The 57,671-nt window shown below is 61.3% G+C and carries 43 protein-coding genes, 4 tRNA genes and 1 riboswitch (2 of these 48 cut by a window edge); of the genes, 10 read left to right on the top strand and 37 right to left on the bottom strand.

Going from position 1 to position 57,671, the window contains the following annotated elements; all coding sequences use genetic code 11:
- The 3 genes from BXA07_RS02070 to BXA07_RS02060 all read left to right on the top strand — a co-directional run.
- Positions 1–910, top strand: the 3' portion of a protein-coding gene (locus BXA07_RS02070) for an HPP family protein (RefSeq protein WP_076565150.1). It extends 257 nt beyond the left edge of the window; the window shows 910 of its 1,167 coding nt (coding positions 258–1,167); its start codon lies beyond the left edge, outside the window; it ends in the stop codon at positions 908–910.
- On the top strand, positions 907–2,004 hold the full coding sequence (locus BXA07_RS02065) for a M48 family metallopeptidase (RefSeq protein WP_076565148.1): 1,098 nt from the start codon (positions 907–909) through the stop codon (positions 2,002–2,004). The genes BXA07_RS02070 and BXA07_RS02065 overlap by 4 nt, the downstream gene beginning before the upstream one ends.
- Positions 2,005–2,138: 134 nt before the next feature.
- A complete protein-coding gene (locus BXA07_RS02060) occupies positions 2,139–3,959 on the top strand; it encodes a DUF885 domain-containing protein (RefSeq protein WP_076565147.1) in 1,821 nt (606 codons plus the stop codon).
- A 71-nt stretch (positions 3,960–4,030) separates the two neighbouring features.
- Here the strand turns inward: BXA07_RS02060 and BXA07_RS02055 are convergent, their stop codons facing one another.
- The 3 genes from BXA07_RS02055 to BXA07_RS02045 all read right to left on the bottom strand — a co-directional run bounded on the left by BXA07_RS02055 (position 4,031) and on the right by BXA07_RS02045 (position 6,504).
- The gene (locus tag BXA07_RS02055) at positions 4,031–4,870 is read right to left on the bottom strand and encodes an HDOD domain-containing protein (protein WP_076565658.1); all 840 of its coding nucleotides are present in this window, start codon (positions 4,868–4,870) and stop codon (positions 4,031–4,033) included.
- Between the two features lie 79 nt (positions 4,871–4,949).
- A complete protein-coding gene (locus BXA07_RS02050; protein WP_076565145.1) occupies positions 4,950–5,582 on the bottom strand; it encodes a transcriptional regulator in 633 nt (210 codons plus the stop codon).
- Positions 5,583–5,868: 286 nt separating this feature from the next.
- Complete coding sequence (locus tag BXA07_RS02045) at positions 5,869–6,504, bottom strand: TetR/AcrR family transcriptional regulator C-terminal domain-containing protein (protein WP_076565143.1); 636 nt, start codon at positions 6,502–6,504, stop codon at positions 5,869–5,871.
- A gap of 80 nt (positions 6,505–6,584) precedes the next feature.
- Here BXA07_RS02045 and BXA07_RS02040 point away from each other — a divergent pair, with 80 nt between their 5' ends.
- Positions 6,585–8,024, top strand: coding sequence for an FAD-dependent monooxygenase (locus tag BXA07_RS02040; protein WP_076565142.1), 1,440 nt, complete (start codon positions 6,585–6,587; stop codon positions 8,022–8,024).
- A 68-nt stretch (positions 8,025–8,092) separates the two neighbouring features.
- Here the strand turns inward: BXA07_RS02040 and rpoC are convergent, their stop codons facing one another.
- The 17 genes from rpoC to BXA07_RS01955 form a co-directional block, all read right to left on the bottom strand.
- Complete coding sequence (gene rpoC, locus BXA07_RS02035; RefSeq protein ID WP_076565140.1) at positions 8,093–12,334, bottom strand: DNA-directed RNA polymerase subunit beta'; 4,242 nt, start codon at positions 12,332–12,334, stop codon at positions 8,093–8,095.
- A gap of 109 nt (positions 12,335–12,443) precedes the next feature.
- On the bottom strand, positions 12,444–16,550 hold the full coding sequence (gene rpoB / locus BXA07_RS02030) for a DNA-directed RNA polymerase subunit beta (protein WP_076565138.1): 4,107 nt from the start codon (positions 16,548–16,550) through the stop codon (positions 12,444–12,446).
- A 244-nt stretch (positions 16,551–16,794) separates the two neighbouring features.
- Entirely contained in the window at positions 16,795–17,169 is a 375-nt protein-coding gene (gene rplL, locus BXA07_RS02025) for a 50S ribosomal protein L7/L12 (protein WP_076565137.1), read from the bottom strand.
- Between the two features lie 67 nt (positions 17,170–17,236).
- Entirely contained in the window at positions 17,237–17,773 is a 537-nt protein-coding gene (rplJ, locus tag BXA07_RS02020; RefSeq protein WP_076565656.1) for a 50S ribosomal protein L10, read from the bottom strand.
- A gap of 319 nt (positions 17,774–18,092) precedes the next feature.
- Positions 18,093–18,788, bottom strand: coding sequence for a 50S ribosomal protein L1 (gene rplA / locus BXA07_RS02015; protein WP_034753134.1), 696 nt, complete (start codon positions 18,786–18,788; stop codon positions 18,093–18,095).
- Positions 18,788–19,222 (bottom strand): 50S ribosomal protein L11, encoded by a 435-nt coding sequence (gene rplK, locus BXA07_RS02010; RefSeq protein WP_034753131.1) that lies wholly within the window; start codon positions 19,220–19,222, stop codon positions 18,788–18,790. Before rplK ends, rplA begins: the two co-directional genes overlap by 1 nt.
- A gap of 115 nt (positions 19,223–19,337) precedes the next feature.
- Positions 19,338–19,964 (bottom strand): transcription termination/antitermination protein NusG, encoded by a 627-nt coding sequence (nusG, locus tag BXA07_RS02005; protein WP_076565135.1) that lies wholly within the window; start codon positions 19,962–19,964, stop codon positions 19,338–19,340.
- On the bottom strand, positions 19,964–20,347 hold the full coding sequence (gene secE, locus BXA07_RS02000) for a preprotein translocase subunit SecE (RefSeq protein ID WP_010394308.1): 384 nt from the start codon (positions 20,345–20,347) through the stop codon (positions 19,964–19,966). Before secE ends, nusG begins: the two co-directional genes overlap by 1 nt.
- A 32-nt stretch (positions 20,348–20,379) precedes the next feature.
- Positions 20,380–20,455: transfer RNA gene (locus BXA07_RS01995), tRNA-Trp, on the bottom strand.
- 66 nt (positions 20,456–20,521) lie between these two features.
- Positions 20,522–21,712, bottom strand: a complete 1,191-nt coding sequence (gene tuf / locus BXA07_RS01990) for an elongation factor Tu (protein ID WP_076565134.1) — start codon at positions 21,710–21,712, stop codon at positions 20,522–20,524.
- A gap of 88 nt (positions 21,713–21,800) precedes the next feature.
- Positions 21,801–21,875 (bottom strand) — tRNA-Thr (locus BXA07_RS01985).
- 43 nt (positions 21,876–21,918) lie between these two features.
- A tRNA-Gly gene (locus BXA07_RS01980) sits at positions 21,919–21,992 on the bottom strand.
- A 60-nt stretch (positions 21,993–22,052) separates the two neighbouring features.
- A tRNA-Tyr gene (locus tag BXA07_RS01975) sits at positions 22,053–22,137 on the bottom strand.
- A gap of 235 nt (positions 22,138–22,372) precedes the next feature.
- Positions 22,373–24,016 carry a tetratricopeptide repeat-containing response regulator gene (locus BXA07_RS01970; protein WP_076565132.1) on the bottom strand — a complete coding sequence of 548 codons (1,644 nt, stop codon included), beginning with the start codon at positions 24,014–24,016 and terminating at the stop codon, positions 22,373–22,375.
- A 134-nt stretch (positions 24,017–24,150) separates the two neighbouring features.
- Positions 24,151–25,746 (bottom strand): DUF3369 domain-containing protein, encoded by a 1,596-nt coding sequence (locus BXA07_RS01965; protein ID WP_076565131.1) that lies wholly within the window; start codon positions 25,744–25,746, stop codon positions 24,151–24,153.
- Between the two features lie 62 nt (positions 25,747–25,808).
- Entirely contained in the window at positions 25,809–26,894 is a 1,086-nt protein-coding gene (locus BXA07_RS01960) for a J domain-containing protein (RefSeq protein ID WP_076565130.1), read from the bottom strand.
- A gap of 139 nt (positions 26,895–27,033) precedes the next feature.
- Positions 27,034–28,185 carry a class I SAM-dependent methyltransferase gene (locus tag BXA07_RS01955; protein ID WP_076565129.1) on the bottom strand — a complete coding sequence of 384 codons (1,152 nt, stop codon included), beginning with the start codon at positions 28,183–28,185 and terminating at the stop codon, positions 27,034–27,036.
- Positions 28,186–28,271: 86 nt separating this feature from the next.
- Between BXA07_RS01955 and BXA07_RS01950 the strand changes: the two genes are divergently transcribed.
- From BXA07_RS01950 to pepF, 4 genes are all read left to right on the top strand, one after another.
- Complete coding sequence (locus tag BXA07_RS01950) at positions 28,272–29,048, top strand: SDR family oxidoreductase (protein WP_076565128.1); 777 nt, start codon at positions 28,272–28,274, stop codon at positions 29,046–29,048.
- A 52-nt stretch (positions 29,049–29,100) separates the two neighbouring features.
- Positions 29,101–29,499: a dihydroneopterin aldolase gene (locus BXA07_RS01945; RefSeq protein ID WP_076565127.1), complete on the top strand. Its 399-nt coding sequence runs from the start codon at positions 29,101–29,103 to the stop codon at positions 29,497–29,499.
- The gene (gene ttcA, locus BXA07_RS01940) at positions 29,496–30,467 is read left to right on the top strand and encodes a tRNA 2-thiocytidine(32) synthetase TtcA (RefSeq protein WP_083707993.1); all 972 of its coding nucleotides are present in this window, start codon (positions 29,496–29,498) and stop codon (positions 30,465–30,467) included. Before BXA07_RS01945 ends, ttcA begins: the two co-directional genes overlap by 4 nt.
- Positions 30,468–30,646: 179 nt before the next feature.
- Positions 30,647–32,536, top strand: a complete 1,890-nt coding sequence (gene pepF / locus BXA07_RS01935; protein ID WP_076565126.1) for an oligoendopeptidase F — start codon at positions 30,647–30,649, stop codon at positions 32,534–32,536.
- A gap of 55 nt (positions 32,537–32,591) precedes the next feature.
- Here pepF and kefC read toward each other — a convergent pair whose 3' ends face one another.
- From kefC to hppD, 9 genes are all read right to left on the bottom strand, one after another.
- Positions 32,592–34,418 carry a glutathione-regulated potassium-efflux system protein KefC gene (kefC, locus tag BXA07_RS01930; protein ID WP_076565125.1) on the bottom strand — a complete coding sequence of 609 codons (1,827 nt, stop codon included), beginning with the start codon at positions 34,416–34,418 and terminating at the stop codon, positions 32,592–32,594.
- A 63-nt stretch (positions 34,419–34,481) separates the two neighbouring features.
- Entirely contained in the window at positions 34,482–35,066 is a 585-nt protein-coding gene (locus BXA07_RS01925) for a dual specificity protein phosphatase family protein (RefSeq protein ID WP_076565122.1), read from the bottom strand.
- Entirely contained in the window at positions 35,063–35,545 is a 483-nt protein-coding gene (locus BXA07_RS01920; protein ID WP_076565120.1) for a hypothetical protein, read from the bottom strand. The genes BXA07_RS01925 and BXA07_RS01920 overlap by 4 nt, the downstream gene beginning before the upstream one ends.
- Entirely contained in the window at positions 35,542–36,687 is a 1,146-nt protein-coding gene (locus tag BXA07_RS01915; protein WP_076565117.1) for an MGDG synthase family glycosyltransferase, read from the bottom strand. The genes BXA07_RS01920 and BXA07_RS01915 overlap by 4 nt, the downstream gene beginning before the upstream one ends.
- Positions 36,688–36,786: 99 nt before the next feature.
- Positions 36,787–38,562, bottom strand: a complete 1,776-nt coding sequence (locus BXA07_RS01910; RefSeq protein ID WP_076565115.1) for a M14 family metallopeptidase — start codon at positions 38,560–38,562, stop codon at positions 36,787–36,789.
- A 126-nt stretch (positions 38,563–38,688) separates the two neighbouring features.
- Complete coding sequence (locus tag BXA07_RS01905) at positions 38,689–41,409, bottom strand: TonB-dependent receptor plug domain-containing protein (RefSeq protein WP_076565113.1); 2,721 nt, start codon at positions 41,407–41,409, stop codon at positions 38,689–38,691.
- A 162-nt stretch (positions 41,410–41,571) separates the two neighbouring features.
- Positions 41,572–43,065, bottom strand: a complete 1,494-nt coding sequence (locus tag BXA07_RS01900) for a S41 family peptidase (protein ID WP_076565110.1) — start codon at positions 43,063–43,065, stop codon at positions 41,572–41,574.
- A gap of 124 nt (positions 43,066–43,189) precedes the next feature.
- Positions 43,190–46,783, bottom strand: a complete 3,594-nt coding sequence (locus BXA07_RS01895; RefSeq protein ID WP_076565107.1) for an indolepyruvate ferredoxin oxidoreductase family protein — start codon at positions 46,781–46,783, stop codon at positions 43,190–43,192.
- A 196-nt stretch (positions 46,784–46,979) separates the two neighbouring features.
- Entirely contained in the window at positions 46,980–48,107 is a 1,128-nt protein-coding gene (gene hppD / locus BXA07_RS01890; RefSeq protein WP_076565105.1) for a 4-hydroxyphenylpyruvate dioxygenase, read from the bottom strand.
- A 125-nt stretch (positions 48,108–48,232) separates the two neighbouring features.
- On the opposite strand from hppD, the gene BXA07_RS01885 reads away from it, so the two are divergent.
- Positions 48,233–48,757: an Lrp/AsnC family transcriptional regulator gene (locus tag BXA07_RS01885; RefSeq protein ID WP_034753092.1), complete on the top strand. Its 525-nt coding sequence runs from the start codon at positions 48,233–48,235 to the stop codon at positions 48,755–48,757.
- On the opposite strand, the gene BXA07_RS01880 is transcribed toward BXA07_RS01885, so the two are convergent.
- The 4 genes from BXA07_RS01880 to BXA07_RS01865 form a co-directional block, all read right to left on the bottom strand.
- A complete protein-coding gene (locus BXA07_RS01880; RefSeq protein ID WP_076565102.1) occupies positions 48,749–49,453 on the bottom strand; it encodes a GNAT family N-acetyltransferase in 705 nt (234 codons plus the stop codon). The genes BXA07_RS01885 and BXA07_RS01880 overlap by 9 nt on opposite strands.
- 87 nt (positions 49,454–49,540) lie before the next feature.
- Positions 49,541–50,638, bottom strand: coding sequence for a tRNA nucleotidyltransferase/poly(A) polymerase-related protein (locus BXA07_RS01875; protein ID WP_076565100.1), 1,098 nt, complete (start codon positions 50,636–50,638; stop codon positions 49,541–49,543).
- A 12-nt stretch (positions 50,639–50,650) separates the two neighbouring features.
- Positions 50,651–51,367 carry a glutathione S-transferase family protein gene (locus tag BXA07_RS01870; RefSeq protein WP_076565098.1) on the bottom strand — a complete coding sequence of 239 codons (717 nt, stop codon included), beginning with the start codon at positions 51,365–51,367 and terminating at the stop codon, positions 50,651–50,653.
- A 12-nt stretch (positions 51,368–51,379) separates the two neighbouring features.
- Complete coding sequence (locus BXA07_RS01865; RefSeq protein ID WP_083707992.1) at positions 51,380–53,377, bottom strand: lytic transglycosylase domain-containing protein; 1,998 nt, start codon at positions 53,375–53,377, stop codon at positions 51,380–51,382.
- A 99-nt stretch (positions 53,378–53,476) separates the two neighbouring features.
- Between BXA07_RS01865 and BXA07_RS01860 the strand changes: the two genes are divergently transcribed.
- Positions 53,477–54,007, top strand: a complete 531-nt coding sequence (locus tag BXA07_RS01860) for a 5-formyltetrahydrofolate cyclo-ligase (protein ID WP_076565095.1) — start codon at positions 53,477–53,479, stop codon at positions 54,005–54,007.
- Positions 54,008–54,026: 19 nt separating this feature from the next.
- Here BXA07_RS01860 and metF read toward each other — a convergent pair whose 3' ends face one another.
- From metF to metK, 4 genes are all read right to left on the bottom strand, one after another.
- Positions 54,027–54,857: a methylenetetrahydrofolate reductase [NAD(P)H] gene (metF, locus tag BXA07_RS01855; protein WP_076565092.1), complete on the bottom strand. Its 831-nt coding sequence runs from the start codon at positions 54,855–54,857 to the stop codon at positions 54,027–54,029.
- Complete coding sequence (locus tag BXA07_RS01850) at positions 54,844–55,200, bottom strand: phage holin family protein (protein WP_076565090.1); 357 nt, start codon at positions 55,198–55,200, stop codon at positions 54,844–54,846. Before BXA07_RS01850 ends, metF begins: the two co-directional genes overlap by 14 nt.
- A gap of 81 nt (positions 55,201–55,281) precedes the next feature.
- Entirely contained in the window at positions 55,282–56,706 is a 1,425-nt protein-coding gene (gene ahcY, locus BXA07_RS01845) for an adenosylhomocysteinase (RefSeq protein ID WP_070220838.1), read from the bottom strand.
- 24 nt (positions 56,707–56,730) lie between these two features.
- A riboswitch (S-adenosyl-L-homocysteine riboswitch) is annotated at positions 56,731–56,799 on the bottom strand.
- 123 nt (positions 56,800–56,922) lie between these two features.
- On the bottom strand, positions 56,923–57,671 hold the 3' portion of the coding sequence (gene metK, locus BXA07_RS01840) for a methionine adenosyltransferase (protein ID WP_076565088.1). Its footprint extends 418 nt past the window's final position; the window shows 749 of its 1,167 coding nt (coding positions 419–1,167); its start codon lies beyond the right edge, outside the window; its stop codon occupies positions 56,923–56,925.

The raw sequence follows: 57,671 nt of genomic DNA, 5'->3' as shown, positions 1-57,671 counted from the left end.
CGTGGGCATGGCCTGCGTCAAGTGGCTGGGACCCAGCGTGGGCGTGGCGGCACTGGCTGCCTGCCTGGCCATCGGCGCCATGTTCGCGCTGCGCTGTTTGCATCCGCCGGGTGGCGCCGTGGCCTTGACCACCGTCGTCGGCGGCGCCAGCGTGCACGCGGCCGGCTTTGAGTTCGTCTTCATCACCGTGCTGTTCAATTCGGCCGTGCTGGTCGCCTGCGCCGTGCTGTACAACAATCTGACGGGGCGCCGCTACCCGCACGTCCAGCAACTGGCCGCGCCGCATCCGCACGATACAAAGGATGAGGTGCCCAGCAAGCGCCTGGGCTTTTCACCGGACGACCTCGATGCCGTCTTGCGCCAGCATGGCGAAGTACTCGATATCAGCCGCGATGATCTGCAAGCCATTTTCCTGCAAACGGAAATGCGCGCCTACCAGCGCCGCTTCGGCGTCGTCACCTGCGCCGACATCATGTCGAAGGACGTGCTCAGCGTGGAATTCGGCACGCCGCTCGATGCGGCCTGGCGCACCATGCGCGAGCACGATGTGGGTGCGTTACCCGTTGTGAACCGGGCGCGCCGTGTCATCGGCATCATCACGCAGACGGATTTCCTGCGCCACGGCGGGCTCGACGATTACCAGGGCATGCGCCAGCGCCTGCGCAGCCTGCTGCAGCGCAGCGGCCTCTCCCATGACGACAAGCCGGAAGCGGTGGGCCAGCTGATGACGCCATCGCCGCACACGGCGCGCCTGGGCACGCCCATCATCGACCTGGTGCCGCTGATGGCCGATGCCGGCTATCACCACATCCCCATCCTCGACGATGCAGAACGCCTGGCCGGCATCATCAGCCAGTCCGACCTGATGGCGGCCCTGTACGAAAGCCGCTTTGCCGAAGCCGCGGCATGACGCCCTTCCAGGCGCTGCTGACCGGCCCCGACGGCGGCTCCGCCGGGACTGCCGTCAGCGCGCGTTTTTTTGATGGACAACTGCTCGTCGATGCCCTCCGCGCCACCGTTGATATTACGCAACTGGTCGTCAGCGTGGGCGGTATCGACGGGCCGGAACTGTTCCTGAACTGGCTCGACGGCCAAGGCCGGCAAGCGTCGCTCAAACCGCTGACAGCGGACGACATCGCCGTCGTGTTAAAAGAAGCGCCGGCCGCGCTGCAACCGCAACTGCAGCGCCTGTGGGGCGAGCGCCAGCGCAACCGGCGGCAAGTATCGGGCTGGCTGGCCGGCTTGACGGGCGCTGCCGTCGTCGCCACCGCGCTGCTTTGGTGGCAAGGTGGCAACGCCATCGGCGCGCTGGCGGGGCTGATACCGTTGTCGACGGAGAAGCAGCTGGGTGAACTGGCGCTGTCGCAAGTGCGCGCGCAAGGCGGCATCACCGAGAATGGTGCGGCGCAGCAAACCGTGCGGGACATCGGCCGGCGCCTGACAGCCGGTTCACGCTACCAGTACCGCTGGCTGGTCAAGAACGACGACACGGTCAATGCGTTTGCCATGCCGGGCGGCATCATCGTTGTGCACACGGGTTTGCTGCGCCAGGCGGCCGATCCTGGCGAACTGGCGGGCGTGCTCGCGCATGAAGTGCAACACGTGGAGCAGCGCCATTCGCTGCGGCAGATGATCAGCAGCCTGGGCTGGGGCGCCCTGGTCGGCGTGACCATCGGCGACATCAGCGCCGTGGCCGCCATGCTGGCGCACCAGGCCGGCACCCTGTATTTCAGCCGCGACATGGAGGAAGAGGCGGACCGGCTCGGTTTGCTTGCCTTGCAGCGCGCGCAGATCCGTCCCGACGGCATGTTGCGCTTTTTCCAGAAGCTCGACGACAAGGACAAGACCGCGCCGCCGGGCTGGCTGTCCTCGCACCCGCAAACGACGGCCCGCGCGCAACAGCTGCGCAGCCTGATCGCCGCCACGCCCTGCCCCGCCTGCCAACCATTACATAGCAGCGACTGGCAGCAGATGAAAGCCGCCTTGCCCGCCTCAACAAAATAGCAACATTCCCCTCGTACAATTTATCCAAACGCACCGGGCATTGGCGTATGCTTACGCCCCGGCTGCTCCATCGCGACCGGCCACCCCGACCCCCAACGCCTCCGTTCATTCCCTCCTTACAAAGGATATCGCGCATGAAGCATCGTTTTGCCGCCGGCACCCTCGGCACCCTGGCCATCTCCCTGTTACTCGCCCATGCACCGATGGCGCAAGCGGCCCAGCCCGCTGCCAAGGCAAGCGTCGCACCGGCCGTGAGTGCCCCCAAAGCCAAACAGCAACTGCAGGTGCTGGCCGACCAGTACTACGATGCACTGGCCCGTTTCGAGCCGATCAATGCCACCGAAAGCGGCGACAACCGTTTTGACGACCAGCTCGGCTCAGCCATCGTGCCCGCCGCACGCGCAAAACAGTTCACCCTGTACCGCCAATACCAGAAAACCCTGCGCAGCATTGCCCGCGGGCAACTGTCGCACCAGGACCAGATCAATTACGATATCCTCGACTATGAATTGGCCACGGCCCTGAGCTTCGAGCGCTTCCCCGAATATCTGCTGCCTTTGAACCAGATGGACAGCATGCCCGTCACCCTGGCCAATTATGCGGGCGGCGAGGCCTCCCAGCCTTTGACCACGGTCAAGGAGTACGACGCTTACCTGAGCCGTATCGGCCAATTGCCGGGCTGGATAGACCAGGCCATCGCCAACATGAAGGTCGGCATGCAAAAGGGCATCGTGCTGCCGAAGGCACTGACGGAATCGGCGCTGCCGCAATTCAAGAAACTCGTCAGCGCCACGCCGCAGGACAGCGTCTATTACACGCCCATCAAGAAGCTGCCCGCCAGCTTTTCCGATGCGGACAAGGCGCGCCTGACGCAAACATACACCGTCATCATCGAAGCCAAGCTGATGCCGGCCCTGCAGCGCCTGGCCACGTTCATGGAACGCGACTACCTGCCGGCCAGCCGCAGCAGCAGCGGCTGGAGCGCCCTGCCCGATGGCGCCAGCTGGTACCAGGCGCGCGTGGCCAGCAGCACCACCACGGACTTGAAGCCGGAACAGATCCACGCCATCGGCTTGCGTGAAGTGGCGCGCATCCAGGAGCAATATGCGATCGTGGGTCCGAAGATGGGCTACAACGGCCCGGCCGCGGGCTTGCCCGTGTGGGTGTCGCAGCAGGAGAAATTCCGCCCGTTCAAGACGGAGCAGGAAGTGCTCGACGTTTACCGCAAGCTGAACGTATTGCTCGACAGCAAATTACCGGCCCTGTTCACCCTGGTGCCGAAAGCGCCGCTGGACTTGCGCCTGGAACCTGAACTGAGCCGCGACACGGCCGCCGACCACTACACGGCGCCGGCCGCCGACGGTTCGCGCCCCGGCGTATTCTGGTCCGTCGTCACCGATCCAAAACTGTATGGCGACACGGGCATGACTACCTTGTTCCTGCATGAAGGCAAGCCGGGTCACCATTTCCACCTGGCGCTGGTGCAAGAGATGGACTTGCCAAACTTCCGCCGTTTCGGCGGCAACAATGCCTTTGCGGAAGGCTGGGCCCTGTATGCGGAGACCCTGGGCAAGGAAATGGGCCTGTTTGACGACCCGGCCCAGTATTTCGGTCACTTGAACGACGAGATGCTGCGCGCCGTGCGCCTGGTGGTCGACACGGGCTTGCATACCAAGGGCTGGACGCGCGAGCAGACCATCAAGTACATGCGCGACACCCTCGGCTATGACGCCGTGGCGAAAAGCGAAACGGAGCGCTACATGGCCTGGCCGGGCCAGGCCCTGGGCTACAAGATCGGCTCGCTGAAGATCGTCGAACTGCGCCAGCGCGCGCAAAAAGCCTTGGGCGACAAGTTCAGCCTGCCGAAGTTCCACGAAGTCGTGCTCGGCGACGGCACCCTGCCCCTGACACTGCTGGAAGCCAAGGTCGACCGGTGGATCGCACAGCAGAAGTAAAACGCCGCGCCGGAAGACAAAACGGCAGCTCCTGAACGGGCTGCCGTTTTTGTCGCCTGTCCGATGCGCGCTTACACCAGCAGCGCGGCGCTCATCGAACGCACTTCCTCGGCCGATTCGGCCAGGATGCTTTGCAGGGTGTCGTTGTCGATAATAAAGTCGATCACGGAATCAGAGGGCGTGAGCATTTCCACGAACGTCGCCTGCAAGGGCGAGGGCACGGGAGAGAGTTGTTTTGCCAACAATAAGGTATCGAGCAGCGAATCGGGCGGGATGGACAGCAAGCCGTCGCGCAAGCCCTCGATCGCTTCGCTGACGGCCAGCGGGATCAGCAGCTTCTTCATGACTTCGCGCGAAATGATTTCCTCGGCCGATTCCATCCAGTGATCGGCATCGTCGTCGAGCAAGCCCGGAAACTCGTCCGCGCGCGACAACAGGTAAAAACCGCCTACCTCATGCACGATGCCGGCGAACAGCGCCGTATCGGGATCGACGTGGGTGACCCGGCGGGCAATCACGTGCGCCAGCGCCGCCACGTGGGCAGTGTGTTCCCACAACTGGGTCGCTTTCTGGCGCAGGACGGGATCGATGATCTTGCTGCCGAACTGGCGCACCACCATGGCCGCCACCAGCGCATACAGATTCCGGTAACCCATGCGCATGACGGCGGCGCGCACGCTGGTGACGGGCGCCGCCTCGCCGCGGCTATAGACGGCCGAGTTGGCCAGCGCCACCGTGCGCGCAGCCAGCAATGGCTCGGCCAATACCAGCTTGATGGCGTGATCGATATGGCAGTCCGGCTCCGCCAATGCCAATTGCAATTGCAACGCGGAATTAACACTGGTAGGAAAAGTTAATTCTCCCCGCACTGCCTGCGAAACGATCAAGCCAAATGCCTGCAATTTATTCATCATACGATCAACCCGCCTCAGATATTATTCCAACAAACAACTTTACCTTATATCAGAAATGGATTATCCGCTCTGGTCTTTATAAAGCGGATGGCAAACCATTTGCCTGCCATGACTGATCCGCCAATTCCAGCGCAGGTAAAACCGATTCATCGCCAATCACAAACAGTTTCGGCTGCTGTAATACTTGCAGCAGGAATGGTTGCCCCTCGCGCAAGCGGCGCCGATAATCCGACAGCGTATAGAGATTGGGATTGATTTTACGCCGTAAGGTTCGCTCGGCCGGGGCCAATCGCGTCAACAGATCACCATAATTGGCGTCTTCTCCCACCAGCAGCAAGTCGATGGCACTGCCTGGCAAATCCTGTCCCTTCGCCGTGGCGCCAGACACAAAGGCCAGTTGCAATTGCGCACGCAGAGGCGCCAAGGTCATGCTGAGCACGCCGACGATGCCAAAGGTCTTCTGCACCAGTCCGCTCAATTCCGGATACACGAGGCTTTCCTTGTTCGGCCAAAAGCGGCGCACGTTGCCGATGCGCTCGGACGTGATCAACCCAGACTCATGCAAACGGCGCAGCTCCCGTTGCGCCGAAGCGCTGCCGAGGCCCGTCAGGCGCATGATCTCGTTCAGGTGAAAGCCTTCATTCACGCGGACAAACAGCAATCCCAGCAGTTTCTGCTGAGCGGGAGTAAACAGGGCTTGGGCAATCATGCGCCAAATCTTAGCATGAATAAACTGATAATTGGCGTGGCACGACCGTAGCCACACATTTGCGCAACACGCACGTCGGCGGCCACCGGTATCGGCCATGCCGCTTGCACGCCGCGGTGCCGTGCAAGCTGGCACGCCCCACGATGGCGCCGATGAAGGACATGAGTGCGAGTGCCCACTATCAAATGAAGGAGGAAGCAGTCGATATACGGACAAGGCACTGCATGAATTGAACAGGCTCGACATTAAAAGAGTGCCGATGCTGGATAAATTAATTACCCAAGACTCAATCCATATTAATTTTCACCTGCAGGCCGATAATAATCAGATCGAGGCCTGCGTTAAAACGGTCATCGATGTCCGCATCAAAAATGGCGTCCATAGAAGCGAGCACATGTGGATAATGATCGGCCGCCATGGCTGCAAAATCGGCACGTCGATTCGATAATGCATTCATGGCAGCGCTGCCCGGTCCAGCGCCTTGCGCTTCCATGACAAAACCGAGCACATAATATAGCAGCGTAAATGCGCTCCAGCTGGCCAGTTTTTCCGATGCCCCGGCAGCACGCATGGGGCCGATTAATGCTTCCGCCACGCGAAACACGTTTTCCGATATCACATAGGTGCCGCCAAAGACACGCACGCCATCGCGGCGCGCCGACAGCGCCGCGCGCATTTGCGCCGCTACCTGGCGCAGCCGCGTTTCCCAGCCAGCATCCGCATCGACGCTCCTGGCCACATCGTCGATCAGCACGTCAGCCATACCATCGAGCAGTGCTTGCTTGTTCGAAAAATGCCAGTACAGCGAAGCGGCCTTGATACCCATCGCATCGGCTAGGCGGCGCATCGTCAAGCCTTCGATACCTACTTCATCGAGCAGATCGAGCGCCCTGGCCACCACGGCTTCACGTTGAATTTTCATTTTTTCTTCATTTTCCTTGAAACTCTAACGTCGTTAGTTTACCATTTTGCACAGACTAACAACGTTAGATTGAGAGCAGCATGCACAACAACGATATTGAAGTCATCATCGTGGGCGCCGGTCCCGTCGGCCTGACCTTGGCCTGCGAACTGCGCCTGGCAGGCATCCGCGTAGCCGTCCTCGAACGGCGGCAGGAACGCAGCAGGCATTCACGCGCGCTGACCATCCACGGCCGCACGCTGGAAATGCTGGGTTTGCGGGGGCTGGACCAGCGCTTTGTTGCGCTGGGCAAGTGCATCTCCAGCGGCCATTACGCGGGCCTCGATACCCGGCTCGATTTTTCCGGCTTCGACACGCCCCACCCCTATACCCTGTTCCTGCCGCAAGACACGACGGAACGCTTGCTGGAAGAACAGTTGCTGGAAGACGGCGTGGCGATTGCGCGCGGCGTACTCGTGGAACAGACGCAGCAGGATGACGATGGCGTCACGGTGGCCGGCACGCGCGACGGCGCCCCGTTCTGCCTGCGTGCCCGCTACCTGATCGGCGCCGATGGCGGCCGCAGCCTGGTGCGCCAGCAGGCAGGCATCGCCTTCGACGGCGTGGCGGCCACTTCCAGCATGCTCATGGGAGATGTACGGCTACGCCATCCGCCCGCGTCGCCCATGCTGTCGCTGACGAATGCGGCAGGCAGCCTGATGATCGTGCCGCTGGACCAAGGCCGCCACCGCGTCATTGCCATGAATGCGCGCCATCCCCACGCTGCGGCGGCGCAAGCGGCCACCGTGGAGGAATTGGCGCAGGCCAGCACGGCCATCGCGGAACACGACTTTGGCCTGCATGATGCCAGTTGGCTGTCACGCTTCAGCGACGAAACACGGCTGGCCCGGCGCTACCGCCAGGGCCGCGTCTTCCTGGCCGGCGATGCCGCCCACATCCACATGCCGGCCGGCGGCCAGGGCATGAACGTGGGCATGCAGGACGCGATGAACCTGGGCTGGAAGCTGGCAGGCGTGCTCAAGGGCTATGCAGCGGATAGCCTGCTCGACAGCTACCATGCGGAGCGTCATCCCGTCGGCGTGTCCTTGCAACACAACACGCTGGCGCAAACGGCCATGCTGACGCGCTTTGACGCGCGCACCCTGGCCCTGCGCGCTACCATCAGCGACATGCTGGCGCAGCCGGACGTGAACCGGGCGCTGGCCAGCGAACTGTCCGGCTTCGGCCTGCGCTATCCCGCCCCGCTTGGGGCCAATGCCGGCCACGCAGATTGGACGGGCCGGCGCGTGCCCGACTGGCTGCTGCGCCTGACCGACGGTACGGCCGTGGGCATCCATGAACTGCTGCACGCGGGAAAATGGCTGCGGCTGACCGTTGGTGATGCCGGCCACGCGGCACAGCCCTACCATTTCGATGCGGCCTGGCTCACGTCACTGACCATCAGACCAGGCTGCCCGCAACTGGCCGGCATCCGGAGCCTGCTGATCCGGCCAGACGGCTACGCGGACCACGCGGTCTGATTGACTTATCTCAAGACGAAAAAAAAACGGCACCCGAAGGTGCCGTTCTTGTCAGCTAGCAGCGCAGATTACGCTTCGTCGCCGTGGTGTTGCTGGATTTCGATGTCCTGCAGGGCTTCGGCAGCTTCGCCAGCCAGCGAGGCTTTCTCGGCCAGCAGCAGGGCTTGACGTTCTTCCACTTCCCACGCTTCTTTCTCTTTGCGTGCGCGGTGGAAGGCCAGGCCCGTACCGCCAGGGATCAGACGGCCGACGATGACGTTTTCCTTCAGGCCGCGCAGACCGTCGCGCTTGCCCATAATCGCCGCTTCCGTCAGCACGCGGGTGGTTTCCTGGAACGATGCGGCCGAGATGAACGAATCGGTCGACAGCGATGCCTTGGTAATACCCAGCAAGACGTTCTCGTAGGTCGCAGGAATCTTGTTCTCCGACGTGACGCGATCATTCTCGTCCAGCAGTTCCGAACGCTCTACCTGCTCGCCAACGATGTAGTTGGTGTCGCCGGCATTGACGATCTGTACGCGGCGCAGCATCTGACGCACGATCACTTCGATGTGCTTGTCATTGATCTTCACGCCTTGCAGACGGTACACGTCCTGCACTTCGTCAACGATGTAGCGAGCCAGCGCTTCGATACCCAGCAGGCGCAGGATGTCTTGCGGATCGGCCGGGCCGTCCACGATCATCTCGCCCTTGTTCACGACTTGGCCGTCATGCACCAGCACTTGTTTGTCCTTGGTGATCAAGAACTCATGCTTGTTGCCGTCCATGTCCGTGATTTCCAGACGCTGCTTGCCCTTGGTTTCTTTACCGAACGCAACCGTACCCGTGACTTCTGCCAGCATACCGGCATCTTTCGGCGAGCGCGCTTCGAACAGTTCAGCAACGCGTGGCAGACCACCGGTAATATCGCGCGTTTTTTGCGATTCGGTAGGAATACGTGCCAGCACTTCACCGACCGATACCTGTTGACCGTCCTTGACCATGATCAGCGCGCCGACCTGGAAGCCGATCGCCACCGAGTGTTCGGTGCCGGCGATCTTGACTTCTTCGTTCGCGTCGTTGATCAGCTTGACTTGCGGACGCAGGGTCTTGGTCAGCGAACCGCGACGTTTCGCATCGATCGCCACCAAGGTGGACAGACCGGTCACTTCGTCGACCTGACGGGCCACGGTGACGCCTTCTTCGACGTTCTCGAAACGCACTTGACCGGCGTATTCGGTAATGATCGGACGGGTCAGCGGATCCCACGTTGCCAGGGCCGTACCGGCCTTGATGACCATGCCGTCCTTGACGATCAGGGTCGCGCCGTACGGTACTTTATGACGCTCACGCTCACGGCCATGGTCGTCGGTGATCAGCACTTCGCCGGAACGGGAAATGACAATTTGCGCGCCCTTGCCGTTCGTCACGTAACGCATGGTTGCCGTGAAGCGGATGGTACCGTTCGACTTGGCTTCCACCGACGATGCCACTGCCGCACGCGATGCCGCACCACCAATGTGGAAGGTACGCATGGTCAGCTGGGTACCAGGCTCACCGATCGACTGCGCAGCCACCACACCGACGGCTTCGCCGGCGTTGACCAGCATGCCGCGGCCCAGGTCGCGGCCATAGCACTTGGCGCACAGGCCGAAGCGCGTGTCGCAAGTCAGTGGCGTACGCACCTTGACTTCATCGATGGACAGACGCTCGATCTCTTCGACCATGTCTTCGTCCATCAGGGTACCAGCGTCATACAGGGTTTCCTGGGTTTCAGGATTGACGACGTCATGCACCACCACGCGGCCGAGGATACGGTCACGCAACGGTTCGATGACTTCACCACCTTCAACCAGGGCCTTCATGACGGTACCGTTCATGGTGCCGCAATCGTCCTCGATCACCACCAAGTCTTGCGTCACGTCAACCAGACGACGCGTCAGGTAACCGGAGTTAGCCGTTTTCAGCGCCGTATCGGCCAGACCTTTACGAGCGCCGTGGGTCGAAATGAAGTACTGCAACACGTTCAGGCCTTCGCGGAAGTTCGCGGTAATCGGCGTTTCGATAATCGAACCATCCGGTTTCGCCATCAGACCACGCATACCGGCCAACTGGCGAATCTGGGCTGCGGAACCGCGCGCGCCGGAGTCGGCCATCATGTAAATGGCGTTGAACGATTCTTGCGTCGACTGGGTGCCGTCGCGGCGGACCACGTCTTCGACTTTGAGCTGGTCCATCATGGCCTTGCCGACTTCATCGGAGGTCTTGCCCCAGATATCGACGACCTTATTGTAACGCTCGCCGGCGGTCACGAGACCCGAGGCGTATTGCTGTTCGATCTGCTTGACTTCCGATTCGGCCGTCGCGATCAGGGTCACTTTTTGAGGCGGTACCAGCATGTCGTCGACGCAGATCGAGATACCGGCGCGTGTCGCCAGGCGGAAACCCGATTGCATCAGTTTGTCTGCAAACACCACGGTGGCGCGCAGGCCGCACTTGCGGAACGACGTGTTGATCAGCTTGGAAATTTCTTTCTTTTTCAGCGCGCGGTTCAGGACGGAGAACGGCAGGCCTTTCGGCAGAATTTCCGACAGGATCGCACGGCCGATCGTCGTTTCGTAACGCGTTACCGTTTTTTCGAATTCGCCCGTTTCGGCGTTTTTCGGGTATTCGGTAATACGCACGGTGACGCGGGTCGTCAGTTCGACTTCCTTGTTGTCGTAGGCGCGGATCACTTCCGACACGTCAGGGAACATCATCCCTTCGTTCTTCGCGTTGATCGCTTCGCGGGTCGCGTAGTACAGACCCAGCACGATATCCTGCGACGGCACGATCGACGGTTCGCCGTTCGATGGGAACAGGATGTTGTTCGATGCCAGCATCAGGGTGCGTGCTTCCATCTGCGCTTCGATCGACAGAGGAACGTGGACCGCCATTTGGTCACCGTCAAAGTCGGCGTTGAATGCGGCGCAGACGAGCGGGTGCAACTGGATGGCCTTGCCTTCAATCAGGACTGGCTCGAAAGCCTGGATACCCAGGCGGTGCAAGGTTGGTGCACGGTTCAACATGATCGGATGTTCGCGAATCACGTCTTCCAGGATGTCCCATACGACCGGTTCCTGGATCTCGACCAGCTTTTTCGCCGCCTTGATCGTGGTAGCCAGACCCATCAGTTCCAGTTTATTGAAAATGAATGGCTTGAACAGTTCCAGCGCCATCAGTTTCGGCAAGCCGCACTGATGCAGTTTCAATTGCGGGCCCACGACGATGACCGAACGACCGGAGTAATCGACGCGTTTGCCCAGCAAGTTTTGACGGAAACGACCGCCTTTACCCTTGATCATCTCTGCCAGGGACTTCAGCGGACGCTTGTTGGCGCCGGTCATCGCTTTACCGCGACGGCCGTTGTCCAGCAGCGAATCGACCGCTTCCTGCAGCATGCGCTTTTCGTTGCGCGTGATGATCTCTGGAGCGCGCAGCTCCATCAGTCGTTTCAGACGGTTGTTACGGTTGATGACGCGGCGATACAGATCGTTCAGATCCGAGGTCGCGAAACGGCCGCCATCCAGCGGGACCAGCGGACGCAATTCCGGCGGCAGCACCGGCAGCACTTCCATGATCATCCAGTCAGGCTTGATGCCCGAACGTTGGAACGCTTCCAGCACTTTCAGGCGCTTCGCGTATTTCTTGATCTTGGCTTCGGATTTCGATTCCTTCAGTTCCACGCGCAGGGTTTCGGCATCGCGGTGGATGTCGATCGAACGCAGCAGTTCACGGATACCTTCGGCGCCCATGAAGGCGGTGAAGTCGTCGCCGTACTCTTCGTACTTGGCGGCGTAGTCGTCTTCCGACATGATCTGGCACTTCTTCAGCGGGGTCATGCCTGGATCGGTCACGACGTATGCTTCAAAGTACAGCACGCGTTCGATGTCCCGCAGGGTCATGTCCAGGACCATGCCCAGACGCGACGGCAGCGACTTCAGGAACCAGATGTGCGCGGTCGGCGAGGCCAGCTCAATGTGGCCCATGCGCTCGCGGCGCACCTTGGCCAGCGTGACTTCGACGCCGCACTTTTCGCAGATCACGCCGCGGTGTTTCAGGCGCTTGTACTTGCCGCACAGGCATTCGTAATCCTTGATCGGGCCAAAGATCTTGGCGCAGAACAGGCCGTCGCGCTCAGGCTTGAAGGTACGGTAGTTGATGGTTTCCGGCTTCTTGACTTCGCCGTAGGACCACGAACGGATTTTCTCAGGCGAAGCGAGACCGATCTTGATTGCATCGAAGGTCTCGTTGGTCTGTACTTGCTTGAATAGATCGAGCAGTGCTTTCATGTATCACTCCAGAGGTGATTAAATTTCTATATTCCTGAGACTACATTGCCCGGCGTGGTTTCCCAGCCGGGCTTTGTGTTTCCCAAACCAAATGACAGGGTGCTGTCGTTTAGTTGCGTTCGAGGTCGATATCGATACCCAGCGAACGGATTTCCTTGACCAGCACGTTGAACGATTCCGGCATGCCGGCGTCGATCACGTGGTCGCCCTTGACGAGGTTCTCGTACACTTTGGTACGGCCATTCACGTCATCGGACTTGACGGTCAACATCTCTTGCAAGACATACGACGCGCCATACGCTTCCAGTGCCCAGACTTCCATCTCACCGAAACGCTGACCACCGAACTGGGCTTTACCACCCAGCGGCTGCTGCGTCACCAGAGAGTAAGGACCGGTCGAACGCGCATGCATCTTGTCATCGACCAAGTGATGCAGTTTCAGCATGTGCATGACGCCGACAGTGACCTTGCGCTCGAACGCTTCACCGGTGCGACCGTCATACATGGTCACCTGGTTCTTCGACGCGGTCATGCCCAGGTTCTTGGCGATGTCGTCCGGATACGCCAGGTCCAGCATGCGGCGGATCTCTTCTTCATTCGCGCCGTCGAACACTGGCGTGGCGAACGGAACACCTTTTTTCAGGTTTTCCGCCAGCTTCATGATCTCTTCGTCGTCGAAGTTATCCAACTCTTCCGCACGGCCGTTGTCGTTGTAGATCGTCGTCAGGTACTTGCGCACTTGCTCGACCTTGGTTTGCGCCTTCAGCATTTCGCCGATGCGGATACCCAGACCCTTGGCAGCCCAGCCCAAGTGAGTCTCGAGAATCTGACCAACGTTCATCCGCGAAGGAACGCCCAGCGGGTTCAGCACAACGTCGGCTGGCGTGCCGTCGGCCATGTATGGCATGTCTTCCACAGGAACAATACGGGAAACCACACCCTTGTTACCGTGGCGACCGGCCATCTTGTCGCCCGACTGCAGGCGGCGTTTCACGGCCAGGTACACCTTGACCATTTTTTGCACGCCCGGTTGCAGCTCATCGCCTTGCGTCAGTTTCTTGCGCTTCTCTTCGAAGGCCAGATCGAACTGGTGACGCTTCTCGTTGATCGATTCCTTGATCGCTTCCAGCGCTACCGCTGCATCGTCGTCCGCAGGGCGGATGTCGAACCAGTGGTATTTGTCCAGATCGGCCAGGTATTCCTTGGTGATCTTGGCGCCTTTGGCCAGCTTTTTCGGGCCGCCGTTGACAACTTTGCCGATCAGCATTTTTTCCAGACGCTGGAAGGCATCGCCTTCCACGATACGCATCTGGTCGTTCAAGTCCAGACGGAAGCGTTTCAGTTCGTCATCGATAATTTGCTGGGCACGCTTGTCGCGCACGATGCCTTCACGGGTGAAGACTTGCACGTCGATCACGGTACCGATCATGCCCGAAGGCACGCGCAGCGAGGTGTCTTTCACGTCCGAGGCTTTTTCGCCGAAGATCGCGCGCAGCAGCTTCTCTTCCGGGGTCAGCTGCGTTTCGCCTTTTGGCGTCACTTTACCAACCAGGGTATCGCCCGCTTGTACTTCCGCGCCGATGTAGACGATACCGGATTCATCCAGACGAGCCAGCTGGTTTTCAGCCAGGTTCGAAATGTCGCGCGTAATTTCTTCCGCGCCCAGTTTCGTGTCACGGGCCACCACCGACAACTCTTCGATGTGAATCGAGGTGTAGCGGTCGTCCTTGACGACGTTTTCCGAGATCAGGATCGAATCCTCGAAGTTCAGACCATTCCATGGCATGAACGCCACGGTCATGTTCTGGCCCAGCGCCAATTCACCCAGGTCGGTCGATGCGCCGTCGGCGATCACGTCGCGCTTGGCAACACGGTCGCCCACTTGCACGATAGGACGCTGGTTGATGTTGGTGTTCTGGTTCGAACGGGTGTACTTGATCAGGTTGTAGATGTCGACGCCCACTTCACCGGCTTGCGCTTCGTCATCGTTAACACGAATCACCACACGGCCTGCATCGATGTAATCGACGATACCGCCACGCAAGGCTTGCACGGTGGTGCCCGAGTCGACCGCAACGGTGCGTTCGATACCGGTACCGACCAGCGCTTTTTCCGGACGCAAGCAAGGCACGGCCTGGCGTTGCATGTTGGCACCCATCAATGCGCGGTTCGCATCATCGTGTTCGAGGAACGGAATCAGCGAGGCTGCGACGGAAACGATCTGGCCTGGCGCCACGTCCATGTACTGGATGCGCTCCGGGGAGACCAGGATGGTTTCGCCGGCTTCACGGGCCGAGACCAGTTCATCGGACAGCATGCCTTCGTCGTTGATGGTCGCATTCGCCTGAGCGATGATGTAGCGGCCTTCTTCGATGGCGGACAGGTAGTCGATCTGATCGGTAATCTTGGAGCCTTCGACCTTGCGGTACGGGGTTTCCAGGAAGCCGTATTCATTCAGGCGGGCATACAGAGCCAGCGAGTTGATCAGACCAATGTTCGGACCTTCCGGTGTCTCGATCGGGCAGACGCGGCCGTAGTGGGTCGGATGCACGTCGCGCACTTCAAAGCCGGCGCGTTCGCGTGTCAGACCGCCGGGTCCCAGAGCCGATACGCGGCGCTTGTGGGTAATTTCCGACAGAGGATTGGTTTGGTCCATGAACTGCGACAGTTGGGACGAACCGAAGAACTCGCGAATCGCAGCCGAAATCGGCTTCGAGTTGATCAGGTCGTGCGGCATCAGGTTGTCCGCTTCGGCTTGGCCGAGGCGTTCCTTGACGGCGCGCTCAACACGCACCAGGCCGGCACGGAATTGATTCTCGGCCAGTTCGCCCACGCAACGTACGCGACGGTTACCCAGGTGATCGATATCGTCGACTTCGCCGCGGCCATTGCGCAGTTCCACCAGGATCTTGATCACGGCCAGCACGTCTTCGTTCGACAGGGTCATGGCGCCGGTCAGTTCATCGCGGCCAATGCGGCGGTTGAACTTCATGCGGCCCACGGCCGACAGGTCGTAGCGGTCCGAGTTGTAGAACAGGCCATTGAACAGCGCTTCAACGGAATCTTCCGTCGGCGGTTCGCCTGGACGCATCATGCGGTAGATCGCCACTTTCGCAGCCATCTGGTCGGCGGTATCGTCGATACGCAGGGTCTGCGAGATGTAGGCGCCCTGATCCAGGTCGTTCGTGTACAAGGTCTGGATTTCGGACACGTTGGCATCGCGCAGGCGGCCCAACAGGTCTTCCGTCAGCTCATCGTTCGCGGATGCAACGACTTCGCCGGTGTCGCCATCGACGATGTTCTTCGCCAATACGCGGCCCAGCAGATAGTCTTCCGGTACGGAAATGTGCTTGATGCCGGCAGCTTCGATATCACGCACGTGCTTGGCGTTGATACGCTTGTCTTTCAAGACCAGGGTCTTGCCCGACTTGTCGACGATGTCGAAACGCGCCACTTCGCCGCGCAGACGCTCGGAGACGAATTCCATTTCCGCGCCTTCGGAGCGCAGGTTGAAATTGTCGAAGACGAAGAAGTTCGCCAGGATTTGCTCATGCGACATGCCGATGGCTTTGAGCAGGATCGTTACTGGCATCTTGCGGCGGCGGTCGACGCGGAAGAACAGGATGTCTTTCGGGTCGAACTCGAAGTCCAGCCACGAACCGCGGTAAGGAATGATACGCGCGGAGAACAGCAATTTACCGGACGAGTGAGTCTTGCCGCGGTCGTGCTCGAAGAACACGCCAGGCGAACGGTGCAGCTGGGAAACGATAACCCGCTCAGTGCCGTTGATCACGAAGGAACCGGTGGTCGTCATGAGCGGCAATTCGCCCATGTAGACTTCCTGTTCTTTCATTTCCTTGACGACTGGCTTGGTTGGCGATTCCTTGTCCAGGATCACCAGACGCACCTTCGCGCGCAGCGGCGACGCGAACGTCAGACCACGTTGTTGACATTCTTTGACGTCAAAGGCAGGATCACCGAGAACGTACGACAAGAATTCGAGACGCGCAAAACCATTGTGCGAAACGATAGGGAAAATTGAAGTGAAAGCCGACTGCAGGCCATCATTCTTGCGGCCGGACGGTGCTATGTCCTCTTGCAAGAAGCTATGATAAGACTCGAGCTGGGTCGCCAGCAGGAACGGAACGTGGTGAACGTTGGCGCGCTTCGCGAATGATTTGCGAATGCGTTTCTTCTCAGTAAATGAGTAGTGCATGGACACTCCGTGAGTGACAGAAAGGATAGAAAATTCAGGTTTTGCAAGTGTTCGTTTGCACCGCTGCGTGTGACACAGACGAAACCTCAAGGCTCTGCTTTCCGGCTTGAATCGAATAAAAACTGCTGCTACAAATACATGACAAATACGATGCAGACGACAAAGGAGCCAAAGTCGGATTTCCCCCCTTGCGAGGGGAAACCTCAGACTTTGACTCGGGCGCTAACTGCCGCCGGTACAGATATTACTTGATCGAAGCGGTTGCGCCGGCTTCTACCAGTTTCTTCTGTGCAGCTTCAGCGTCAGCTTTCGAAACGCCTTCTTTCACAGTTTTTGGTGCGCCATCGACCAGGTCTTTAGCTTCTTTCAAGCCCAGGCCGGTGATTTCGCGAACTGCTTTAATGACGCCAACTTTGTTTGCGCCGAAGGTGTCCAGAACAACGTTGAACTCGGTTTGCTCTTCAACAGCTGCACCAGCTGCTGCGCCGCCGGCTGCTGGAGCAGCCATAGCTGCTGCCGACACGCCGAATTTTTCTTCGAATGCTTTAACCAGGTCGTTCAGGTCCATTACGGACATGGCGCTAACTGCTTCCAGGATATCGTCTTTGCTAATTGCCATTTTGAAACTCCTAAATTTATTACGTTAGTTACATCAGATTGGTACTGAGAGAAAAAAGTGCGCGCAATTAAGCGGCTGCTGGGGCTTCTTCTGCAACTGCTTCTGCAGGAGCGGCGCCTTCGCCTTTTTTCGCTGCCAGGGCAGCCAGACCACGTGCAAAGCCCGAAACCGGAGCCAGCATAACGCCCAACAACTGCGAAATGAGGACTTCACGGCTAGGAATGCTCGCCAACGCGGCGACGCCAGCTGTATCCAGCGGCTTGCCTGCGTAGTTACCTGCTTTGATGACCAGTTTGTCGTTGGTTTTAGCGAAGTCAGCGATGACTTTAGCTGCTGCAACGGCATCGGCCGAGATCGAGTAGATCAACGGGCCGGTCATGGCATCTGCCAGGCTGGCGAATGCGGTACCTTCAACGGAGCGACGAGCCAGAGTGTTTTTCAACACACGCAGGTACACGCCTTGGGCACGCGCTTTAGCACGCAGTTGCGTCAAGTGACCAACCTGGATGCCACGATATTCGGCCACGACGATCGTTTGCGCATTTGCTACTTGTGCGGAAACTTCGGCGACGACGGCCTTTTTGTCATTCAGATTGAGACTCACGGTCAACCTCCTTAAATGATGTTCGGCAATCACAACCGAGTGGTTGAGCGCCTTGCATCGGTTCGAACACGGCGTCCGAAGTCAAGAAGTACTAAACTGAGCGGATGGATTCACGCAGCATGAGGACTACAAAACTTGTTCGGGTACACCATCTGCGTTGGGCACCCCCCGTTGCCAGGGAGCCTATTAACCTTCTGCACATGTGGTCGCAGTCGGCCCAACGGTCTTTGATTGTCTGCCTGCCCGGTGCGAACACCGCGCAAGCAGCCCAAAGATGCGCCCGCAGCGCCCGAAGGCGCCACAGGACTTGATTCTTTACTTAAGCTGCCAGGCTAGCCTGGTCAACACGGACGCCAGCGCCCATGGTCGACGACAGCGAGACTTTGCGCAGGTACACGCCTTTGCTCGATGCTGGCTTGGCTTTGTTCAGGGCGTCGATCAGTGCGACCAGATTCGACTTCAGATCTGCGTCAGCGAACGATTTACGGCCGATCGTAGCGTGGATGATACCGGATTTGTCGGTACGGTACTGAACTTGACCAGCTTTCGCGTTTTTCACGGCGGTAGCGACGTCAGGAGTAACAGTGCCGACTTTCGGGTTAGGCATCATGCCGCGTGGGCCCAGGATCTGGCCCAGGGTACCAACGATACGCATGGTGTCTGGCGAAGCGATGACGATATCGAAAGGCATGTCGCCGGCTTTGATCTGCTCAGCCAGGTCTTCCATACCAACGATGTCGGCGCCGGCTGCTTTAGCAGCTTCCGCTTTTTCGCCCGACGCGAACACAGCAACGCGTACGGTCTTGCCGGTGCCAGCTGGCAGCACGACGGAGCCGCGCACCACTTGGTCGGATTTCTTAGGATCTACGCCCAGTTGTACCGATACGTCGATCGATTCATTGAACTTGGCCGTTGCGCACTCTTTGATCAGAGCGACAGCGTTGTCGAAAGCGTACACTTTGGTACGGTCGACTTTGGCTTTCAAAGCCTTGATACGTTTGGATAACTTAGCCATTATACAACACCTTCCACCGTGATACCAATCGAACGAGCGGAACCAGCGATGGTGCGTACAGCAGCATCCATGTCGGCAGCGGTCAGATCAGGGGTTTTCAATTTAGCGATTTCTTCAGCTTGTGCGCGGGTCAGCGTACCGACTTTGTCGGTATGTGGCTTCGGCGAACCTTTGGTGATCGCAGCAGCTTTTTTGATCAGGTAGGTTGCTGGAGGCGTCTTCATCACGAACGTGAAGGACTTGTCCGCAAACGCGGTGATCACCACTGGAATTGGCATGCCTGGCTCCAGACCTTGGGTCTGTGCATTGAAGGCTTTGCAGAATTCCATAATGTTCAGGCCACGTTGACCCAGAGCTGGACCGATTGGTGGGGATGGGTTTGCTTTACCAGCTGGCACTTGCAGCTTGATAAAACCAATGATTTTCTTTGCCATGATGGCTCCTATCTTGGATTGAGTAGTAGCGCCCCGCCGATCCTACCCTGGCGGGGCTCCTCTGACCGGATTTCGCTGAGACTGCCGCGACGCTCCTGGTGGCGCTTGATAATGCTTAAACTTTTTCGACCTGGCCGAATTCGAGTTCCACCGGAGTGGCACGACCAAAAATGGTGACCGAAACGCGCACTTTGGATTTCTCGTAGTTGACTTCTTCGACATTGCCGTTGAAGTCGGTAAACGGACCATCCTTGATGCGCACTTGCTCGCCCACTTCGTACAAGGTCTTCGGACGGGGCTTTTCAACACCTTCCTGCATCTGGCGCATGATGGCATCGATTTCGCGCGCGGAGATCGGCGTCGGCTTGTTCGATTTGCCACCGATGAAACCGGTAACCTTGCTGGTATTCTTGACCAAGTGCCAGCTCTCGTCCGTCATTTCCATTTCAACCAGCACATAGCCAGGATAGAAACGACGTTCGGTGACGGACTTTACGCCATTCTTGACTTCGACCACTTCTTCGATCGGCACCAGGATCTGGCCAAACTGGTCTTGCATGCCCGCGCGCTCGATGCGCTCGGTCAGTGCGCGCATGACGCTCTTTTCCATGCCGGAATAAGCATGCACGACATACCAGCGCTTGCTGCTCACTGGCACGCTCAGCGCTGCACCAGTATCCGCTACCGGAGCGTCGCCCGGAACGGATTCGTCCGCCGCTTCATCATGCACATTTTCGCTCATTATTTTTTCCAACCAAGAATTACGTCATACAACAAAAACTCAAGCAATTTATCCGTGCCCCACAGGAAAATCGCCATTACCAGCACAAAGGCAAACACAATCGCAGTAATCTGCGTGGCTTCTTTGCGGGTAGGCCAAACGACTTTCTTGGTCTCGCGCACAGCTTCTTTGGCGAAATTCAGGAATTCACGGCCGGTCGTCGAGACATACAAGAGCGCAACAGCAATAACCAAACCAGCCACAAGCGCGCTTGCACGCACCAGAGCTGGTTGGCCTGCCAGGTAATAAAACCCGACTACTCCTGCAATCGCAGCCACTATTGCCAGCGCGACTTTTATCTTGTCACTCGACGTGCTAACGGTTTGCACGGATTGATTTGACATTTTTCTACTTTCGGTGCCCTGCACCTTGACGGTGGCAGGGACGGAGGGCATCGAACCCCCAACCTTCGGTTTTGGAGACCGACGCTCTGCCAATTGAGCTACGTCCCTACGTAAAACTTTCGAGGAGTGCTATTCTACCACCCAGGACGCCCCGGGTGGAAGCATAACATTTCCTTATGCGAGGATTTTTGCAACCACGCCGGCGCCGACGGTACGACCGCCTTCACGGATAGCGAAGCGCAGACCTTCTTCCATCGCGATCGGGTTGATCAGCTTGACGGTGATCGACACGTTATCGCCTGGCATGACCATTTCTTTGTCTGCTGGCAACTCGATCGAACCAGTCACGTCCGTCGTGCGGAAGTAGAACTGTGGACGATAGTTGTTGAAGAATGGCGTATGACGGCCGCCTTCGTCTTTCGACAGAACATAGATCTCGCCGGTGAAGTGGGCGTGCGGCTTGATCGAACCTGGCTTGGCCAGAACTTGACCACGTTGCACGTCTTCACGCTTGGTGCCGCGCAGCAGCAGACCAACGTTGTCGCCTGCTTGACCTTGGTCCAGCAGCTTGCGGAACATTTCCACGCCGGTGCAAGTCGTCTTGACGGTATCGGTGATGCCGACGATTTCGATCTCTTCGCCGACTTTGATGATGCCGCGCTCGATACGACCGGTTACCACGGTACCGCGACCCGAGATCGAGAACACGTCTTCCACTGGCATCAGGAATGCACCGTCAACAGCGCGCTCTGGCGTTGGAATGTACGCATCCAGGGCATCGGCCAGACGCAGAACTGCTTCCACGCCCATTTCGCCTTCGGCGCCTTCCAGAGCCATACGTGCCGAACCCTTGATGATTGGCAGGTCGTCGCCTGGGAAGTCGTATTTCGACAACAGCTCGCGCACTTCCATTTCAACCAGTTCCAGCAGTTCTGCATCGTCAACCAGGTCGCACTTGTTCAGGAACACGATGATGTATGGAACGCCAACTTGGCGGGCCAGCAGGATGTGTTCGCGGGTCTGTGGCATTGGGCCGTCAGCTGCGGAGCACACCAGGATCGCGCCGTCCATCTGCGCGGCACCGGTAATCATGTTCTTGATGTAGTCGGCGTGGCCTGGGCAGTCAACGTGAGCGTAGTGACGGGTAGCCGTTTCGTACTCAACGTGGGCGGTGTTAATCGTGATACCGCGCGCTTTTTCTTCTGGAGCTGCATCGATCTGGTCGTATGCTTTGGCTTCGCCGCCGAATTTCTTCGACAGAACCGTTGCGATTGCAGCGGTCAGCGTGGTTTTACCGTGGTCGACGTGGCCGATGGTGCCGACGTTGACGTGCGGCTTGGTCCGTTCGAATTTACCTTTTGCCATTTTGAACTCCTAATGATTTGATTAGATTGCTCAGGCACACGCCCGACGGTCTGGTTTGAATTGCTTCTGTGCTGCCTGCTGCGAATTCTGGTGCCCTTGACGTGGATCGAACACGTGGCCTCTCCCTTACCAAGGGAGTGCTCTACCACTGAGCTACAAGGGCTGTAATTTGTTGCATGCGATGCATCAAGCATCTGAACGGAAACTGGAGCGGGTGAAGGGAATCGAACCCTCGTCGTAAGCTTGGAAGGCTTCTGCTCTACCATTGAGCTACACCCGCGAGGTATCGTTCACTTTATCTTCACTTACTTGCTACTACCCAGTTTTCCTTGCAAAAACTTGGTGGAGGGGGCTGGATTCGAACCAGCGTACTCATAGAGAACAGATTTACAGTCTGTCGCCTTTAACCACTCGGCCACCCCTCCGCGGGAACCGCAGAGTATGAAGCATCTACTCACAACTGTCAACCTTATTTACTGATGCCTGACTGCTGCATTTGCTTATAAAGAAGAAGTTGGCTGCTTCGGGGCGTGATTATAAGCTTCCGATTTGAGAATGTGCAAGGGTTGGCGCGAAAAAGTCGTCTTTTTTCGCATTTTTTTTATTCCCCCTGCTTGCAAGCCGCATTTTTCCGTCAGGCGCGCCGTATTTCCCCCATTCTCAGGCGTCGGACGGATGCATCCAGGATGCGCCGTGAGGCTTGTATTTACGCAATAACTGCTGATGCAAGCCAGAAAGTACCGGCAATTTGGGGTTGCGCGGGTCCAGGCGGCGCACGCCTGCAATAAAAATCAGCGCCTGCTGCCCCATGCGTTCGTCCCAACCCTCATGCTCGATGCATTTCAACACGGCCACGGCCGCATTGAACACCACTTGCGGATTGTCGGGCAGGCGCGTGACGGCTTCGCCCATCAACTCGACGGCGCCGCGGAAGTCGCCTTCACCCGCCCTGGCCGCGCCGGCCGCCACCATGTCGGCCACCTCCTGCCGGCTTTGCCGCGCCAGCGCCTTGGCCAGCTCATCGCGCCCCGCCTGCTCGAACACGGCCATGGCGCGCGTCATGGCGGCGCTGTCTGGCGCATTGCGCATGACTTCGCGCATCACCTCGGCCGCACCATCCTCGCGCCCATGCGACAGACAATGGCGCGCCAGCTCCGTCTTCAGCACATTCGACGCGCCCACACTGTGCCGGTTGGCGGCCAGGGCCGCGTCCAGCGATTGCTCCAGGCGTTCCTTATTGCCCGTATGCGCATGCAGCATGACGCTGCACAGGGCGCTACACAGTTCCGCATTCCTTTGTCCGCCCATCGACTTGTCGAGGTCGCGGATCACGGCGCCCGCCTGCAAGGGGTCCCCCTTGCGCACCAGGGTCTGCACCAGGCGCACATGGTCTTCCGGATCGCGGAATTCGGAGTACTTGGCCTTGCTGACCACCAACTTGAGGGATTTTTCCGCCATCCCGATATCGTCGGCCGCCAGCGCTGCCTCGCCCAGGCGGCGCAAACGGCGTACGGCGTGCGGCGACAGGGCCACCGCTTCGCTCAGGGCCGCCTGCGCCAGTTCCGGCCTGCCTTGCGCCAGATGCGTACGGGCCAGCCAGTCATAGGCATCCAGAAAGCGCTTGTTGTTTTCCAGCAGCCCTTCCAGCATGCCCTGCGCCGCCTCATACTCGCCCAGCAGGAACTGCGTCTTGGCCTGGCCCAGGCGCGCCCAGCCGATGGCCTTGGCCTCGTACAGCGCCGCATAGATCGGTTCGGCGTCAGCCGCTTCACCGAGCAGCAGATGCAATTCCGCGCGCAGGCGCATGAAATCGGTGGCATAGCGGGGGTACAGGCTGGCGCCCTCGGCGCAGGCGGCAATCGCCGCGCGCTCATTGCCCACGTCGATCAGCTCATACACGGGCACGAAGGCGTTGCGCTTGTCCAGCGCACGGCCTATGCGCTCAAGCATGTTGTCAGCCGTAAAGGGTTTCAAGATGTAATCGGTAGGCAACAGCTCAACGGCGCTGACCACCTTGGCAAAGCTGCCCTCGCCCGTGACCATGAAGAACATGGTCGAGGCATGCATCAACTTGTGGTGGCGCAAGTCTTCCAGCATCTGCTGGCCATCCTGCCCCCCTTCGAGGTCGTATTCGCACAGGATCAGGTCATACGATTTGCTGCCCAGCATGCGGATCGCCTGACCGGAGCTGGCCGCATCATCAATCTTCGCCAGGCCACACAGGTTGAGCATATTGTGCAGGCTGGCGCGCATGCCCGGATGCGGCTCGATGATCAGTGCGCTGAGGCCCTTGAGTTCTTTCATGTCGTGATGTCCGAAAACTCAGCGGCGCACCACACTGGTGCATGGCGCCAGCCTGCATGAGGCTGCCGAGTATATGACGGCGCCGCGCGCAAGGGAATGGCGCGGCGCCGGAAACTGGCAACGAAGCCGGCAACTCAAGCGGTGGCGTGCTCCGGATGCCACAGTTGCGGTTCGTGGTCGATCAGGTCGAGCAGCGCGGCCACGACTTCCGGGTCGAACTGGCTGCCGCTGCGCTGTTCGATGTATTCGCGCACCTGCGGATATGGCCAGGGCTCCTTGTACGGCCGTTCATGCAGCAAGGCGTCGAAGACGTCCACCACGGCAACGATGCGCGCGGACATAGGAATGTCGCGCCCTGTCAGGCCGTTCGGATAGCCGGCGCCGTCGAAATGCTCATGGTGGCCGCCGGCGATCTGCGCGCCATACGTGAGGTAGCTGACGCCGTCGACCATGTTGGCGGCCCGTTCGAGAATGGTGCGCCCTACGCTGGCGTGCAACTGCATCTGCACGCGCTCCTCGTCCGTATGCCGGCCCGGCTTGAGCAGCACGGCGTCCGGCGTGGCTACCTTGCCCACGTCGTGCAGGATGCTGGCCAGGCCGATCATGTCGAGCAGCTGCGGCGTGAGCTCGTCCGCATACACGCCGCGCTGCTGCATGCGGCGGGCAATGGCGTCGGACAATTGCTGCACGCGCCGCACATGGCCGCCCGTGTCGCTGTCGCGGAACTCGGCCAGGTCGGCCAGCGCCACCACCGTCGCTTCCTGCGCCTTGCGCAGCTGGCCGAACATGTACAGGTTATCGAAGGCGGCGGCGATGCGCTGGCAAAACACTTCCAGCAGATCGCGCTGGATCTGCGCCAGCGGCCACGGGGGCGTGACGGAGATGGCCAGCTCGCGGTTGCCTTCCGTATGGATGAACAGCACGTTGGCCGGATGCTCGAACTGGCTGCGCTTCTCGGCGAAGGCCTTGTCGATGGTGGGCGTGAGCGCATGGTCGGCCGGCATGGCTTCCGACTCGGCCAGCATGGCGTAGGTGCCCGTGGCGGCGACCACCTCGGGCCGCCCGGCGCCGCCCTGCATCAGGCACAGCACGCCATCGGCGCCCACGTCGAGGATGGCGCTGACCTGGTTCAGCACGCCGGAAGCGAATTCGCGCAGGGAATGGATCTGGTACAGATTGGTGGCGCCGGCAAGAATCTTGCCCAGGCCGATGCGGCTGCGCTCGAGCATCATCAGGCTCTCGTAGGCACGCAGGGCTGAAATAACGGTGGTGAACAGCTTCTGCGTCGTCAGTTCCGTTTTCGCCTTGTAATCGTTGATATCGTATTCGATGATGACGCGCTGCTCGGGCGCCTGGCCCGGCTGGCCCGTGCGCAGCACGACGCGCACGATGGAGTTGTTCAGGTCGGCGCGAATGCGCTTGGCGAGGATCAGGCCCGCATCATCCGTTTCCATCACCACGTCGAGCAGCACCAGCGCGATATCGGGCGTGTCGCGCAGGATCTCGTATGCCTCGCGACCGCTGTAGGCGGAAAACAGTTCCAGTTCGCGCCCCTTGAAGCTGACATTGCGCAACGCCAGCCGCGTTACCGCATGGACATCAACGTCATCATCGACTATCAGGACACGCCACAGGCGCTGGTCCGGTGCGGCCAACCCGGCAGGACTCGCCACCGGCTCATCCTCGTCGAGCAGCCAATTATCGTCTGCATCGGCTTTGAGGTCGGTCATGGATACTCCTAATGGATAGATTCGAGATGAAAGCCGTTTGACGCATATCAAGCATAATCAGATTAGATGCCGCTTACAACAGGATTCTGCGTGCCTCCCTCGGCGGAGGCCGGGCCGGGAGGATGCGCCGGGGCACTACTGCGCGTCTTGCCGTCGCAACTGTCCTGGCCAGGCCCGACAGCCTGGTAGCGCACCTCGTACTTGCCCGCGCTGAGCTGCTCCACCGTCAGCCTGTCGTTCGCCAAGATATAGAGGTAGCGCACATTCGAACGCCGCTCCGTGTCATACAGCTTGACGAACATCGGCGACGCATTGCCGCTGTTGTCGATGGTCAAAGCCAGTTCATCGCCTTTGTTACTGATCGGGAATCCATCCACATAGCCGGACTGCGCCGGCCATGGCTCGCCATTCGGCGCCACCAGCCCCGCAGGCTCGGCCTGTCCCACGCCATCGCAAACGGGACGGCTGGGCTTCAGGTTCAACTGGGAAACAGCCTGCACGCGGATCTCGGGTATCTTGGGCTGCGCGGGCTCGGCCGCATACGGCTTGCCCACCGCCCAGCTATCGATGGCCACCGCCTCGTTCTTTGGCGGTGCCGTGGCGCTCGCGCCCGGCGCTGCCGTCTCCGCGGGCGCCCTGGCGCCATCGTGGGCCAGTCCGCTCCATGCCGACGCCAGCGCGGCCGGCATCGGTTGCGAGGTATCGAGCATCAGCAAGGCGCCCAACCAGCCCAGCAGCAGACAGACAAGCAGACTCAACCACCAGCGCCAGTTGCGCCAGATCGGTTGCGGGCCGCGCCGCGCCTTGCCAGCCGCAGGGGGCACATCCTGCGCCCACGTGTGCTCATGCTGAGGCGCATGGTGACGGCCATCCTTGGATTTGCCTTCTTCGTGATGGGTGCTTTCCAGCCATTCGATTTCCCATTCCTCGGCCGCGATCCACTCGTCGTGCTCGCGGCGCCGCTGCGGGTCGGACAGGGTGCCATACGCGCTGTTGAGGATGGCCATGATGCGGGCCGCCTTTTCGTCACCGGGATTCTTGTCGGGATGATATTTCTGGCTGAGGGCCTTGTACGCGGCACGTATGACTTCCTGCGGCGCCAGGCGCGCCACTTTCAGGTTGTCATAGTGTGTATGTATCTTTCCCATCGTTCTATCTTGAAATCGGTGCGCGGCGACGGGTTCTTGCAGGATGGAACCGTGCTGTGTCGGTCATCATATACGATATGACAAGATAATAACCACCGGCGGACAGGAAATTGCAGGGCAATAGCGCCCTGCCTTGATATTACAAGCGGTGGCTGCGGTCACCCGACAACAAGGTTTCCGGCAACTCCACGCGGTGTCCCACCACCAGCACCTTGAACAGCTCGCCCATCTCGGCCGGCGACAGCAGCTTTTGCACGGCGCTCGCCTGCGGCAGGTAATCCCGAGCCTGCGCGGGATCGGTGCGCAGCAGCAAGTCGCCGATGCCGGCGCCCAGCAGGAAGGAAGCCTGGTTCATATAGGCGAGCACATCGAGTCCCGCATCCTGCGCCGCCACCGCCATGGCAGTGAAATCGACGTGCGCGGTAATGTCCTGCAAACCCGGCAAATAAAATGGCTCCGCATGGGCATGGTGGCGGTAATGGCACATCAGCGTGCCCGTGGCGCGCTGGCCCAGGTAGTACTCGTGACCGGGAAAACCGTAGTCGAACAGCACGGCGGCGCCGCCCTTGCCATTGGTCAACATGCGCGCCAGCGAGCGCATGAAGCCGCAGGCCACGCCGTGGATCTCGCTGACATAGCCGACAGGCAAGTCATCGGCGTCCGGCACCTGGGCGGCGATCTGCGCCGCGACCTCTTCGCCCGCGGGGCGCTCGACGAAGACGAACTGGCCGTCGGCAATGCTGACGTCGAGCTCGCACCAGCCATCGGGCGTCTTGCTGATCAGGTTGACGGGCATGGCGTCGAGCACTTCATTGCCGAACACGGCGCCTTCGAAACTGTCGGGAAAACCGTCGAGCCACACCACCTGCGGAAAGGCGGCCAGCGCCAGCTCCTGGCGGGCGCGCAACTCGCCGGACAATTCGACGATTGCATACTGTTCTATATGAATGCCGGCATTCGCCGCTTCCGTCAGGATGTCAACGGCCAGCTTGCCCGTGCCGGCGCCGAATTCGAGGATGCGCGGGGCCGTTTGCGCCATAATAGCGGCTGCCACATGGGCCAGCGTGGCGCCGAACAGGGGCGAAATCTCGGGCGCGGTTGTAAAATCGCCATCTTTGCCCAGCTTGGCGGCGCCGCCGCTGTAATAGCCGAGGTCAGGCGCATACAGCGCCAGTTCCATGAAGCGGACAAAGGGAATGGCGCCATCATTGCGCGCGATTTCGGCGGCAATCAGGTGCTGCAAGGCATGGGACGCGGCCAGCGCGTCGCTATCGGGTGCGGGTAGGGACATTCCCGCATTGTAGCGAATCGACGGCGCATGCCGCCAGTGTGGCATCGACCGAATATCTCAACCATAGCAAAGACATGACAGAAGCAATGACAACGCCATTCGACAGCACACCCCGCGTCGCCCTCGTCACGGGCGCGGCGCGCCGCATCGGGCGCGCCATCGCGCTGGGCCTGGCGCGCGACGGCTGGGACGTCGCCGTCCACTACCGCGACTCGCGCGATGAAGCGCTCAGCCTGGTGACAGAAATCACGGCGCTGGGCCGCCGCGCACAAGCCTTTCCCTGCGACCTGGCGCAGGAAGACGCCGTGCGCCAGCTGCTGCCGCAGGCACAGGCGGCACTGGGAACGATAACTTGCGTAGTCAACAACGCATCGTTGTTTGAATACGACAATGCGGGCAATTTTTCCGTCGCCGCGCTCGACGCCCACATGCACGCCAACCTGGCCGCCCCCATCCTGCTGGCGCAAGCGCTGTACCAGGCCACCCCGAGCGGCGGGCAAGCCGTGGTCATCAACTTGCTGGACCAAAAACTGTACAATCTCAATCCTGATTTTTTGTCGTACACCCTGTCCAAGGCGGCGCTGCTGTCGGCGACCACCATGCTGGCCCAGGCGCTGGCACCGAAAGTGCGCGTGGTGGGCATCGCCCCCGGCATCACCATGGTCTCCGGCGAGCAGACGGCAGCGAACTTTGCCAAGGCGCATGAAAACACGCCGCTGGGCCGTTCCAGCACGCCCGAGGATGTGGCCGACAGCGTCTGTTACGTGGCCGGCGCGCGCGCGCTGACGGGCACGACCCTGCTGGTCGATGGCGGCCAGCATTTGATCGGCTTGCCGCGCGACGTCATGTTTTTGACCAAATAATCAGCAGCCCTGCCAAACAACCCGCATTCAGCATTCCCGAAAAGGTAAAACTATGTCGTCCGCCCTGTCCCACCCTCGCCTGGCCGATTGCCGCCGCCTGTTCCTGCGCAATTACGAAGTCCTCATCAACATCGGCGTCTACGACTTCGAAAAAAAGGGCGAGCAGCGCGTCCTCATCAACGTCGACCTGTACATTCCCCTGGCCCTGTCGACGCCCAAGGATGACCAGCTGGAAGAAGTGGTCGACTACGACTTCATGCGCGAAACCATCGCCAAGCGCATGGCCCAAGGCCACGTGCAGCTGCAGGAAAGCCTGGTCGACGACGTGCTGGAAGCCATGCTGGCCCACCCGCGCGTGCGCGCCGCGCGCGTATCGAGCATGAAACCGGACGTGTATCCCGACTGCGAAGGCGTGGGCGTGGAAGTATTCAAGATCAAGGATGAAGCATGAACAATATGAGCAACACCGCCGTGCTGGAAACGACGACGACGGCCGTGGAATTCCCGGCCAATGTGGAAGCGCAGAAACTGGCGCGCAAGAAAGCGGAAAAGATCGCCCTGGAGAACAACAAGCTGCACAAGCGCCTGTGCCGCCTGGTGGGTCAAGCCATCGGCGACTTCAATATGATCGAAGACGGCGACAAGGTGATGGTGTGCCTGTCGGGCGGCAAGGACAGCTATGCCTTGCTGGACATCCTGATGACCTTGCGCGAACGCGCGCCGATTCATTTCGACATCGTCGCCGTCAACCTGGATCAGAAGCAGCCGAATTTCCCGCCGGAAATCCTGCCCGCCTACCTGACGGAACTGGGCGTCGCCTTCCATATCGAAAACCAGGATACCTACAGCATCGTCAAGCGCCTGATCCCGGAAGGCAAGACGACTTGCTCGCTGTGCTCGCGCCTGCGCCGCGGCATCCTGTACCGCGTGGCCGACGAACTGGGCGCCAACAAGATCGCCTTGGGCCACCACCGCGATGATATTCTGGAAACTTTTTTCCTGAATATGTTCTTCGGCGGAAAATTGAAAGGCATGCCCGCCAAACTGCAATCGGACGACGGCAAGCACATCGTCATCCGCCCGATGGCCTACGTGAAGGAAGAGGACACGCAGCGCTATGCGGAAGTCAAGGGCTTCCCCATCATCCCTTGCGACCTGTGCGGTTCGCAGGAAAACCTGCAGCGCAAGCAGATCAAGGGCCTGATGCGCGAATGGGACAAGAAATTCCCGGGCCGCGTGGAAAGCATCTTCTCGTCGCTGTCGAATGTGGCGCCGTCGCATCTGATGGACCCGAAACTGTTCGGTTTCAAGGACTTGAAGGCGGACGGCGTGGCCAACCCCATGGGCGACATCGCCTTTGACGAAGAACCATGCTCGACGCCGACCACGTTCGGCACCATCCCTCTGCAAGCGCTGTAATCCGCTGTTCTCAGCCCATGTTGTTTCGCCGCCACCGCCCAGGTGGCGGCATCCCCCCTCTTTCCCCCTGCGCCCATTTGAGGTACCGTAGTCAGCTCTGCCGGTACGCGGTGTGTCACGCGCGCATTCCTGCCCGGCGGTCAGCACGCATTCTTCCGACAACCTCACTGGAATGAACCATGACGCCATCCGCGCTCAAGCGCCCCCTGCTGTTCTCCCTGCTGGCCCTCGGCCTCGCCACCGCCTATGCCGCTCCTGCTCCGGCCCCCGCGTCCACCGACCGCCAGGCCGACCGCTGGGATTTGACGGCGCTGTATGCCAGCGATGCCGCCTTCGATGCCGATGCGAAACGGCTGTCGGCCCAGCTGCAGCAACTGGCTGCCTGCAAGGGGCAGTTGAAAGCCTCGCCGGCCCGCCTGAAAAGCTGCCTGGACCTGTATGCCGACGCACGCAAGCGCGTCAATACGCTCACCACCTATGCGGCGCAGTACTACGACCAGGATACGGGCGACAGCAAGGGCAACCAGCTGAACCAGCGCGCTGCCCTGCTGGGCAATGAATTCAGCCAGGCCAGCACCTTCCTGCAGCCGGAGATCCTCGCCCTTGGCAGCAAGCGCATCGATGCCATGCTGGCGAAAGACAAAGGCTTGCAGTTATATCGTTTCCAATTGAGCAATATGTTGCGCAGCGCGCCGCATACGCTGGACGCGGCCGGCGAACAGCTGGTGGCGCAGTTCGGCCTGGCAACAAGTTCGGCCGCCAGCGTCTACCGCACCCTGGCCAACGCGGAAATCCCGTGGCCGACGGTCAAACTGTCGGATGGCAAGGAAGTGCGCCTCGACCAGGCGGCATATACCAAATACCGGGGCGACGACAACCGCGCGGACCGCAAGCTGGTGTTCGACGCCTTCTTCGGCAAGTGGAAAGAGTACGAGCGCACGTTCGGCGAAACCCTGTATGGCCAGTTGAAAACGGACGCCGCATATGCGAAGGTGCGCCATTACGCCGATTCGCAAAGCGCCGCGCTCGACGCCGACAATTTGCCGCCGGCCGTCTACCAGACCCTGATCGCCCAGACCAACGCCAACCTGCCCACCCTGCACCGCTACTTCAAGCTGCGCGCGCGCATGCTGGGCGTGAAGGACCTGGCGTATTACGACGTGTATGCGCCGTTGCTGAAAAGCGAGCGCAGCTTCCCGCTGGCCGAAGGCAAGCAAATGATGCTAGCTTCCGTCGCGCCGCTGGGCGCAGACTATGTGAAAGCGCTCACTGGCGCCGTGAACGCGCGCTGGATGGATGTGTATCCGCGCCCGCGCAAGGTGGCGGGCGCCTACATGAATGGCGACGCGTACGACGTGCACCCGTTCGTGCTGCTCAATTACACGGACAATTACGAAGCCGTCAGCACCCTGACGCACGAATGGGGCCACGCCATGCACTCGGTGCTGGCCAACCGGGCGCAGCCGTCGATCTACGCGCCGTACAGTATCTTTGTGGCGGAAATCGCCTCGACGACGAACGAGGCGCTGCTGCTTGACGCGCGCCTGAAGCAGGCCAAGGATGACGACGAGCGCCTGCTGTACCTGGGCGCGGCGCTGGAAAACCTGCGCGGCACCTTCTTCCGGCAGGCCATGTTCGCCGAATTCGAGGCCGCCATCCATGGCAAGGTGGACAAGGGAGCATCGCTGACGGGCGAAGAGATCACGGCCATCTATGCCGATATCCTCAAGCGCTACCATGGCGAAGCGCAGGGCGTCATGACCATCGATCCCGCCTACGCGCTGGAGTGGGCGTATGTGCCGCATTTCTATCACGGCTACTATGTGTTCCAGTACGCCACCTCGATCGCGGCGGCGCAGGATTTCGCGCAGCGCATCCTCGACAAGGAACCGGGCGCCCTGGCCGCCTACCTGAAGATGCTCAGTTCCGGCGGCTCGGCCTACCCCTACGACCTGGTGAAGGCGGCCGGCGTCGACCTGGCCTCGCCGAAACCGTACCAGGCGCTGGTGGCGCGCATGAACGGCATCATGGACCAGATCGAGGCGATTGAAGCGAAGCGGGGGAAGTAAGCCCAAAGCAAAGGCTGGGGGCAGCCCTTCGCGCACGTTAACGCTAGCCTCTGCGTTAGCGGTGCCGAGGGTCTGACCCCGATTCTGCAACGTTTTCGGCCGCAAACGCCGCCGCATCGCTCTCGAACATGTCTTCCAGCTCCTCGCGCGCCTGGCGCGTGAGCGACATGACTTTTTGCTGGTCCTGGAAGTGCGGCGCCACTTCCAGCAAAGTTTTCAGGTTATGCCGGCCAAAGATGCCGGCCGCGCGCTGCGCCCGCTCCGCGCTGAAGCCCACCTGGCGCAAGGTCTGCTCGCCCAGCAGCAGCGCCGCGGCAAACGTCTCGCGCTCGATCAGGGTCACGCCCCGCTTCATCAATTCATAGTAGTGCGTGACGTTGCGCGCGCGCGCCAGTATCGTCAACTGGGGCAGGCGCAGGCGCACGGCGTCGACCAGGGCCAGGCTGTCGTCCACGTTGTCGATGGCGATCACCAGCGCCCTGGCGTTCTCGATGCCGGCCGCCACCAGCAGATCGACGCGGGTGGCGTCGCCATAAAACACCTTGAAGCCGAACTTGCGCAGCAGCTCGATCTGGTCCGGGTCGTGATCGAGCACCGTCACGCCGATCTTGTTGGCCGCCAGCAGGCGGCCGATGATCTGGCCAAAGCGGCCGAAGCCGGCAATGACGATAGGATTGTCCTGCGCCTCGATATGGTCGTCGGGACGCCGCTTTTTCTCACCCTGCAGGCGCGGCGCGACAAATTTGTCGTGCAACAACAGCAGCAAAGGCGTGGCCACCATCGATACGGTAACGACGACCACCAGCAGTGCCCCCGTCTCCGGCGAGAACACGTGCGCGGCCACGGCCGTGGCGAAGACGACGAAGGCGAACTCGCCACCCTGCGACAGCAGCAGCGCAAAGAACAGCTGCTGGCCGCGGGGAATGTCGAAGAACTTCGACAGCACATACAACAAGGCGATTTTCACCGCCAGCAAGCCCGCCACCAGCGCCAGGATCAGCAGCGGCTGGGCGCGCAACACGCCGAAATCGACGGACATGCCGACGGCGATGAAGAACAGCCCCAGCAGCAGCCCCTTGAACGGTTCCAGGTCGGAAATGAGCTCATGGCGGTATTCGGAATCGGCCAGCAGCACGCCGGCGACAAACGTGCCCAAGGCCATCGACAGGCCCACCGATTCCATCAGTACGCAGATGGCGATCACCAGCAGCAGGGCAAACGCCGTGAAGATTTCGCGCAAGTCCATCCTGGCGATAAAGCGCAGGATGGGATTGACCAGGAAGCGCCCGCCGATCACCAGGGCAGCGAGCACGGCGGCCAGTTTGACCACGCGCAACCAGCCCGGTTCTGCGCCATGCGTGACCAGGCCGCCCAGCAGCGGCACCAGCGCGATCATGGGAATGGCGGCGATATCCTGGAACAGCAAAATCGAAAAACCGGCGGAACCGGCCGGCGTGCTCATCAGCTTGCGTTCGCCCAGGGTGGCCAGCACGATGGCCGTCGACGACAGCGACAGGCCCAGCGCGCCCACGAGCGCCGTGCGCCAGTCCACGCCGAAGGCCATGGCTGCCGCGCACAGCCCCGCACTGACGACGCCCACCTGCGCCCCGCCCCAGCCGAAGATGGGACGGCGCAGCAGCCACAGGCGCTTCGGCTCCAGTTCCAGGCCGATCAAAAACAGCAGCAGCACCACGCCGAATTCGGAAAAGCTGAGGATCACCTCGACATTCTTGATCAGTCCCAGGCCCCACGGGCCGATGACGACGCCGGCCACCAGATAGCCCAGCACGGCGCCCATGCCCAGGCGCTTGGCCAGCGGCACCATGATGATGGCGGCGACCAGGTAAAACAGTATGTTGATGAGGAAGCTGTGGTGTTCCATGCGGATTCCGGGAAAACGTGATTGGAATCGCAATCATGCCTGAAGTGGCGCGCCGGCGGGGTATCAGGGTTGTGGCGCCTCGATGCGCGCGCGTATCTCGTCGACATTCACGCGCTTGAGGTAGCTTTCGATATTTTTCCACACGGCGTGATAGCCGTAACCGCCGTTCTTCAACTCGTTGATCGCCTTCTCGCGCGGCCAGCCCTGGTACAGCATGCGGTACATGGCGGCCATCAGGCCCGTGCGGTCGGCGCCGTGCAGGCAATGCAGCAGGACGGGGCCGGCCTGCTCGGCCCTGCGGATGCTGCGCATGGTTTCGATCACATGCTTGTCGCGGATGGCCCAGGTATTGATGGGAATGCGGACGGCACGGATGCCGCTGCCATCGAGCACCTGCGTGTCGGAGTGGAAGGAGCGCAGGCTGATCACCGTCTTCACGCCCAGCGTCTGCAACTGGGCCACGTCGGCGCTGTCGAGCTTTGCGCTGCGGTACAGGACCGGGGTGACCTGGTGCAGGTTGGACACCTGCGGCAGCGGCGTCGCCCATTCGGCATTGCGCTCGGGCGCTGCGGGCGCCTGCGCGCCGGCGGAACCGGCCGCCAGGGCCAGAAATAGCACCAAAAGATGCGGCAAGGGCGATAAGGTCATGACTTCCTTTTGTATGAAAACCACAGCAGCACGCCGGCCAGCAGCAGCGATACCCAGTAGTCGGTCGGCGCCCACCACAGCCAGTGCTTGTGCCAGGCGATGTGGGCCGGATTGAAGTGCGCCACGCCATAAGCGGGATTGAGCACGAACCACAGATAATCCTCGATGATCCAGAACAGCATGATGCAGCCAATGGCGCGGCACTCGAGGCGCAGCGACCATTGCGCCAGGAAGAGCATGGGAAAATGGAAGAACAGGGCAATGAAGGGAAACACCCAGGCATGGTAGCCCGTCATCGGCCGGCCGCCCCAGAAGATATCGAGCAGCCAATGGCTTTCGATGCGCCAGGTGGGCAGGTTCGCGGCCCAGCCGGCCGGCCCCTCGATCTGGATTTCCACCTGCGCAAAAAACAGTCCCAACAGGGCTACCCAGGCCAGCGTCAGGGCGACCTGCCAGGGTTTTGCCACAGCGCCCGTCACGCCGGCTCCGGCTCCGGCGCCAGCACCTGCGCCAGCACGTCGATGGCGGCACGCGGACGGCCCAGGGCCAGCGCTTTCGCGCGCATCGCTTGCAACTGCTCGGGATGATCGAGCAACAGGCGCATGCGGTATTCGAGGGTGACGGCATCGAATGCCTTCAGGGCCACGCCCTGCTCCAGCAGGTAGTCGGCGTTGCGTTCCTCCTGGCCGGGAATCGGCGAATTGACGATCATGGGCAAGCCCAGGGCCAGGCATTCCGAGGTGGTCAGCCCGCCCGGCTTGGTGATGACCAGGTCGGCGCACGCCATCAGGCGCTCGACTTCGCTGGTAAAGCCTTGCGCCAGCAGGCGGCCCGGATAGCGACCGGCCAGTGCTTGCAGCGCCGCCAGCGCGGCGGCGTTTTTCCCCGCCAGTACGATCAGCTGGAAGTCGCCCGGCAGCGCCAGCAGGCGCGCAGCGATGGTATCGAGGCTGCCCAGTCCCGCCCCGCCGCCCATCAGCAAAATCGTCATGCGCCGCGGGGCGAGCCCGAACGCCTGCGCGCACTGCGCGCGGTCGTGCGCCTGCGCGAACGCGGGCATGATGGGGATGCCCGTCACGTGAATGCGGTCGGCGGGGATGCCTTCATGGCGCATGCGGAACGCCACCTCGTCGTTGGCGGCGAAATAGCCCTGCATCTGCTCGTGCACCCACATGCGGTGCAAGTCGAAATCGGTGACCTGCACCCACACGGGGCAGGCCAGTTGCCCCTGGCGCAGCGCGCGCGACAGCAGCTCGGCGGGCAGGAAATGCGTGCAGATGATGGCGTCGGGTTCGAAGGCGGCGATCTGCGCCATCAGCGCGCGCGTGTTGAGGCGCTCGACTCCACGGCGCAGGCGCTGCATCGAGCTGTCCTTGGGCGCGCCATTGGTGGCGTGGTAGAGATAGCCCCACAGCGCGGGAGCCTTGTTGACCAGCTTGATGTAAAAATCCGTGTACAGCTTGCGGAATGCGGGCGTCACAAAATCCATCACGTCGAGATGGCTGGCGACGGCGTCCTGCGCCAGGGCGGCATGGGCCTCGATGGCTTGCGCCGCCCGCATGTGGCCGGCGCCGGCCGACACGCTCAGGACAAGAATTTTTTTCGGTGTTTGCTGCGGCATGTGCTGACGCTCCAATTCGACAACCTTGTCGGGAATGCAGGCACAATAGCATTTTCCCAGCCGCGCACATTGCAAATTCACAAGGTGGCGCGGCTTTCCTTATTTCAGTGCTGGCGCAACATCCGTGCGCAGCACCGGATACAGGTTCAGGCGCTCATCCCACGAAGCATGGCGGCGGGCGAAGAACTCCAGGCGCGCGGCCGGGCTCCTGGCAAACGCAGGGTCGTCGGCCAGCTTCTGGTGGAACTGCGCCGCCAGCGCCGGATCGGCCGCCAGTTGCGCGCGGGCCACATCTTCGGCCACATATTCCTCCATGTACTCCTTGCGCTCGAAGGCCGTATTGAAGCTGCCCCACGCCAGCAGGGAATCCGGGGCGCGCGGTTCGAGCAGGGCCACGACCAGGCGCGCCTTGGCCTGGTTGACGGGCACGTACAGCGCGCCCGCGCCGACCACGCGCGCCTCTTTCTGCCACTCGCCCTGCACGACCGCCGTCTGGCGGCCCTCGAACGACTGCGCGCCGAATTTCACCTGCGTGGCGCGGAAGGCTTCGACCGGCAGCTTGCCCGGCGCGGTGGCCAGCACCTGGTACGACACGCCATGCTGGCGTAGCTTGGCCGCCACCATCTGCGCCTGCGCAGCGGGCACCAGGTAGCCTGCCTTCGGCGCGGCCAGCTGCAGGTCGGGCACGATTTCATCGCGCAGGGGCACGTTCCAGATCTGCGGCGCACTTTCGTCGTAGCGCGTCATCAGCGCGCCCGACACCTCGGACGGCGTGCGCGTGTAGGCGTAGCCGCGAAACGCGATCATGCGACTCTTGTCCGTCGTCTTATACGTGAGCGGCAAGGTGCTGCCGGCCAGCTGCGCGGCGCGCGCGTCCGCCTCGATTGCCGTTTGCCGCCACTGCGCGCCATGCTGCGCCACCTGCGACAGCAGCGAGACAATGGTGTTGCGCGTGATGCGCACGCGGGTCGGATAGTCCTTCCACGAATGGGTTTCCACCAGCATGCCAAAGCGGTTGCGCAGCTGGAAATAGCCATGCGAGAAGCGCGGATTCGGCGCCGAATCGACAAACCCCGATTGCGGATTGTCGTTCTCGGCAAACGAGATATAGAACGGCTTCGGGTCGGAGCCCTGCCTGGCCAGGTCGGCCAGGACATTATCGCGCAAGGCCGTGCCGGCCACGCGCAGGGCCGCATCGCCCGCATGCACGGGTTCGACCTGGATCGAGATATCGGGTTCGAACTGTGCGCCATCGGTGACGTGCAGGTCCACATAGGCCAGCGGGTCCCAGGCATTCACCAGCGCCAGCATGTGCTGCATCTCGGGCGTATCGGCCTTCATGTATTCGCGGTTCAGATTGTAGTTTTGCGCCGTGCTGCGCCAGCCCATTTCCACAGGGCCGCGCTGGTTCGGACGGTTCCACTGGCCGAAGCGTTCGTGGCCGTCGACATTGAAGACGGGGACGAACAGCAGCACCTGCTTATCGAGCGCGCCGGGCGCCGCCTTGCCCTCCAATACTTCGCGCAGCGCCAGGAAGCCCGCATCCTTGCCATCGATTTCGCCCGCATGGATGCCGCCCTGCACCAGCAGCACGGGCAGCTTGCGGCGCGCCGCTTCGGCCGGCGTCAGCGCGCCCGTATTGGAGACGGCCAGCGCCAGCATGGGGCGGTTCTCCGGCGTGCGGCCGAATTCCACGCAGCGCACCTGCTTCGGATAGCGCGCCTGGAACTGCCGGCACAGGGCTTCCACCTCCGCGTAGCGGCCCGTATTCAAAAAGCCCGAGCGTTCGGCCACCGTCGTCAGGACCGGGGCGGCATGTGCATGGGCAGAAAACAGGGACAACAAGGCGGCAGACAGCAGGGCGTGGCGTAGCATGGGTCAAACTCCATCGAGAGAGAACAAGCGGGCAATTATAGAGTGACGGTCACGTAAAAAACGCGCCGGAAAACAAAAAAACCGGAACAGCGTTGGCTGCTCCGGCTTTGCTCGGACAACTGCGATCTATGTACCAAAATGGTAGTTAAATTCGATCCATCCCTGGCGTCCTTGCGGGCTGTAGTTGCCGGTCGGGTAGTACGGCCAGCCATTGCTGCTGTCGCGCTTGATCTTGTCGAAGACGTTGTTGACGATCAGCGAGACGGTGGCGCGGTCGCTGATGCGGTACACGCTGCTGACGTTGGCCAGCGCCGTCGGCGTCAAATAGGCTTTCCCTGCACCGTTCGGTATCTTGCCGTAGCGGGCTACCAGCAAGGTGTTCGACCAGTCGCCCGCAGCCCAGTTGACGCTCAAGTTCAGCTTGTCGGGCCAATCCCTGTTGGTCATCGACCTGGTTTCGTCGATCTCCTCGTCGCCGGCAAATTGCTGCGATTTCTTGCTCAGCACCCTGGCGTAGTTGGCCTTGAAGGCAAAACGGCCATAGTCCGTCGTACGCAACAGATACTTCACGCTGACGTCGATGCCGCTGCTGCTTTGCTTGGCCGCGTTGATCGGGTTGACGGTGATGGTCTTGATCTCGCCCGCCTTGTTCAAGGCGTTGGCGGCATAGCGCTCGATGCGCCCCAGGGTATCGATGCAGGTCGGCGAGCCGATGTCGGCCTTGCCCAGGCGGCAATCGGATTCGTCGCGCAGCAGCTTGTCGGCGTCCAGATTCGTCACCAGGTCGTCGATCTTGATGTTCCAGTAATCGACCGAGACGTCGAAATTGGCACTCGGCGACCAGACGGCGCCCACGCCGAAGGACTTGCCCTTTTCCGACTGCAGGTCGCGGCTGCCGTTCTGCACGTAATCGGCGCCCGGCGACTTGTTGGCATATTCGCAGCCGTCGATGGCTTGTCCGGCAGCATCGCAACGGTAGTAATCGGTGGTGCTCGAATAATAGCCTTTGCTGCGGGACTGGTAGATGTAGTTCATGTCCGGCGCGCGGAAGCTGGTGGCGTAGTTGGCGCGGAACAGCAGGTCCGGTGCCGGGCGCAATTCCAGGCCGGCGTTGTAGGTAAACTTGCCTTCCTTGCGGCCGGCAAAACTGTAGCGGTCATAGCGGCCAGCCAGCGTACCCGTCAGTTTCTCATGCAAGGGCAGATTGACTTCCGCGCCCAGCGCATAGCGCGAGCGGGTGCCGGCCGTGGCGCCCGATCCGGTGGCGACATTGAAATAGCCCTGGTCGATGCGCGCATCGGGTTCGTTGCTGAAGCCCTGCTTGCTCGCTTCGGCAATCGTGGCGATCTTCGCCGTGCCGGCAGGCATCTGGAACAGGTCGCCATTCGTGGCCAGGCTCAGGGTATTCGTCCAGGCCTTGTCACGGCTATTGCTGTAGCCGCTGATGCTGTCGAATTCGGCCGGCGTCAGGCGCTGGGACAGGCGCGCGGGATCGGGGGCGTAGATGGCTACGCCATTCGCGTCCGTGCCCAGCCTGGGTCCCAGGAAGAAGCTGTCGATATTCGAGCGCAACTGCGGCCGGTGGGCTTCGCTCGTGTAGACCGAGGCGTTGTAGTTGGCCTCATATTGCCAGGCGCTGCCCGGAATGCGGCCCTTGGCGCCGAGCGAGATGGCCGTGGCCAGGTCGTCCCAGCTGCGGTTGTAGCGCTGCACGCCGCCGATTTCCTCGGGCGAGATAAAGCGCGTCCACTCTTCATAGGCGTTGCTGTTCCGGTTCAGGAAGGAATTTCCGCCCAGCGAGGCCGAAGTCCACGACGGGCCGCGCGTATTGTTGACGGTCTTGTTCTTGCCGATCAGGAAGTCGGCAAACAAGGTGGTGTCGGCGTCGAGCTCGTAATTGGCGCTGCCGAACACGTTCTGGCTGCTGTTCTTGGTCTGCGTGGTCCAGTAGGTGGGACGAGCTTTCGGGCTGGCGCAATAGCTGCCGTTTTTCGCCGTGTACTTGCTGACGCTGCCGCCGAACATGTCGCCGAACTGGCTGCAGGTATCGCCCAGGTCGACATAGCTGCCGGCCCCGCCTTTCGTCAGGGTGCGGCGCGCGGCGATCGTCGTCGGCACGCCGGAGCGGCTGGTCATGAAGTCGCGGTCCATGCTCCACAGCGGGTCGCGTTCGCTCAATTCCACGCTGAACAGGGTATGCAGCTTGTCAAAATTGCCGCCGCCCGTCAACTGCACGCGCTGGTTGCCGGCGCCGCCGCGCGAGGTGCCGCCGACCTTGACGTTGATATCGAAGCCTTCCGCCTGTTTTTTCAGGATCACGTTGACCACGCCGGCGATTGCGTCCGAGCCATAGATGGCCGAGGCGCCGCCGTTGAGAATCTCGATACGGTCGACAATGCTCGACGGGATGTTCGCCAGGTTGGTGAAATTGACCGCGCCGTCATAGGCAATGGGGAAGTCGGCCAGGCGGCGGCCGTTCAGCAGGATCAAGGTGTGGTTCGGGCCCAGGCCGCGCAGGCTGATGGTATTGGCCGACGGCGTGAAGGTGTTGCCGTAGTCTTCGCCCTGCGTAAAGCCGCTGTTCTGCACCTGGTTGTTCAGTGCGTCGAAGACATTCTTGTAGCCCTGCTTGGTGATTTCATCGCCGGTCAGGATGGTGACGGAAGACGGGCCTTCCAGGCTGGCGCGGGGAATGCGCGAACCGGTGACCACGACGGCTGGCGGGGTGGCCGCCGCCTGCTGATCCGCTGCGGGCGCTTGCGTTTGTGCGTGCGCCTGCCATGCGGTGCCGCCCAGGATGGCCAGTACGCCAAGGCTGAGCGGGGTTAACTTGAACTGTTTCGACATCGTTGCGCTTCTCAAGGTGGGAGAAAAGCGGGAAGATAGCAAAATGCCTGTCATTCCAGAACGAATCGATTCATCTTTCTATATATCAAAATTGTTATATAGAAAGGTTTTTGAGCAGGAAAACCAGGCACCTTGGGCGTACTCAAGGCAGAAAAATGCGTCTTATCGTCGCAAGATGGCAATTTCCTTGTAGACCGGACGCAGCAGCCGCGTGGCCGTGTCGGCAGGGCTCTCCATCGAACTCAGCAGTCTGGTCGCGCCCGTGGCCGGCGTGCAGCTGCCGCTGCTGCGGTAGCGCAGCGCCGCCGCCAGCATGCCTTCGGACGGGTCGCCCAGCTGATGCTGGTAGTCGTCCGTCACGTCGCAGGTCGGCGCCATGCCATCGGCAAAGTCGCCGAAGCCCTTGGCGTTGACGCCCTGGAATTGCACGGCGAAGTAAGTGGTCCCGCAATTCGGTGCGGGATAAAAACCGTAAGGCTTGCCGCAGGTCGTGCCGCCGATCAGGTTGACCTCCACGTCGACGCCGCGCAAGCCGTTGATGATCGCCTCGCTGGCGGAACAGGTATTGCCGGTGGTCAACAAGGTCACGCGCCGGAGTCCCAGCGAGGGCAGCGGCGTGCCCTTGGCGAGCGGATTCGGGGCGGGAAAACCCTGGCTCTGCGCATGGAAGAGCACGGGTGCCTGCGGCCTGGTCTTGTCATTGAAGAGCACCTGCTCGAAGGTCTTGCCAGCAGTAACTTGCGGGCCGGCAATCATGTAAGCGAGTTCGCTGGCGACATCGAGATAGCCGCCGCCGTTGTAGCGCACGTCGAGCACCAGGTCGCTGATGCCGGCCGCCTGGAAGCGGCGCATGGTCTCGACCAGCTGGCGTTCCGCCACATTATTGTGGGTGTTGAACGTCAGATAGCCCACCTTGCCCGTGGGCGTGTCGATGATGCGTTCGTTCTGCACGGCGCTGGTACTCACGTCGACTGCCGTCAGGCTCACGGACATGGGTGCACCATTGCGGCTCAATCCCAGCGTGTGCGTGCCTTGCGCCTTGGGGAACAGGCCGGCGTTGATGATCGTCACGCTGGCCGTGTCGGGAGCATGGACGAAATCGACGCCATCGATGGTTTGCAGCTCATCGCCGCGCTGCAAGCCCGCCAGCGCCGCCGGCGAGCCCGGCTCGACGATCGTGATCACGGCCTTGCGCGGCGGCGTCGTGCGCGTTACCGCCAGCAGCATGCCGTAGCCCAGTTCGATGCCATTCTGCGCGGCCTCCCACTCTGCCGTCGGCAGGGTGAAATGGAACTGGTCCTTGGGCTTGCCGGACGCCGTCATGGCAGTCGTTTTCAGCACATCAAAATAGGAAATGGGCGTGGCAAAGCTCTGTGGCTGGTATGTGGCCGGCACTTCGCGGTACCACAGATACGTTTCATCGATCCAGCTGCGCACCCACGTCAGCTCGTCGAGCAGCGTGCCCGGCAGATCCACGCTGCTGCCCGTACGCGGTTTCTCGCAGCGGTTCGCCACCGTGGCGGACGCGACGAGCGCCGTCGGACCGGTCGGCGTCACAGGAGGGGCCGCAGGCCCGCTATCGCCGCCGCCTCCGCCGCAGGCACTCAACAACAATACGAGAGGAACCGCCAGGGCGGAAAAGCGCAGGGAATGCATGAGAAAACTTTCCGAAAAGAAATTATCGAAAAATTATAATGCGTTTTACAGACAGGCGTTGTTTTCTTTGACACGAAAAAATGGCGCCCGCAGGCGCCATTACTACAACGTGGAGTTCACCCCATCACACAGTGGCCGCCACGGGCGCCGCCACGACGGGCGGCAGCGGCGCCGGCGCGTTAAAGGCGATCAAGAGACTTGCTTCCTTCTCTTTCGCCGCCTTCAAATGACGCTCCTTCACGTGGCCATAGCCGCGGATGTCTTCCGGGATGCTGGCGATCGCCACGGCTTGCGCCAGCTTGGCCGTCGTCAGCTTCGGCAGCAGGCCGCCCACCGTCGCGCGGTACTCCAGAATCAGCGCGCGCTCCATCTTGCGCTCGGCCGTATGGCCGAACACGTCGAAGGCCGTGCCGCGCAAGCCCTTGAACTTGGCCAGCACGCCGAAGGCCTTCAGCATCCACGGGCCATATTCCTTCTTGATCAGATGGCCCTGGGCGTCCGTTTTCGCCATGATCGGCGGCGCCAGGTGGAACTTGAGCTTGATGTCGCCTTCGAACATGGACGCGATTTTCGCCTGGAAGGCGCCGTCCGTGTACAGGCGCGCCACTTCGTACTCGTCCTTGTAGGCCATCAGCTTGTAGAAGTAGCGTGCCACGGCTTCCGTCAGGCGCAGGTGCGGGCCATTCAGGGCGCTTTCGGCGGCGCGCACCTGGCCGACGAAATCGAGGTACTGCTGCGCATACGCGCGGTCCTGGTAAGCCGTCAGCAGGGCGACCCGTTTTTCGATGATGTCGTCGAGCGTGTCGATGCGCTTGAATTCCACCACCTTGGCTGGCGTCGTCATGCGCACCAGGCTGGCAGTATCGTGGGCGCCGGCGCGGCCCCAGTTGAAGGCGGCCTTGTTGAACGCCACCGAGACGTTGTTCAGGTCGATGGCCTTCATGATGGACGCTTCGCTCAATGGCACCTTGCCCTTTTGCCAAGCATAACCGAGCATGAACATGTTCGTGGCGATGGAGTCGCCCATCAGCGCCGTGGCGATCTGGCCCGCGTCGATGAAGTCGACATGGTCGCTGCCGCAGGCCTTTTCGATTTCCATGCGCGCCGAAGCGCCGGGGAATTGCCAGTCCGGGTTCTTCACGAAAGCGGCCGTCGACGAGCTGGTCGAGTTGATCATGGCCCAGCTGCGGCCTTCTCCCATGCGCGACAGGGCGTCGCGGCTGGCCGTGACGATCAAATCGCAGCCAATCACGAGGTCAGCCGCACCGGTGCCGACGCGCGTCGAGTGGATATCTTCCTGGCGGTCCGCCAGGCGCACGTGCGACATCACGGGGCCGCCCTTCTGTGCCAGGCCGCTCATGTCCAGCACGGAACAGCCCTTGCCTTCCACGTGGGCCGCCATGGCCAGGATCTGGCCGACGGTGACGACACCCGTGCCGCCGATGCCGGTCACCAGGATGCCGAACGGTTCGGCCGTCGAGGGAATCTGCGGTGTCGGCAAGGCCGGCGCGGCTGGCGCGTCCTTGTCGGCGGCAGCCGCCCTCTTCGGCTTTTTCAGGCCGCCGCCTTCCACCGTCACGAAACTGGGGCAGAAACCCGTCGTGCACGAGAAATCCTTGTTGCAGGACGACTGGTTGATCTGGCGCTTGCGCCCCAGTTCCGTTTCCAGCGGTTCCACCGACAGGCAGTTCGATTGCACGGAACAGTCGCCGCAGCCTTCGCAGACGGCTTCGTTGATGACGGCGCGCTTGGCCGGGTCCGGGTATTCATTGCGTTTCCGGCGGCGGCGTTTTTCCGAGGCGCAGGTCTGGTCGTAGATCATGGCCGACACGCCCGGCATGTCGCGCAGTTCGCGCTGCACGTCCATCAGTTCCGAACGGTGGCGCACGGTGACGCCTTCCGCCCAGGCGTAGTCGGACGGGTATTTTTCCGGTTCGTCCGTGACGACGATGATGGGGCCGACGCCTTCGGCGGCGATCTGGCGCGAAATGATGGCCGGAGATAATGGCCCGTCGAATTCCTGGCCGCCCGTCATGGCCACCGCGTCGTTGAACAGAATCTTGTAGGTGATGTTCACCTTGGCCGAGACGGCCGCGCGGATGGCCAGGATGCCCGAGTGGAAATACGTGCCGTCGCCGAGGTTGGTAAACACGTGCTTTTCATTCGTGAACGGCGCCTGCCCCACCCAGGTGACGCCTTCGGCGCCCATGTGGGTAAAGGTCGACGTTTCGCGGTCCATCCACAGCACCATGTAGTGGCAGCCGATGCCGGCCAGCGCGCGCGAGCCTTCCGGCACCTTGGTCGAGGTATTGTGCGGGCAGCCGGAGCAGAAGAACGGCGTGCGGTCCTTTTGCGGATCGGGTTTCACGCTGATAGCCTTGAGGACGTTTTCCTTCGCTTCCAGGTAGGCGATGCGTTCCTTCACGCGCTGCTCGACGGGGTGGCCCGCGTAGTAGCGCGAAATGCGGCTGGCAATGGCCCGGGCGATCATGGCCGGGTTCAGCTCATAGGTGGCCGGCAGCAGCCAGTCGCCGTGTCCCGTGCCCTTCTGGTTGCTCCACTCGCCCGTGTCGTCGAACTTGCCGACCACGCGCGGACGCTCGCCATCCTTGAGGTTGTACAGCTCTTCCTTCAGCGCGTATTCGAGGATTTGCCGCTTTTCTTCCACCACGAGGATTTCGTCGAGGCCCTTGGCGAATTCGTGCACGCCGTCCGCTTCCAGCGGCCAGGTCATGCCGATCTTGTACAGGCGGATGCCGATGTCGGACGCCGTCTGCTCGTCGATGCCGAGATCGGCCAGCGCCTGGCGCGTATCGAGGTAGGATTTGCCGGCCGTGATGATGCCGATGCGCGCCTTCGGGCTGTCCCAGATGATCTTGTTGAGCTTGTTGGCACGCGCATACGCCAGCGCCGCATACCATTTGTAGCTGTTCATGCGCACTTCTTGTTCCAGCACCGTGTCGGGCCAGCGAATATTCAAACCGCCGGCCGGCATCTCGAAGTCGGTCGGCAAGGTGATCTGCACGCGGTCCGGGTCGAAATCGACGGCGGCGCCCGACTCGATGATGTCGGTCACGCATTTCATCGAGACCCACAGGCCCGTGTAGCGGCTCATGGCCCACGCATGCAAGCCATAGTCGATGTATTCCTGCACCGACGACGGGTACAGCACGGGGATGCCGCAAGCGTTCAGGATATGGTCGGACTGGTGCGCCGTGGACGAGGATTTCGCCGCATGGTCGTCGCCGGCCAGCACCAGCACGCCGCCGTGCTTGGCGGAACCGGCGTTATTCGCGTGCTTGAAGACGTCGCCGCAGCGGTCGACGCCGGGGCCCTTGCCGTACCACATGCCGAACACGCCGTCGTATTTCGCGTCCTCGAACAGATTCGTTTGCTGCGTGCCCCAGACGGCCGTGGCGGCCAGGTCTTCGTTCAGGCCCGGGTGGAATTTGACGTGGTGTTCATCGAGGTATTTCTTGGCCTTGATCGCCGTCATGTCGACGGACGTCACGGGCGAACCGCGGTAGCCGGTAATGTAGCCGGCCGTATTCAGGCCAGCCTTGAGGTCGCGCTCGCGCTGCAGCATGGGCAGGCGGATCAGCGCTTGCGTGCCCGTCATGAAGGCGCGGCCGCGCTCCAGCGTGTATTTGTCGTTCAGGGAAATTTCGGACGCGTGCGCGCCCGGCTCAAGACTCGAGCCCTTGATTGGTGCATTCATTACTTGTCTCCATTATTCTCTGTGCTACGCGTGCAAAGTCGGTTGAACTCACACGTACCGGCAGCGCTTTGTGAGCATGCCGGTGCGGAAAAATGACTTGTTTGTCGTAGACTACCACAGGAAGGCGCGCAGTTCTTTGCTGCGCTGCACTCCCGTGCTACTGCCTTTTTTACTACTATTTGTTACAGGACAATACTTATGCCGCGTTCGTATCTTTCAGCACGCCGCGCTTGATCTGGTCCAGCTCGATCGACTCGAACAGCGCGCGGAAGTTGCCTTCACCGAAGCCCTGGTCGCCCTTGCGCTGGATGATCTCGAAGAAGATCGGGCCGATCACCGTCTGCGTAAAGATTTGCAGCAGCAGTTCGCGTTCGTTCTCCGTGCTGTGGCCATCGATCAGGATGCGCAGGCGGCGCAGTTCGTCGAGCTGCTCGCCGTGGTTCGGCAGGCGGCGGTTGACCAGCTCATAGTAAGTTTCAATCGTATCCTGGAAATCGATACCCGTATCGCGCATGCCTTGCACGGAGGCGTAGATATTGTCCGTGCCCAGGGCGATATGCTGGATGCCTTCGCCATGGTACTGGTCCAGGTATTCGGCGATCTGCGACTTGTCGTCCGACGATTCGTTGATCGGAATGCGGATCTTGCCGCATGGCGAGGTCATGGCCTTCGATTTGAGGCCCGTCAGCTTGCCTTCGATGTCGAAGTAGCGCACTTCGCGGAAATTGAACAGGCTTTCATAGAAGCTCGCCCATTCCTTCATGCGGCCACGGTGCACATTGTGCGTCAGGTGGTCGATGTAGGTCAGGCCGTGGCCGACGGGGTTGGCGACGGCGCCCGGAATGGCGACGAAATCGACGTCATAGATGCTGATGTCGCCGATGCCGCCCGGCGCAGCGGCGCCTTCCTTGTCGGCGCCCTTGCCGCGCCAGCGGTCGACGAAATACAGCAGGGAATCGCCCACGCCCTTGATGGCGGGGATATTGAGCTCCATCGGGCCGGTTTTGTTATCGAAACCCCAGGCGCCCAGTTCCAGCGCGCGGCGGTACACAAAGGCCGCATCGTCGACGCGGATGGCGATGGCGCACACGGACGGGCCGTGATGACGGGCAAATCGTTGCGCGAACGAATCTTGTTCGGCATTGATGATGAAATTGATGTCGCCCTGGCGGTACAGGGTCACATCCTTGTGGCGGTGGCGCGCGATGGCCGTGAAGCCCATGTTCTCGAACAGCTTGCCCAATGCTTTTGGGTCTGGTGCTGCATACTCGACGAACTCGAAACCATCGGTACCCATCGGGTTATCCCAAGGCTGAAATTGCATGATGTCTCCTCCAAGAAGTAGCGCACAGTATAGGCGCGGGTCACGGGCATTAAATGCCAAAGATCTCCCGAACAATCATGATTTGCGCAATAATATTGCGTGAAACAAGAACCACCGGAGGAAGCATGAGCAAAATTACGCTGGATAAAACGGATCGCAAGATCCTCGCCGTCCTGCAGGCCGATGGCCGCCTGTCGAATCAGGACGTGGCCGAGCAGGTCAGCCTGTCGCCGTCGCCATGCTTGCGCCGCGTCAAACGGCTGGAAGAAGCGGGCGTGATCCGCCAGTACGTGGCCCTGCTGGACCCGGAAAAGATCGGCCTGGGCCTGCTTGCCTACGTCAACGTGCGGCTGGAAAAGCACAGCGACGCCACCGCCCACAGCACGGCACGCGTGCTGGCGCCGAATCTGGTGACGAATACCTCGCCGCGCGCCGACTTCGCCGTGGCCGTGGCGCAATGGCCGGAAGTGGTGGCCTGCTATGCGATGACGGGCGAAATGGACTATCTGTTGCGCGTGCACGTGGAAGACATGGAACACTTTTCGCGCTTCATGATGGCGACCCTGCTGCGCCACCCGGCCGTGCTGGACGTGAAATCGAGCTTTGCCTTGCAGCGCATCAAGGATACGACGGCCCTGCCCTTATTGTGATGGTGGCCCGGGCTTCTTCTTGCGCCCCGGCAAGCGATCCCACAGCTTGAACGCGGCGCGCGCATTGGCCTTGAACGTATAGTCGAACATGGCGAACTGCTCCTGCACGGCTTCCTGCAGCATGCTGGTCGGGTTCGGTGGCAACAGTTTCAAATAGGCATCAGCTTCGCCATAGTCGCGCTGGATTTCCATGCCCGCCTTCTTGGCGATATGCATCATCGTCTTGTTCGACGATAAACAGTGCATGTACAGGGTATCGACATCGTTGTTACGGCAGTGAATTGCCGCCCGCTCGAACAGTTTCGAGCCCACGCCCATGCCGCGCATGGATTTCGACACGGACACGCCAAATTCCGCCACCTGCTCCTTGTCCGTCACCACGCTTTTTGCCGGCGACTTGTCCTTCGGCGCGAACGCCAGGTGCCCCACGCCCACCAGTTTGAAGGTGCTGCTGTAGACCCCATAGACCATGTCGCGCGAAAAATCCATCTTTTGCACGTACTGGGCCACCAGTTCATCGGGCAAGGCGCTGCCGAAGCGCAGCAGGCGGTCGCTTTTTTCCAGCAACAGGAAATGCTTCATCATGCGGCGCCGGTCGCGCTCATGCAATTGCTTGACGAGCACGGTTGGACGCCCGCCGCCGCTACGGCTGAGCCAGCGGCGAAACGGGTTTTGAAACAGCTTGGGTAAGGTCACGACAACTCCTGGGGGCGGTACGGCGGCACGTCAGGCCGACATTGTGCAGTGCAGCATTGTGGCGCCATTGTAGCCTATTCCCGCCATTCAAGCCTGGGCCAGGAAGGCCGCCACGGCCGCCACCCGTGCCGCATGGATGACTTCGGGGATGCGTTTCGGCTCCGTACAGCCCTGCGCCAGCGCGCCCGCATTCACGCCGCGCGCCGCGTCCAGCCCGCCCTGCAGCCGCGCCGCCTGGGGGAAGTCGCCGGCGACCAGCCCATCGCACGCCACCGCCTGCAGCAGTTGCGCGAAGCGCTGCGGCTTGCGCAAGCCGTCGCAGCGTTCGCACAGACTGACGATGGCCTCGGCGCCCAAGTCCAGCGCGCCGTTGATATTGTCCAGCTCGCGCGCCGCCATGACGGCCAGTTCGCGGCACTCGTTGGGCACGCGCAGGCGCTCGCCCAGCTGCTCGATGGCATCCTTGCTCAAATGCAGCATCAAGGCGGCAAAGCGCACGGGCAAGTCATGACCTTGCGCGGCGGCATGGTCGACGACCTGCAGCAAGCGCTCGCTGATGGTGATTTCGCCCATGATGCGCGCCAGTGCGCCGCACTCGTGCAGCACCGTCAGCATGCGCGACGGCCGCGCTTCCATCAGTCCTTTCGCCACTTCCTGCCACACGCGCTCGGCCACGAGGGCATCGACTTCGCCATCAAGCACCATCCGGCGCATCAGGGCCATGGTGGCCGGCGCCACGGTAAAAGCGTCGAAACGGGCGGCAAAGCGGGCCAGGCGCAGGATGCGCACGGGATCTTCGCCGAACGCGTCGGAGACGTGGCGGAAGATTCTGTTCTCGATATCCTGAATGCCGCCGAACGGGTCGGTCAAGGTACCGTCCTCGGCTTGCGCGATGGCGTTGATGGTCAGATCGCGCCGCACCAGATCGTCCTCCAGCGTGACGTCGGGCGCCGTGTGGAAGACGAAACCCCGGTAGCCGGGGGCCGTCTTGCGTTCCGTGCGGGCCAGCGCGTATTCTTCCTGCGTCTGCGGGTGCAGGAAGACGGGAAAATCCTTGCCGACGGGGCGGAAGCCCTGGCGCAGCATGTCTTCCGGCGTGGCGCCGACGACGACGTGGTCGTGGTCTTTCACGGGCAAGCCCAGCAGTTGGTCGCGCACCGCGCCACCGACCGTGTATATCTTCATAACACTCTTTTCTTAATCAGGCAGTTCCGCGTCGTGCTTGGCAGCGACTTCCGTCTCCGCCAGCGCTTCCGTGATCCAGCGGGCCACGGCCGGGTGCGCCTGCACGCGCTCGCAATACGCGTTCAGCGCCGGCGCCAGCGACACGCCATAGGTGCGGAAACGCATGACGACGGGCGCGAAATACGCATCGGCGATGGAAAACTCGCCAAACAGGAACTGGTGGTGGCCAAAGCGGGATAAACACTCTTCCCAGATTTCGCTGATGCGGCCGATGTCGGCCTGCGCGGCGGCCGTGCGGCCACGGCCCGGCAACTTCGCCTTGATATTCATCGACATGTCCGTGCGCAAGCCGGTGAAACCGGAATGCATTTCCGCGCAGACACAACGCGCCATGGCGCGCGCGGCCACGTCCTGCGGCCACAGGTGTTTATCAGGAAACTGCTCGGCCAGGTATTCGCAGATGGCCAGGCTGTCCCAGATCGTCATTTCGCCCGCCAGCAGCACGGGCACGCGGCCACAGGCAGAATAGGCGGCGATTTTCGTCGCCGTGTCCTGCTGGTCGAGCAGCACGCGCACTTCCTGGAACGGGATGCCAAAGGCCGTCATGGCCACCCAGGGACGCATCGACCACGACGAGTAATTCTTGTTGCCGATAATCAGGGTCAAACCTGGCTCGCGCGCGGCGGCCAGGGCTTGCGTCAGGCTGGGGTCAAGGATGGTGGTTTGCATGGTCAGCGATCTTTAATTGGATGATGGCAAATCGGCCGCGACGGCGCTGTTTTTCGGTCCCACGGTGCCCAGGCGCGCCTTCAGCGACTGCGGGCTCTTCTCGAACAGGGCTGCGTAATACGTGGCGTTGGCCATCACGTTCTTCACGTAGCCGCGCGTTTCCGTGTACGGGATCGTTTCGGCAAAGACGGCGCCTTCCAGCGGACGCGTCATGGTGGCGCGCCAGATGCGCAAGCGCCCCGGCCCCGCATTGTAGGCGGCGCTGGCCAGCACTTGCGAACCGTCCAGGCCGCCAAGCACCATGTTCAGGTAATTCGTGCCCAGCAAGACATTCGTGCGCACGTCGCTCAGGGTTTCCGTGACGAAATCGGTGAGACCAATCTTCTTGGCGACATAACGGGCCGTCGACGGCATGACCTGCATCAAACCGGACGCGCCCACATGCGACTGCGCATCCATGATGAAGCGCGATTCCTGGCGGATCAAGCCATACACCCAGGCCTTGTCCAGACCCAGGGTTTGCGTGGCCGGATGCATGACGTCGTCGTGCGGCGTCGGGTAGCGTTGCGTATAGTCCACTTCCAGGCGCGTGCGGTCGGAGGTGTTGACCATGCGGTCGAGCACATTGTTCTGGCGCGCAAACTCCGCGGCGGCCAGATGTTGCCTGTCCGTCATCGAACGCAATTCCCAGTTCCACTCGCGCGTGCCTTCGAAGCGCAAGCGCATATTGAAGAATTTTAACGCCCGCTGCAGGCCCGGGTTGGCAGCCATGGCGGCGATTTCCGTGGGACTGACGGGCTGGCCAGGTGGCGGCAGCACCAGGTGGTTGCCCAGCTCTTCATTGGCCAGCAAGCCGTAGAAATTCGACTGGTCGGCAATCGTGCGGTACAGGACGTCGGCCTGCGCATTCGGGCGGCCCGGCGTTTCGGCCTGCTGCGCGCGCGCCAGCCAGTAGACCCAGGTAGGGTCCGTGCGCAGCGAGGCCGGCATGGCCTGGATGCTGGATTTCACCATGGGCCAGTTTCCTTCGCGCAAGGCAATGCGCGTTTTCCACTGCATCTGCTCCAGGGTCAACGGAGCGCCATTGGCTTTTTGCCAATACTCGAACGCTTCCGGCGCCAGCGAATACGATGCCTGCAAAGCCAGGTTGGACCAGCCGATGGCTTGCTCCTGCGGCGTGAGGGACGGACTGGCCTTTTGCAGGGCCACCACGCCCAGTTTCAAGGTGCTTTTCGCCATGCGGCCGATGGCCACCAGGTACATTTCATGGTCGGCGCGACTGGGGCCCGGCCCCTTGGCCAGCATCAGTGCGGGCAAGTCGATGGCTTGCGCCATCTTCGCGTCGGACGCGCCCAGCAGCAGCGCGATGCGGCGCGCCGGGCCGGTGGCATTCGTCTGGCCCGCCAGGCGGATCTGCGCCCACAGATCGTTCGCGTCGAACTGGCCATTTTGCGCCAGTGCGGCGATCAGGCTGCCGCACGCTTCGCCATAGCCCGGTGGCGAGACGAGCAGGTTGCGCGCCTCGGGCGCCACGTTCTGCCCCTTGGCGGCGCGCGACATCAGGGCATAGCACTTGAGCTGGGTGTCGTCGTCGAGCGCGAATTGCGGATATTGCTCATCGAACACGACCCAGTCGCGCTTGCGGCCCAGCTCCAGCAGCCAGTCGTTGCGGAAGCGGTCGGCGATGGCGCTGCCCTTGTAGCGGTTCAGGTAATCGCGAAATTGCGCCTCGGTCAACTGCTTGATGCGCGGTTTCAGCCGATAATAGTCGACATACGATGGAATCTGGTAATTCGTCAGCCGTGCCGCATAAAAGTCGGCTTTTTCGACGTCATCCTTGCGCGCGGCGTCGCGCAGCAGCAGGAAGGCATCGTCCTCGCTGCGCGTATCGGACGCCAGCGCGGCGGCAGGGGAGACAGTGGCGGACACCTGGGCCAGGGCGGCCAGGGGAGACAAGGCCGATGCGGCACACAGCATCGAGCCGGCAATCCATTTCAGTGGGGAAATCAATGTACGACTCTCAATCTTGATGGTGATATGAATAGCGACCCTAGAATAACATGCGACCCGGCTACACGGCCACCCATTGCGCCACAGGAAAAAGCCGGCTTGCGCAAAGCCCTGCTGGCGGCCAGGCGCGCCCTGCCCGAGGCTACGCGAGTAAGGTGGGATACGGCCATCGTGCAGCGCCTGCTGGACTGGTGCGCGCAAGAAAATATCAAGGAACTGGGCGTGTACTGGCCCCTGCACGGCGAGCCCGACTTGCACGAGGCATATGCACAGCTGGCCGCGCGCGGCGTGCAATTAAGCTTGCCGGTGGTGCTGGAAAAGCATGCGCCGCTGGCATTTTCCGACTGGACACCGGGCGAAGCGATGGTCAAGGATGGCATGGGCGTGGCCGTACCGGCGCAATTGCGCCTGCGCCCGGCACCGGCGGCCCTGCTCGTGCCCTGCCTGGGTTTTAACCAGGAACGCTTTCGCCTCGGCTATGGCGGCGGCTATTACGACCGCACGCTGGCCCAAACGCCCCGTCCGCGCACGCTCGGCATCGCCTATGCCTGCCTGGCGGCAAGTTTTCCCAACGGCGAATACGACATCGCCCTCGATCACATCGTGACCGAGGGCGATCTTTACCGTTAGGCGCTGTAAGCCCGAGCTACTACTTCACCAGGCGCTGCCACAAGGCCGTCGTCGGCGCCGCCTGGTTCATGCTATAGAAATGCAAGCCTGGCGCGCCGCCTTCCAGCAGGCGTTCGCACAGGCCCGTCACCACGTCCAGGCCGAAGGCCTTGATGGACGCGCTGTCGTCGCCGAAGCTGGCCAGTTTCAGACGCACCCAGCGAGGAATTTCCGCGCCGCACATGTCCGAAAAGCGCATCAGCTGGGTGTAATTCGTGATCGGCATGATGCCGGCCACGATGGGCACGTTGATGCCCAGCTTCTGCGTCTGCTCGACAAACTGGAAATACGCGTCGGCATTGTAGAAGTACTGGGTGATGGCCGCATTGGCGCCGGCCTGCACCTTGCGCGCAAACGCCTGCAGGTCGTCTTGCGGCGAACGGGCTTGCGGATGCACTTCCGGATAGGCGGCCACTTCGATATGAAAATGGTCGCCCGTCTCGGCGCGGATGAATTCCACCAGCTCGTTGGCGTAACGGAACTCGCCCGAGGCGCCATAGCCGCTGGGCAAGTCGCCCCGTAACGCCACGATGCGGTTCACGCCGGCCGCCTTGAAGTCGGCCAGCACGGCGCGGATCGATGCGCGCGAGCCGCCCACGCAAGACAGGTGGGGCGCGGCTTGCTCGCCGGCCGCCAGGATCTCGCGCACGGTGTCCAGCGTGCCCTGCTGCGTCGTGCCGCCCGCGCCGAACGTCACCGAGAAATACTTCGGATGCAATTCAGACAACTTGACACGCGTGGCGCGCAGCTTTTCCGCCCCTTCCGGGGTTTTCGGCGGGAAAAACTCGATACTGAAGTTATGCGTTGCCATTGTCATTACTCAAAAGTAAGGTCGACAAGGCCCAGGAAATGATGCTGTACAGAATGGCACCACCGACGGCCGACCAGAAACTGGCGACATGGAAACCATCGATCATCTGCGCCACCAGCCAGAACATGAAGCCATTGATGATCAAAATGAACAGGCCCAGCGACAGGAACGTCACGGGCAGGGTCAGCAGGATCAGCAGGGGGCGGATCAGGGCATTGACCAGCCCCAGCACGGCAGCGGCCAGCAGCGCGGTCCAGCCGCTGCTCATCGTTACCGAGTGCATCAGGTAGGGGACGGCAAACAGGGCTGCCGCATTGATAAACCAAATCAGTAGCAAGCGCATTTCTCTAGCCTGTCAAAAGTAGGGTCAGGCCGGCGGCAGGCGCCGGCCCTCAGAGGGTGAGTTACAGCCCCGGACTACCGATTAATAACGGTAGTGCTCTGGCTTATAAGGGCCTTCTTGACGCACGCCGATGTAGTCGGCTTGCTCTTGCGTCAGTTCCGTCAGCTGCGCATTCAACTTTTTGAGTTGCAAACGGGCGACTTTTTCATCCAGGTGTTTCGGCAGGGTGTACACGCCGACCGGGTAGTTGGCCGTGTTCGCGTACAGCTCGATCTGGGCGATCGTCTGGTTGGCGAACGACGAGCTCATCACGTACGACGGGTGGCCCGTGCCGCAACCGAGGTTGACCAGACGGCCTTCGGCCAGCAGGATGATGCGGCGGCCCGACGGGAAGATGATGTGGTCGACTTGCGGCTTGATGTTTTCCCACTCGTATTGTTTCAACGAAGCAACGTCGATTTCATTGTCAAAGTGACCAATGTTGCAGACGATGGCCTGGTCTTTCATGCGCGTCAGGTGGTCGTGCGTGAGGATGTGATAGTTGCCCGTGCAGGTCACGAAGATATCGCCGTGTTCGCAGGCGTAATCCATCGTGACCACGCGGTAGCCTTCCATCGCCGCCTGCAGTGCGCAGATCGGATCGACTTCCGTCACCCACACTTGCGCCGACAGGGCGCGCATGGCTTGGGCCGAACCCTTGCCCACGTCACCGTAACCGGCGATGACGGCCACTTTACCGGCGATCATCACGTCGGTGGCGCGCTTGATGCCATCGACCAGCGACTCGCGGCAGCCGTACAGGTTGTCGAACTTCGATTTCGTGACGGAATCGTTGACGTTGATCGCAGGGAAAGCCAGCTTGCCTTCCTTGTGCATCTGGTACAAACGGTGCACGCCGGTCGTCGTTTCTTCCGTTACGCCCAGGATTTCCGGCAGGCGTTTCGAGTACCACGTCGGGTCGGCCAGCAAGTGCTTCTTGATCGAGTTGAACAGGCAGATTTCTTCGTCCGAGCCGGGATTGGCCAGCACCGACAGGTCGGTTTCCGCGCGCACGCCCAGGTGCAGCAGCAGGGTTGCGTCGCCGCCATCGTCGAGGATCATGTTCGAATAGACAGCCTTGCCGTCCGCATCCGGCCATTCGAAGATGCGGTGCGTGTATTCCCAGTAGTCGTCCAGCGACTCGCCCTTGACGGCGAACACGGGCGTGCCGGCGGCAGCGATGGCGGCGGCGGCGTGATCTTGCGTCGAGTAAATGTTGCACGATGCCCAACGCACTTGCGCGCCCAGTGCTTCCAGCGTCTGGATCAGCACGGCGGTCTGGATGGTCATGTGGATGGAACCGGTGATGCGCGCGCCCTTCAATGGCTGCGCTGCCGCGAATTCCTCGCGGATGGCCATCAGGCCTGGCATTTCCGTTTCAGCAATCTTGATTTCTTTGTCGCCCCATGCGGCCAAGGTGATATCGGCGATGGTGTAGTCGTGTTGCGATTTGAGTACGGCGTTCATCACGCCCTCCTTTCAGTTGAAAAAGGTACGTGAGCGCGGTTGCAGGATATTCCGAGCCTGGCGAATTTCTTCGTCGCAACGCTCCTCGGACACGGGATTTTAACATTGTCAAGCCGCGCGCGCCAGCCTGTTCGGCATGCATTGCCAACTAACAACATATAAAAAAAGCGCCCGCAGCCTGGCGGCCGGGGCGCTTCTCTTGCACATCTGACCAGATTACTTCAGGCCGGCAGCGTCGCGCAGCAGGGCGACCTTGTCCGTGCGCTCCCACGTGAATTCCGGCTCTTCGCGGCCGAAGTGGCCGTAGGCGGCGCTCTTCTGGTAGATCGGGCGCAGCAGGTCCAGCATTTGCACGATGCCCTTCGGACGCAGGTCAAAGTGCGCCAGCACCAGCTTGGCGATTTCCGTATCGGGAATCACGCCCGTGCCTTCCGTGTAGACGGTGATGTTGATCGGCTTGGCCACGCCGATGGCGTAGCTGACCTGCACCTGGCATTGGCGCGCCAGGCCGGCCGCGACGATGTTTTTCGCCACGTAGCGGGCCGCATACGCTGCCGAACGGTCGACTTTCGACGGGTCCTTGCCCGAGAACGCGCCGCCGCCGTGCGGGGCCGCGCCGCCGTAGGTGTCGACGATGATCTTGCGCCCGGTCAAGCCGCAATCGCCTTGCGGACCGCCGATGACGAAACGGCCCGTCGGGTTGACGAGGAATTTGGTCTCGGTCAGCCATTCGCGCGGCAGGATGGGCTTGATGATTTCTTCAATGACCGCTTCTTCGATCTGCTTGTGCGAGATTTCCGGCGCATGCTGGGTCGACAGCACGACCGTGTGCACGCCGACGGGACGGCCATCGACGTAGCGCAGGGTCACTTGCGATTTCGCGTCCGGACGCAGCCATGGCAGACGGCCATCCTTGCGCAGCTGCGACTGGCGCTCGACCAGGCGGTGCGCGTAGTGGATGGCGG

Source organism: Janthinobacterium sp. TND4EL3 (genome assembly GCF_900156175.1).
Lineage (GTDB): Bacteria > Pseudomonadota > Gammaproteobacteria > Burkholderiales > Burkholderiaceae_D > Janthinobacterium.
Note: the sequence above shows the minus strand (reverse complement) of the source record. Positions and strands in the feature narration are given on the sequence as shown.

Coding starts and splice junctions, on each gene's coding strand:
- BXA07_RS02065 (WP_076565148.1), top strand. CDS start 907: ATGACGCCCTTCCAGGCGCTGCTGACCGGCCCCGACGGCGGCTCCGCC.
- BXA07_RS02060 (WP_076565147.1), top strand. CDS start 2,139: ATGAAGCATCGTTTTGCCGCCGGCACCCTCGGCACCCTGGCCATCTCC.
- BXA07_RS02055 (WP_076565658.1), bottom strand. CDS start 4,870: ATGAATAAATTGCAGGCATTTGGCTTGATCGTTTCGCAGGCAGTGCGG.
- BXA07_RS02050 (WP_076565145.1), bottom strand. CDS start 5,582: ATGATTGCCCAAGCCCTGTTTACTCCCGCTCAGCAGAAACTGCTGGGA.
- BXA07_RS02045 (WP_076565143.1), bottom strand. CDS start 6,504: ATGAAAATTCAACGTGAAGCCGTGGTGGCCAGGGCGCTCGATCTGCTC.
- BXA07_RS02040 (WP_076565142.1), top strand. CDS start 6,585: ATGCACAACAACGATATTGAAGTCATCATCGTGGGCGCCGGTCCCGTC.
- rpoC (WP_076565140.1), bottom strand. CDS start 12,334: ATGAAAGCACTGCTCGATCTATTCAAGCAAGTACAGACCAACGAGACC.
- rpoB (WP_076565138.1), bottom strand. CDS start 16,550: ATGCACTACTCATTTACTGAGAAGAAACGCATTCGCAAATCATTCGCG.
- rplL (WP_076565137.1), bottom strand. CDS start 17,169: ATGGCAATTAGCAAAGACGATATCCTGGAAGCAGTTAGCGCCATGTCC.
- rplA (WP_034753134.1), bottom strand. CDS start 18,788: ATGGCTAAGTTATCCAAACGTATCAAGGCTTTGAAAGCCAAAGTCGAC.
- rplK (WP_034753131.1), bottom strand. CDS start 19,222: ATGGCAAAGAAAATCATTGGTTTTATCAAGCTGCAAGTGCCAGCTGGT.
- nusG (WP_076565135.1), bottom strand. CDS start 19,964: ATGAGCGAAAATGTGCATGATGAAGCGGCGGACGAATCCGTTCCGGGC.
- secE (WP_010394308.1), bottom strand. CDS start 20,347: ATGTCAAATCAATCCGTGCAAACCGTTAGCACGTCGAGTGACAAGATA.
- tuf (WP_076565134.1), bottom strand. CDS start 21,712: ATGGCAAAAGGTAAATTCGAACGGACCAAGCCGCACGTCAACGTCGGC.
- BXA07_RS01970 (WP_076565132.1), bottom strand. CDS start 24,016: ATGAAAGAACTCAAGGGCCTCAGCGCACTGATCATCGAGCCGCATCCG.
- BXA07_RS01965 (WP_076565131.1), bottom strand. CDS start 25,746: ATGACCGACCTCAAAGCCGATGCAGACGATAATTGGCTGCTCGACGAG.
- BXA07_RS01960 (WP_076565130.1), bottom strand. CDS start 26,894: ATGGGAAAGATACATACACACTATGACAACCTGAAAGTGGCGCGCCTG.
- BXA07_RS01955 (WP_076565129.1), bottom strand. CDS start 28,185: ATGTCCCTACCCGCACCCGATAGCGACGCGCTGGCCGCGTCCCATGCC.
- BXA07_RS01950 (WP_076565128.1), top strand. CDS start 28,272: ATGACAACGCCATTCGACAGCACACCCCGCGTCGCCCTCGTCACGGGC.
- BXA07_RS01945 (WP_076565127.1), top strand. CDS start 29,101: ATGTCGTCCGCCCTGTCCCACCCTCGCCTGGCCGATTGCCGCCGCCTG.
- ttcA (WP_083707993.1), top strand. CDS start 29,496: ATGAACAATATGAGCAACACCGCCGTGCTGGAAACGACGACGACGGCC.
- pepF (WP_076565126.1), top strand. CDS start 30,647: ATGACGCCATCCGCGCTCAAGCGCCCCCTGCTGTTCTCCCTGCTGGCC.
- kefC (WP_076565125.1), bottom strand. CDS start 34,418: ATGGAACACCACAGCTTCCTCATCAACATACTGTTTTACCTGGTCGCC.
- BXA07_RS01925 (WP_076565122.1), bottom strand. CDS start 35,066: ATGACCTTATCGCCCTTGCCGCATCTTTTGGTGCTATTTCTGGCCCTG.
- BXA07_RS01915 (WP_076565117.1), bottom strand. CDS start 36,687: ATGCCGCAGCAAACACCGAAAAAAATTCTTGTCCTGAGCGTGTCGGCC.
- BXA07_RS01910 (WP_076565115.1), bottom strand. CDS start 38,562: ATGCTACGCCACGCCCTGCTGTCTGCCGCCTTGTTGTCCCTGTTTTCT.
- BXA07_RS01905 (WP_076565113.1), bottom strand. CDS start 41,409: ATGTCGAAACAGTTCAAGTTAACCCCGCTCAGCCTTGGCGTACTGGCC.
- BXA07_RS01900 (WP_076565110.1), bottom strand. CDS start 43,065: ATGCATTCCCTGCGCTTTTCCGCCCTGGCGGTTCCTCTCGTATTGTTG.
- BXA07_RS01895 (WP_076565107.1), bottom strand. CDS start 46,783: ATGAATGCACCAATCAAGGGCTCGAGTCTTGAGCCGGGCGCGCACGCG.
- hppD (WP_076565105.1), bottom strand. CDS start 48,107: ATGCAATTTCAGCCTTGGGATAACCCGATGGGTACCGATGGTTTCGAG.
- BXA07_RS01885 (WP_034753092.1), top strand. CDS start 48,233: ATGAGCAAAATTACGCTGGATAAAACGGATCGCAAGATCCTCGCCGTC.
- BXA07_RS01875 (WP_076565100.1), bottom strand. CDS start 50,638: ATGAAGATATACACGGTCGGTGGCGCGGTGCGCGACCAACTGCTGGGC.
- BXA07_RS01870 (WP_076565098.1), bottom strand. CDS start 51,367: ATGCAAACCACCATCCTTGACCCCAGCCTGACGCAAGCCCTGGCCGCC.
- metF (WP_076565092.1), bottom strand. CDS start 54,857: ATGGCAACGCATAACTTCAGTATCGAGTTTTTCCCGCCGAAAACCCCG.
- BXA07_RS01850 (WP_076565090.1), bottom strand. CDS start 55,200: ATGCGCTTGCTACTGATTTGGTTTATCAATGCGGCAGCCCTGTTTGCC.
- ahcY (WP_070220838.1), bottom strand. CDS start 56,706: ATGAACGCCGTACTCAAATCGCAACACGACTACACCATCGCCGATATC.